The sequence below is a fragment of the Blautia segnis genome, assembly GCF_014287535.1.
Classification (GTDB): Bacteria; Bacillota; Clostridia; order Lachnospirales; family Lachnospiraceae; genus Blautia_A; species Blautia_A acetigignens.
The window spans coordinates 1-57,289 of sequence record NZ_JACOOT010000012.1 but is presented as its reverse complement, the minus strand read 5'-3'; the positions used below and the strand labels follow the sequence as shown (position 1 = coordinate 57,289).

Annotated in this window: 60 protein-coding genes and 1 pseudogene (1 of these 61 cut by a window edge); 14 read left to right on the top strand and 47 right to left on the bottom strand. The window is 43.2% G+C overall.

The genetic code is table 11. From position 1 onward, the window contains the following. The 4 genes from dnaK to H8S54_RS18820 all read right to left on the bottom strand — a co-directional run. A protein-coding gene (gene dnaK / locus H8S54_RS05520) for a molecular chaperone DnaK (protein ID WP_117850503.1) crosses the window boundary here: on the bottom strand, positions 1–707 show its 5' end (the start). 1,171 nt of this gene lie to the left of the window's left edge; 707 of the gene's 1,878 nt are visible here — the first part of the coding sequence; its start codon is at positions 705–707; its stop codon lies off the left edge, out of view. A 172-nt stretch (positions 708–879) separates the two neighbouring features. Then, the gene (gene grpE, locus H8S54_RS05515; protein ID WP_117850894.1) at positions 880–1,530 is read right to left on the bottom strand and encodes a nucleotide exchange factor GrpE; all 651 of its coding nucleotides are present in this window, start codon (positions 1,528–1,530) and stop codon (positions 880–882) included. 28 nt (positions 1,531–1,558) lie between these two features. Further along, positions 1,559–2,599, bottom strand: a complete 1,041-nt coding sequence (hrcA, locus tag H8S54_RS05510) for a heat-inducible transcriptional repressor HrcA (protein ID WP_186901066.1) — start codon at positions 2,597–2,599, stop codon at positions 1,559–1,561. 152 nt (positions 2,600–2,751) lie between these two features. After that, positions 2,752–2,901, bottom strand: coding sequence for a DUF6783 domain-containing protein (locus H8S54_RS18820; protein WP_317259440.1), 150 nt, complete (start codon positions 2,899–2,901; stop codon positions 2,752–2,754). On the opposite strand from H8S54_RS18820, the gene H8S54_RS18815 reads away from it, so the two are divergent. Next, on the top strand, positions 2,833–2,994 hold the full coding sequence (locus tag H8S54_RS18815; RefSeq protein ID WP_317259441.1) for a DUF6783 domain-containing protein: 162 nt from the start codon (positions 2,833–2,835) through the stop codon (positions 2,992–2,994). The genes H8S54_RS18820 and H8S54_RS18815 overlap by 69 nt on opposite strands. 80 nt (positions 2,995–3,074) lie before the next feature. Here the strand turns inward: H8S54_RS18815 and H8S54_RS05505 are convergent, their stop codons facing one another. The 12 genes from H8S54_RS05505 to H8S54_RS05450 form a co-directional block, all read right to left on the bottom strand. After that, the gene (locus H8S54_RS05505) at positions 3,075–3,617 is read right to left on the bottom strand and encodes an LOG family protein (RefSeq protein WP_021925568.1); all 543 of its coding nucleotides are present in this window, start codon (positions 3,615–3,617) and stop codon (positions 3,075–3,077) included. Positions 3,618–3,789: 172 nt separating this feature from the next. Further along, positions 3,790–4,359, bottom strand: coding sequence for a chromate transporter (locus tag H8S54_RS05500; RefSeq protein WP_186901065.1), 570 nt, complete (start codon positions 4,357–4,359; stop codon positions 3,790–3,792). Beyond that, positions 4,356–4,931: a chromate transporter gene (locus tag H8S54_RS05495; RefSeq protein WP_021925566.1), complete on the bottom strand. Its 576-nt coding sequence runs from the start codon at positions 4,929–4,931 to the stop codon at positions 4,356–4,358. Before H8S54_RS05495 ends, H8S54_RS05500 begins: the two co-directional genes overlap by 4 nt. Before the next feature lie 34 nt (positions 4,932–4,965). Then, positions 4,966–6,459: a lactate racemase domain-containing protein gene (locus H8S54_RS05490; protein ID WP_021925565.1), complete on the bottom strand. Its 1,494-nt coding sequence runs from the start codon at positions 6,457–6,459 to the stop codon at positions 4,966–4,968. A gap of 34 nt (positions 6,460–6,493) precedes the next feature. Next, the gene (locus H8S54_RS05485) at positions 6,494–7,330 is read right to left on the bottom strand and encodes a triose-phosphate isomerase family protein (RefSeq protein ID WP_021925564.1); all 837 of its coding nucleotides are present in this window, start codon (positions 7,328–7,330) and stop codon (positions 6,494–6,496) included. 18 nt (positions 7,331–7,348) lie between these two features. Beyond that, entirely contained in the window at positions 7,349–8,503 is a 1,155-nt protein-coding gene (locus H8S54_RS05480; protein ID WP_021925563.1) for a class II fructose-bisphosphate aldolase, read from the bottom strand. Between the two features lie 18 nt (positions 8,504–8,521). After that, positions 8,522–9,685, bottom strand: coding sequence for a diphosphate--fructose-6-phosphate 1-phosphotransferase (locus H8S54_RS05475; RefSeq protein WP_117850515.1), 1,164 nt, complete (start codon positions 9,683–9,685; stop codon positions 8,522–8,524). A 14-nt stretch (positions 9,686–9,699) separates the two neighbouring features. Continuing rightward, the gene (nagA, locus tag H8S54_RS05470; protein ID WP_117850518.1) at positions 9,700–10,863 is read right to left on the bottom strand and encodes an N-acetylglucosamine-6-phosphate deacetylase; all 1,164 of its coding nucleotides are present in this window, start codon (positions 10,861–10,863) and stop codon (positions 9,700–9,702) included. Between the two features lie 25 nt (positions 10,864–10,888). Further along, positions 10,889–11,710, bottom strand: coding sequence for a sugar phosphate isomerase family (locus H8S54_RS05465; RefSeq protein ID WP_117850520.1), 822 nt, complete (start codon positions 11,708–11,710; stop codon positions 10,889–10,891). 100 nt (positions 11,711–11,810) lie between these two features. Continuing rightward, positions 11,811–12,830 (bottom strand): ABC transporter substrate-binding protein, encoded by a 1,020-nt coding sequence (locus H8S54_RS05460; protein WP_021925559.1) that lies wholly within the window; start codon positions 12,828–12,830, stop codon positions 11,811–11,813. A gap of 45 nt (positions 12,831–12,875) precedes the next feature. Beyond that, entirely contained in the window at positions 12,876–13,667 is a 792-nt protein-coding gene (locus H8S54_RS05455; RefSeq protein WP_117850523.1) for an ABC transporter ATP-binding protein, read from the bottom strand. Beyond that, a complete protein-coding gene (locus H8S54_RS05450) occupies positions 13,643–14,416 on the bottom strand; it encodes an ABC transporter permease (RefSeq protein WP_021925557.1) in 774 nt (257 codons plus the stop codon). The genes H8S54_RS05455 and H8S54_RS05450 overlap by 25 nt, the downstream gene beginning before the upstream one ends. A 525-nt stretch (positions 14,417–14,941) precedes the next feature. On the opposite strand from H8S54_RS05450, the gene H8S54_RS05445 reads away from it, so the two are divergent. From H8S54_RS05445 to H8S54_RS05425, 5 genes are all read left to right on the top strand, one after another. Continuing rightward, a complete protein-coding gene (locus H8S54_RS05445) occupies positions 14,942–16,873 on the top strand; it encodes a DUF4838 domain-containing protein (protein WP_186901064.1) in 1,932 nt (643 codons plus the stop codon). Positions 16,874–16,908: 35 nt separating this feature from the next. After that, positions 16,909–18,114 (top strand): ROK family transcriptional regulator, encoded by a 1,206-nt coding sequence (locus tag H8S54_RS05440; protein WP_173766024.1) that lies wholly within the window; start codon positions 16,909–16,911, stop codon positions 18,112–18,114. A 1-nt stretch (position 18,115) separates the two neighbouring features. After that, on the top strand, positions 18,116–19,123 hold the full coding sequence (locus H8S54_RS05435; protein ID WP_021924487.1) for a LacI family DNA-binding transcriptional regulator: 1,008 nt from the start codon (positions 18,116–18,118) through the stop codon (positions 19,121–19,123). Between the two features lie 295 nt (positions 19,124–19,418). Then, the gene (gene uvrB, locus H8S54_RS05430; protein WP_186901063.1) at positions 19,419–21,407 is read left to right on the top strand and encodes an excinuclease ABC subunit UvrB; all 1,989 of its coding nucleotides are present in this window, start codon (positions 19,419–19,421) and stop codon (positions 21,405–21,407) included. Positions 21,408–21,734: 327 nt separating this feature from the next. Further along, a complete protein-coding gene (locus H8S54_RS05425) occupies positions 21,735–22,235 on the top strand; it encodes a QueT transporter family protein (RefSeq protein ID WP_021924489.1) in 501 nt (166 codons plus the stop codon). 187 nt (positions 22,236–22,422) lie between these two features. On the opposite strand, the gene H8S54_RS05420 is transcribed toward H8S54_RS05425, so the two are convergent. Genes H8S54_RS05420 through H8S54_RS05400 form a run of 5 tightly spaced genes read right to left on the bottom strand, consistent with a single transcriptional unit; the run spans position 22,423 to position 28,729 of the window. After that, positions 22,423–23,298 (bottom strand): ubiquitin family protein, encoded by an 876-nt coding sequence (locus tag H8S54_RS05420; RefSeq protein ID WP_186901062.1) that lies wholly within the window; start codon positions 23,296–23,298, stop codon positions 22,423–22,425. Then, positions 23,282–25,633, bottom strand: coding sequence for a glycoside hydrolase family 65 protein (locus H8S54_RS05415; RefSeq protein WP_186901061.1), 2,352 nt, complete (start codon positions 25,631–25,633; stop codon positions 23,282–23,284). The genes H8S54_RS05420 and H8S54_RS05415 overlap by 17 nt, the downstream gene beginning before the upstream one ends. Before the next feature lie 4 nt (positions 25,634–25,637). Then, positions 25,638–26,480 carry a carbohydrate ABC transporter permease gene (locus H8S54_RS05410; RefSeq protein WP_021924492.1) on the bottom strand — a complete coding sequence of 281 codons (843 nt, stop codon included), beginning with the start codon at positions 26,478–26,480 and terminating at the stop codon, positions 25,638–25,640. Continuing rightward, entirely contained in the window at positions 26,480–27,358 is an 879-nt protein-coding gene (locus H8S54_RS05405; RefSeq protein WP_186901060.1) for a carbohydrate ABC transporter permease, read from the bottom strand. The genes H8S54_RS05410 and H8S54_RS05405 overlap by 1 nt, the downstream gene beginning before the upstream one ends. A 60-nt stretch (positions 27,359–27,418) precedes the next feature. Further along, a complete protein-coding gene (locus H8S54_RS05400; RefSeq protein WP_117850535.1) occupies positions 27,419–28,729 on the bottom strand; it encodes an ABC transporter substrate-binding protein in 1,311 nt (436 codons plus the stop codon). A gap of 342 nt (positions 28,730–29,071) precedes the next feature. On the opposite strand from H8S54_RS05400, the gene H8S54_RS05395 reads away from it, so the two are divergent. From H8S54_RS05395 to sstT, 3 genes are read left to right on the top strand one after another with little or no spacing between them, the layout of a single operon-like run. After that, positions 29,072–30,829 (top strand): cache domain-containing sensor histidine kinase, encoded by a 1,758-nt coding sequence (locus tag H8S54_RS05395; RefSeq protein WP_243176657.1) that lies wholly within the window; start codon positions 29,072–29,074, stop codon positions 30,827–30,829. Then, positions 30,819–32,366 carry a response regulator gene (locus tag H8S54_RS05390; RefSeq protein ID WP_117850538.1) on the top strand — a complete coding sequence of 516 codons (1,548 nt, stop codon included), beginning with the start codon at positions 30,819–30,821 and terminating at the stop codon, positions 32,364–32,366. The genes H8S54_RS05395 and H8S54_RS05390 overlap by 11 nt, the downstream gene beginning before the upstream one ends. A gap of 48 nt (positions 32,367–32,414) precedes the next feature. Then, positions 32,415–33,638, top strand: a complete 1,224-nt coding sequence (gene sstT, locus H8S54_RS05385; RefSeq protein ID WP_186901059.1) for a serine/threonine transporter SstT — start codon at positions 32,415–32,417, stop codon at positions 33,636–33,638. Between the two features lie 161 nt (positions 33,639–33,799). Here the strand turns inward: sstT and H8S54_RS05380 are convergent, their stop codons facing one another. From H8S54_RS05380 to H8S54_RS05340, 9 genes are all read right to left on the bottom strand, one after another. Beyond that, positions 33,800–34,285 (bottom strand): sigma-70 family RNA polymerase sigma factor, encoded by a 486-nt coding sequence (locus tag H8S54_RS05380; RefSeq protein ID WP_186901058.1) that lies wholly within the window; start codon positions 34,283–34,285, stop codon positions 33,800–33,802. Between the two features lie 133 nt (positions 34,286–34,418). Next, positions 34,419–35,831 carry a recombinase family protein gene (locus H8S54_RS05375; protein WP_055057334.1) on the bottom strand — a complete coding sequence of 471 codons (1,413 nt, stop codon included), beginning with the start codon at positions 35,829–35,831 and terminating at the stop codon, positions 34,419–34,421. A gap of 77 nt (positions 35,832–35,908) precedes the next feature. Beyond that, entirely contained in the window at positions 35,909–36,088 is a 180-nt protein-coding gene (locus H8S54_RS05370) for a hypothetical protein (protein ID WP_008688169.1), read from the bottom strand. Between the two features lie 136 nt (positions 36,089–36,224). Next, positions 36,225–36,590: a type II toxin-antitoxin system PemK/MazF family toxin gene (locus H8S54_RS05365; protein ID WP_055057333.1), complete on the bottom strand. Its 366-nt coding sequence runs from the start codon at positions 36,588–36,590 to the stop codon at positions 36,225–36,227. A 153-nt stretch (positions 36,591–36,743) separates the two neighbouring features. Continuing rightward, positions 36,744–36,917: a hypothetical protein gene (locus H8S54_RS05360; protein ID WP_227233637.1), complete on the bottom strand. Its 174-nt coding sequence runs from the start codon at positions 36,915–36,917 to the stop codon at positions 36,744–36,746. A 253-nt stretch (positions 36,918–37,170) separates the two neighbouring features. Beyond that, a complete protein-coding gene (locus tag H8S54_RS05355) occupies positions 37,171–37,644 on the bottom strand; it encodes a sigma factor-like helix-turn-helix DNA-binding protein (RefSeq protein WP_172677496.1) in 474 nt (157 codons plus the stop codon). 326 nt (positions 37,645–37,970) lie between these two features. Beyond that, complete coding sequence (locus tag H8S54_RS05350) at positions 37,971–38,402, bottom strand: hypothetical protein (protein ID WP_024720748.1); 432 nt, start codon at positions 38,400–38,402, stop codon at positions 37,971–37,973. Positions 38,403–38,406: 4 nt separating this feature from the next. After that, on the bottom strand, positions 38,407–38,619 hold the full coding sequence (locus H8S54_RS05345; protein WP_024720749.1) for a sporulation initiation factor Spo0A C-terminal domain-containing protein: 213 nt from the start codon (positions 38,617–38,619) through the stop codon (positions 38,407–38,409). Positions 38,620–38,769: 150 nt separating this feature from the next. Further along, a complete protein-coding gene (locus H8S54_RS05340; protein WP_008688152.1) occupies positions 38,770–39,087 on the bottom strand; it encodes a helix-turn-helix domain-containing protein in 318 nt (105 codons plus the stop codon). Between the two features lie 179 nt (positions 39,088–39,266). Here H8S54_RS05340 and H8S54_RS05335 point away from each other — a divergent pair, with 179 nt between their 5' ends. Continuing rightward, positions 39,267–39,473, top strand: coding sequence for a DUF6219 family protein (locus H8S54_RS05335; RefSeq protein WP_024720750.1), 207 nt, complete (start codon positions 39,267–39,269; stop codon positions 39,471–39,473). A gap of 76 nt (positions 39,474–39,549) precedes the next feature. Here the strand turns inward: H8S54_RS05335 and H8S54_RS05330 are convergent, their stop codons facing one another. From H8S54_RS05330 to dinB, 5 genes are all read right to left on the bottom strand, one after another. Next, entirely contained in the window at positions 39,550–39,921 is a 372-nt protein-coding gene (locus H8S54_RS05330) for a hypothetical protein (protein ID WP_008688148.1), read from the bottom strand. A gap of 9 nt (positions 39,922–39,930) precedes the next feature. Beyond that, a complete protein-coding gene (locus tag H8S54_RS05325) occupies positions 39,931–40,503 on the bottom strand; it encodes a hypothetical protein (protein WP_008688147.1) in 573 nt (190 codons plus the stop codon). 250 nt (positions 40,504–40,753) lie between these two features. Next, entirely contained in the window at positions 40,754–40,993 is a 240-nt protein-coding gene (locus H8S54_RS05320; protein ID WP_024720751.1) for a hypothetical protein, read from the bottom strand. 12 nt (positions 40,994–41,005) lie between these two features. Beyond that, positions 41,006–41,218, bottom strand: a complete 213-nt coding sequence (locus tag H8S54_RS05315) for a LexA family protein (protein WP_024720752.1) — start codon at positions 41,216–41,218, stop codon at positions 41,006–41,008. 14 nt (positions 41,219–41,232) lie between these two features. Beyond that, positions 41,233–42,480, bottom strand: coding sequence for a DNA polymerase IV (gene dinB / locus H8S54_RS05310; RefSeq protein WP_024728258.1), 1,248 nt, complete (start codon positions 42,478–42,480; stop codon positions 41,233–41,235). A 194-nt stretch (positions 42,481–42,674) separates the two neighbouring features. Here dinB and H8S54_RS05305 point away from each other — a divergent pair, with 194 nt between their 5' ends. Next, positions 42,675–43,406, top strand: coding sequence for a helix-turn-helix domain-containing protein (locus tag H8S54_RS05305; RefSeq protein WP_024720754.1), 732 nt, complete (start codon positions 42,675–42,677; stop codon positions 43,404–43,406). A gap of 56 nt (positions 43,407–43,462) precedes the next feature. Beyond that, on the top strand, positions 43,463–43,663 hold the full coding sequence (locus H8S54_RS05300) for a helix-turn-helix transcriptional regulator (RefSeq protein ID WP_005344265.1): 201 nt from the start codon (positions 43,463–43,465) through the stop codon (positions 43,661–43,663). Positions 43,664–43,720: 57 nt separating this feature from the next. On the opposite strand, the gene H8S54_RS05295 is transcribed toward H8S54_RS05300, so the two are convergent. Next, positions 43,721–44,155 carry a flavodoxin family protein gene (locus tag H8S54_RS05295; protein WP_024720755.1) on the bottom strand — a complete coding sequence of 145 codons (435 nt, stop codon included), beginning with the start codon at positions 44,153–44,155 and terminating at the stop codon, positions 43,721–43,723. Continuing rightward, complete coding sequence (locus tag H8S54_RS05290; RefSeq protein ID WP_024720756.1) at positions 44,152–44,526, bottom strand: MmcQ/YjbR family DNA-binding protein; 375 nt, start codon at positions 44,524–44,526, stop codon at positions 44,152–44,154. Before H8S54_RS05290 ends, H8S54_RS05295 begins: the two co-directional genes overlap by 4 nt. Before the next feature lie 251 nt (positions 44,527–44,777). Here H8S54_RS05290 and H8S54_RS05285 point away from each other — a divergent pair, with 251 nt between their 5' ends. Together H8S54_RS05285 and H8S54_RS05280 are read left to right on the top strand one after the other, a co-directional pair. Continuing rightward, positions 44,778–45,101, top strand: coding sequence for a MobC family plasmid mobilization relaxosome protein (locus H8S54_RS05285; protein WP_161286424.1), 324 nt, complete (start codon positions 44,778–44,780; stop codon positions 45,099–45,101). Beyond that, the gene (locus tag H8S54_RS05280; RefSeq protein ID WP_186582087.1) at positions 45,068–46,447 is read left to right on the top strand and encodes a relaxase/mobilization nuclease domain-containing protein; all 1,380 of its coding nucleotides are present in this window, start codon (positions 45,068–45,070) and stop codon (positions 46,445–46,447) included. Before H8S54_RS05285 ends, H8S54_RS05280 begins: the two co-directional genes overlap by 34 nt. 209 nt (positions 46,448–46,656) lie before the next feature. Here the strand turns inward: H8S54_RS05280 and H8S54_RS05275 are convergent. From H8S54_RS05275 to H8S54_RS05230, 10 genes and pseudogenes are all read right to left on the bottom strand, one after another. Beyond that, positions 46,657–46,809, bottom strand: a pseudogene (locus tag H8S54_RS05275) (metal-dependent transcriptional regulator); the annotation flags it as partial. Between the two features lie 11 nt (positions 46,810–46,820). After that, positions 46,821–48,554 (bottom strand): ABC transporter ATP-binding protein, encoded by a 1,734-nt coding sequence (locus H8S54_RS05270; RefSeq protein WP_186582088.1) that lies wholly within the window; start codon positions 48,552–48,554, stop codon positions 46,821–46,823. Next, on the bottom strand, positions 48,539–50,305 hold the full coding sequence (locus tag H8S54_RS05265; RefSeq protein ID WP_161286428.1) for an ABC transporter ATP-binding protein: 1,767 nt from the start codon (positions 50,303–50,305) through the stop codon (positions 48,539–48,541). Before H8S54_RS05265 ends, H8S54_RS05270 begins: the two co-directional genes overlap by 16 nt. Further along, a complete protein-coding gene (locus H8S54_RS05260) occupies positions 50,298–51,719 on the bottom strand; it encodes an ABC transporter ATP-binding protein (protein WP_161286429.1) in 1,422 nt (473 codons plus the stop codon). The genes H8S54_RS05265 and H8S54_RS05260 overlap by 8 nt, the downstream gene beginning before the upstream one ends. Beyond that, positions 51,707–52,390 carry an energy-coupling factor transporter transmembrane component T family protein gene (locus H8S54_RS05255; RefSeq protein WP_186582089.1) on the bottom strand — a complete coding sequence of 228 codons (684 nt, stop codon included), beginning with the start codon at positions 52,388–52,390 and terminating at the stop codon, positions 51,707–51,709. The genes H8S54_RS05260 and H8S54_RS05255 overlap by 13 nt, the downstream gene beginning before the upstream one ends. A gap of 3 nt (positions 52,391–52,393) precedes the next feature. Continuing rightward, positions 52,394–52,990 (bottom strand): MptD family putative ECF transporter S component, encoded by a 597-nt coding sequence (locus tag H8S54_RS05250; RefSeq protein ID WP_161286433.1) that lies wholly within the window; start codon positions 52,988–52,990, stop codon positions 52,394–52,396. Between the two features lie 113 nt (positions 52,991–53,103). After that, positions 53,104–54,066: a helix-turn-helix domain-containing protein gene (locus tag H8S54_RS05245; RefSeq protein ID WP_186582090.1), complete on the bottom strand. Its 963-nt coding sequence runs from the start codon at positions 54,064–54,066 to the stop codon at positions 53,104–53,106. 195 nt (positions 54,067–54,261) lie between these two features. Then, on the bottom strand, positions 54,262–54,501 hold the full coding sequence (locus tag H8S54_RS05240; protein WP_186582091.1) for an ErpK protein: 240 nt from the start codon (positions 54,499–54,501) through the stop codon (positions 54,262–54,264). Positions 54,502–55,683: 1,182 nt separating this feature from the next. Next, the gene (locus tag H8S54_RS05235) at positions 55,684–56,373 is read right to left on the bottom strand and encodes an aspartate/glutamate racemase family protein (RefSeq protein ID WP_161286439.1); all 690 of its coding nucleotides are present in this window, start codon (positions 56,371–56,373) and stop codon (positions 55,684–55,686) included. A gap of 41 nt (positions 56,374–56,414) precedes the next feature. Beyond that, complete coding sequence (locus H8S54_RS05230; protein WP_243164889.1) at positions 56,415–57,152, bottom strand: cyclase family protein; 738 nt, start codon at positions 57,150–57,152, stop codon at positions 56,415–56,417. Between the last annotated feature and the right edge of the window lie 137 nt (positions 57,153–57,289).

Genomic DNA, 57,289 nt, shown 5'->3' with positions numbered 1-57,289 from the left:
GCTTCTTTCAGTCTCTGAAGAGCCATCTTATCGTTGCTTAAGTCAACGCCCTCAGTTCTCTTGAACTCGGAAAGCATGTAGTCTGTGATTCTCTGATCGAAGTCATCACCGCCAAGACGGTTGTTACCAGCTGTTGCAAGAACCTCGATAACGCCGTCACCGATCTCGATGATGGAAACATCGAATGTACCGCCGCCAAGGTCATAAACCATGATTTTCTGCTCTTTCTCATTGTCAAGACCATATGCAAGAGCTGCTGCTGTAGGCTCGTTGATGATACGCTTTACATCAAGACCTGCGATCTTACCAGCATCTTTGGTTGCCTGACGCTGAGCATCGTTGAAGTATGCAGGAACTGTGATAACTGCTTCTGTAACAGACTCTCCAAGATATCCTTCTGCATCTTTTTTCAGTTTCTGAAGGATCATAGCGGAAATTTCCTGTGGGGAATATTTCTTGTCATCGATTGTTACACGGTAATCTGTACCCATCTCTCTCTTGATGGAGGAGATTGTTTTCTCTGCGTTTGTTACTGCCTGACGTTTTGCAGGCTCACCTACCAGACGCTCACCTGTCTTTGTAAATGCTACAACTGACGGTGTTGTTCTGGATCCTTCTGTATTTGCGATAACGGTTGGCTGTCCACCTTCCATAACAGCTACACAGCTGTTTGTTGTACCTAAGTCAATACCAATGATTTTTCCCATGATAATTTTCCTCCTGTTTCAATCTATGTTCTGAAATTCGTGAATGTCTTAATGAAGTTCGATTCACTAAATTCGGTCTGCGCCTGCGGCTTGCCCTCATTAAGTGAGATCGAACGACCTCGCACTAAGTTTAGGCTTCGCATTCTGCTCGCCTTCACTAAGTTGCTTTCGGTCAGTTAGCAACCTTTACCATGCTGTGTCTTACAACGAAATCCTTGTAAGTGTATCCCTTCTGGAATTCCTCAACAACAATGTTCTCGCCTACGGATTCGTCTTCCACATGCATGACTGCGTTGTGCAGATTCGGATCAAAATCCTTGCCTACAGCTTCGATCGGCTTCACACCCATCTCATCGAAGGCTGTCATCATCTGCTTGTAGATCATCTTCATGCCTTCTGCAAATGGATCATCCTCCGGTGCCTGTGCAAGACCTCTCTCAAAGTTATCCACGATAGGAAGCATTTTCTCAACGATGTCCTTGGCACCGATGATGTACATGCTGGATTTCTCTTTCTCCGTTCTCTTACGGTAGTTATCGAATTCCGCCATGCTGCGCTTCAGTCTGTCTGTAAGATCCTCGATCTGCTGTTCAAATTTATCTTTCTCTTTTTTCTTCTTGCCGAAGAAAGAAGTTTTGGTCTTGGTTTCCGGTTCTTTCTGAGATTCTGCCTCTTCTGGCTGCTGTTCCGTCTCTTCCGGAGCAGCTGTATCATCAGAAGCTTCCTCTTCTGCTGCCTGGGCTGTATCTGCTGCCTCTTCTTCGCTTCCGTCAGTTACCGGAATGTCAACTGCTTCTTCCTGTACTTCGGCTTCTTTATTCATTTCTTCTGACACGCTTTCAACCGCCTTTCTAGGTTTTCTTATTTACCATTTCATCAAGCTGGACTTTTAATTTCTTCAGGCTGTCCACCACATTCTCATAATCCATTCGCTTGGGACCAATGATTCCAATGGTTCCCCGCATTCCATCTCCAAGCTCGTAGGTGGCTGTCACCACGCTGCAGTCCTTCATGGTCCGCACCGGAACTTCATCTCCGATGTATACCTGGACTCCTGTGTTCTCCGAATCTCCCATTTCCCCACGGACCATATCCGCAAGTTCCTGTTTGTCCTCGAAGGTGGAGATCAGCTCGCTGGCTTTGGATGTGTCTGCAAGCTCAGGATACTTGAATATGTTGGTTGCTCCTGACGTATATACTTTCATATCTTCCTCATCCACATGGATGGTAGCTGCAACTGCGTCCAGCACATTTGCAACCACACCGCTGTGGCTTCCAGCCTGTTCCTTCAGTCTGGCGATCATGCCAAGATTGATGTCCTGAATGGGAACACCGTTCAGGTTGGTGTTAAGAAGAAGATTCAGCTTCAGGATCGTCTGGTCATCCATCTCCTCTTCAATATCAATGATCTGGTTCCGGATGACGTTGCCTTCACATACAACTACGGCAATCAGCTGCCGCTCATTCACACGTGAAAGCTGTATGAACTTCAGGGTGCTTCCTCTGTACTGAGGAACGGCAACCATGGTCGCGTAATTGGTATTATTGGCAAGGACCTTGGCCACCTGCTTCAACACCTTATCCATCTTGTCTGATTTCTCAATCATCATATCACGGATTTCTGCGATCTCAGCTTCCTTCTCCCTGGTAAGCTCATCTACATAAAGGCGATAGCCTTTATCTGATGGAATTCTTCCGGCTGAGGTGTGGGGCTGTACAATGTAGCCCATATCCGTCAGGTCGGACATCTCATTTCGGATCGTAGCAGAGCTGACATTCAAATCCGGATACTTGGAAATGGTTCTGGAACCTACCGGCTCACCTGTTTCCATATAAGTCTTGATGATTGCTTTCAGTATTTTCCGTTTGCGCTCATCTAATACTTCATCCATGAAATATCTGCTCCTTTCTGAAAAGCGGACGGTCAAACCTGATTTCTATTCCCGTCTGGCTTCTTCGAATCCTTTTGTTAGCACTCATTATTTAGGAGTGCTAACATCTATGCTCTTAAGATACACCTCAACATTCTTTTTGTCAATATTTTTTACAAATTTTTTTCATCTTTTTTGATAGTTTTTACCTTAGAGTGTGTTTGAAAAAGGCTTTCTGCAAGATGTGCGTCACAATTTGTGGGAGATTTTGCCCGGATGAGGGCGTCGTAGCGGGCTACGACAACCGAATTCGGGTGAAATATACCGCAAAGTGGGGCGTGCAGATTGCAGGAATGATTTTTCAAACAGGCTCTAGAGCATGTAGATCACGAGAACACTTTTTTTGCACGCTCTGACAAACAGCAAAAAAGATGTCAGGGAAATACCTTCTGCCCCAAACCTGGGACAGGGATTTTTCTCTGACATCTCATTTGCTTTATTTGCTGTAGTTTTCCAGGTAATCCAGGATCGCCTCCGGCTCATCCAGAAATACCACCAGATCTAATATGGAAGAATCCATAAACTTCTCCCTGGCAGTATATTCCAGCAGTTCCTTCATCCTGTCATAATATCTGTCAATATTGTAGAGGACAATGGGCCTGTCGATCCGGTTCAGGCTTTTCAGGGTAAAGATCTCGAAAAATTCTTCATAAGTACCGATTCCTCCGGGCGCTACAATAGTGGCATCTGATTTTTCTTCCAGAAGCTGCTTGCGCTCCCGCATGGTCTCGGTAAAAATAAATTCCGTGCATTTCTCATACAGTACCCCGGGCTGGTCAAAAAAGCGGGGCGCAATTCCAAGTATGTATCCATTCTCTTCTGACACGCCTCTGGCTGCTGCTCCCATCATTCCGGTGGCTCCGCCGCCAAACACCAGTCCATGGCCCCGTTTTCCCATGGCTCTTCCAAGCTCCTGTGTTTTTTCATAATAAATGTCCTTCAGCTGGGCACTTGAGGCACCATATACGCAAATATTCACACTGTCGTCCTCCCTTACTTTTTCCCTGCGGCATAACCGTCCACTTCTTTTACAGGTGGACGCTTTGCAATGCGCAAAACAGTTACTACAAAACTTACACGATTCACGCATCAATGTCAAGAAAACAGTTGTTTTTTCCTTCATGGTGCTGTCTTGCAGACAAAATATCCTTTTAGATTCCCATTACCCCGCAGAATATCATATTCGCCACACCGCACAGGACCATTACAAGAATGGGGTTCATTTTAAATTTCCGAAGGAGCACCAGGGCTGCCCCGAAAAACACAACCATTCGGATGCAGACATTTTCCCGGACAAGGTCTATGGTTCCGCTGATAAAAAAGGCAGAAACCAGAATGGTCACTCCTGCTTTGGCGATCATTGCCACAACCGCCGGGCGAAGGGATGCCAGTGTTCCCTGCAGGAGAGACATATTCCGGTATTTCGTGTAAATATATGCCAATAAAGTTACGATTATGCAGGAAGGCAAGATGCAGCCAAGGGTCGCCACAACCGCACCGCCCGGGCCTGCAATCTGGGTGCCTACAAAGGTGGCGGAATTCACTGCAATGGGACCCGGCGTCATTTCCGCAATGGTCACAAGATCGGTAAACGCTTCCATAGACAGCCATCCATGTAACGTTACCACCTGTTCCTGTATCAGCGGCATAGCCGCATAACCTCCGCCGAAGCTTAAGGCGCCGATCTGAAGAAAGCTTAAAAACAGCTGAAGATAGATCATCGTTTTTTACCCTCCTTCAACAGTGTCCGCACAAATCCAAATGCAGCTACGCCCAAAATAATGAATATAATATTCACATTCAGAAAATAGCTGACGCAAAAGCTGGCGATCATGATCACAATGTTGATCCAGTCTTTTGATTTCACCACGTTTTTGCCCATGTCATATACCACGGAAATGATGACTGCGCCCACTCCGGCGGACATTCCCTTTAACAGCGCGGCAATATAATAATTGGAACGAAATGCATCATAAAATACAGAGATCAGGGACAGGATCACCATAGGCGGAATGATAGCCCCCAGCACGCACATCAGCATGCCGGGAATCCCTCCAAGCTTATATCCTACTACAATTGCCCCGTTGACTGCGATTGCTCCTGGAGAAGACTGGGCAATGGCCACCAGATCCAGCATTTCGTCCTCATCGATCCAGTGGTACTGATCCACAAATTTCTCCTTCAGGAGGGTTACGATCACGTAACCGCCGCCAAATGTAAAGGTGCTCAGGTACAGGGAAGCGAAAAACAGCTTCCGCAGTACATAGCCCTTATCTTTTTGTTTTTCATCCATTTCCAGTCTTCCTCCGTGACTTTATATTCACAGGTTAGCAGCATCCGCATCCGCCATGGCGGTGTCCGTATTCATCCATGCAGTCTTCCTCAGGATTTTTCATGCAAAGATGTACAGCTGATTTCTTAAAGGTCATAGGCAGTGCCAGAATGTTAGGATTCTCGCCTACAAATTTCTTCTTGGCATCTTCTAATGCTTCCTCGAAGGTCTCCCGGGTCTTCAGTCCCATTCCTCTTGCATAGCCCGGCTCCTGTGCACCAACCAGATAGATGGCGCTGGTGTTCATCTCCGCAATATGTCCGCAGGCCATCATGGAAAATCCGTGGAACGGATGGAAAGCATTGCAGAAACGGTATTTGCGGATGTACTCTTCGTTTGTTCCGAAATATTCACCATAACGGTTCATATCCGGCAGAATATTCATATGGTCATGCTGGAACATCTCATACTGCTCTCTTAAATACGGCCATAATTCATCGTGGAAATATCCGTTGCAGATGGAGGAACAGATGATGACGCAGTGGTCGCTCATAACTCTCTTAAAACGCAGAACCTGTGCGCTCAGCGCCTGCATCAGCATGATGGGGTTGGTTCCCATTCCATCACCATAGTGGAATTTCTGAGGCATTCCAAATACCAGAATATCATATTTTTTCTCAGCCCAGTGTACATAGGTACGCTTATCTGCAATCTTCCAGCTGATAGGCATCATCTCTTTGGCATAGCCGGAATAGATGGCGATCTGTCTGGAGCAGGTATCCAGAACTGCATCGCAGCAGAAGAACGGATGTCCCATTTTCTCTTCCATATGCATGCTGATCTCATTAAATTTATCGCGCATCAGGCTTCCGCCGTTAACCGGGGTAAAATCAGGTCTGTGCATAACAGACGGAACGTGGTGGCTTGCAATACATCTCCAGTTTGTAATTCCGGTTGCGCTGTGCTTGTAGCCGCCGGAATATCCGCCATATGGATTTCCCTGTACATGTCCGATCAGGATTGGCAGGTCGCATTCGTACACATATTTGTTCATGTATACCGGATCTCCCCTGTGGGTAGTTCCAAGGTACACCATATGTTCCTGATCCTCGCTGTCATGGCTGATGATCTGTCCGCTGTGCCAGAATTCGTCAAACAGCTCTTTTCCGAAAATAGCTTTTACATCGGACTCCTTGCTTCTTGGATGAAGGCCGTTGGAAATAATGAACAGGATATCCTTTTTCTCCACGCCTGCTTTATAAAGCTCCTGCAGAATATATTTGATGCTCATCTTTCTGTGGCTGGTAGGCTGCTCGCCGCCTTTTACGCGGTCCGGCACGATAATGGTAACAGTAGTTCCCTTGTGCGCCAGTTCTGATAAGGTAGGCATTCCGATTGGATGTGCCAGGCTGTCAAGATAAGCCTCTTCCAGTTTATCCTCCGGGATATAATCCGGATCCGGCACAGTCTCACCTGGAATAAAAATATCCGTATTATCCGGAAGCTCTGCTGTCATGGTTCCCTGTCCATATTCAAAATCAATTTTCATATTCTTTTTCTCCAATCTGATTGTTCTGTGATTTTTATTCTCCAAGATATAACTGAATAATTTCCAGATATTCCTCCGGGTAGTAACCAATTTCGCCCTGGAAGCGTGTCAGTGCGATCAGCCCTCCGTCAATTTCTGGGATGGATGCCAGCATTGCCGCATTTGCCTGTTTCAGGCCGCCGCCATACACAATGTCCATGCCGCCAGTTTTTTCTTTTACAAAGCGGGCAATCTTGGTGATATATTCTTTGTCTGCCGGAGTTTTGCCTGGACCAATGGACCAGATTGGCTCATAAGCGATCACAACCCTGGAGGTATCCACATCCTTCAGACCGATTTCCAGCTGTTTTCCAAGAACTTCCTGCCAGCGATCCTGTTCCTCGCTTTTTTCACCGATACAGTATAACACACTTAAGCCTCTGTCAATAGCGCATTTTATTTCCTGGTTCAAAAGACGGTTTACCGCGTCCGTGTCGGTAACGCCGGCCTCTGCCAGGATTCCGCTTTTGTCATTTCGTTCTTCGCAGTGTCCGATAATGGTAGTCTCACAGCCGGCTGCTTTCATGGCAGCTGCAGGTCGGTTAGTGGTAAAGGCACCGAAATTGCCGCCAACAGCAGTATCCATGCGGTAAACACCCTGGCAGCCTACTTTTACCGGGCTTCCCGGGGTTTTTGCTTTTGCAGCTTCTAGAAGGTGGATCTCAGGAAAATACATTCCGAATTCAACCTTTGCAGGATCGTATTTCTTCAGCTCTTCCTGGGTATTTTTTACAATAAAGCTGCCCCATTCCTCCACTGGTGCGATCCGGTTTACGCCGCCAAGCTCCACTGGTACGTCAAATCTTTTTAAGTTCAGATATATATGCTTCATGGTTTTCGTTCCTTTCTGTCAGATTCCGGCTTTTTTGTAGCGTTCTGCCATTTCATCCAGAGTTGCAAGCTCTACCTTCGGAGCCTTTCCATAACTGCCGAATTTCACGATCAGGGTACCTACAACCTCTTTTACACCATCCTCGATACACTGGCAGATCCGTGCCACATCCTCATCTGGAACATTTCCATACATGACTGTGTCCATGATCGGGGTGATAAACACTCTCGGGTCAAAAGCTGATTTATTCTTTTCCAGAAGTTCATAAATGGCGCCTACAGATGCACTATTTCGAAGGGCTGCATCTCTTGCAAAAAGCTCCTTCATATTTCTGGTTACTGCCAGACGGATATCGGTATCTACATTGATCTTGTTGATTCCGCAGTGTCCTGCCTCAATCAGCTGGTTGGCATCGATTCCATATGCGTTGGTGATCTCGCCGCCAAGTGCATTGATCTCATCTACAATGTAGCGGGGAACTGTGGAGGAACCGTGGCTGACAAGATATCCTTCCATGCCCTCGTGGCGCATGCATTCTTTAATGGCAATTGCGATTTCCTTGCGGATCACTGCGTTTTTGCCTTTGTTTGCGCCGTGCATGGTTCCGTAGCTGATTGCCAGGGCATCTACTTTTGTTTTACGGAAAAATTCAATAGCGCTTAAAGGATTGGTGTAGGTGCTGTTGGCTGCAAATACGTGGTCTTCCACCCCTGCAAGCACGCCCAGCTCACCCTCTACGGTAACGCCGCGCTCATGGGCATATTTTACAACCTCTCTGGTCAGCTCCACATTCTCGTCAAAAGGAAGGGAACTTCCGTCGATCATAACACTGGTATAGCCGCCTTCAATTGCTGCAATACAGGAATCCATATTTCTTCCGTGATCCAAGTGAAGTGCAATGGGAATCCGGCTGTCTGTTCCGTATTTCTTTACTGCTGCCGCAATGTTCTTCGCTCCTGCTTTCTTATCCTCCAGGGTTGCATTGGCAAAATCTGTTCGGCCGCCCATAAATCCGTTTGCAAGATCTGCTCCCTGGAGAATTGCCGGGCTTCGGAACATTTCATGCACATTAATCACTGCTTTTGCCTGGCATACAGCATTTACATTAAATGCACCCTGTGCATAATCGTTTTTGTCTGCTGCATCCAGAATTGCTCTCATTGGTACTAACATTTTCATTTCCTCCACTTTTTAGTTAAAAGATATCATTCTGGGCAGATCACCTCCAAGAAGAGGCCTGCACCATTCCTTAAATGCTTCTGTCACTTGGTTTCCTTCCGGATTAATATAGGAATCCGGCATTTTGTGCTCATACATCATAACCCTTTCGATATCAGCCAGAAATGGCTTCATAATATAAGGCTCTGTGGAAACACGCTCAAATGCCACCATCTTTCCGGTTTCGCCTTCCATAACAGCCCTGCAGGCAATTTCTCCTGCCAGCTGTGCTTCCTTTAGGTCAACCGGGCTTTGCAGGCAGATAGAAGCTCTTCCAAGAAGTCCCGGTTTTTCCCCTCTTGCCTTGTAGCCAAGCTTTTCGATTACCAGATTGGCAAGATGGGCGCTTACATCTCCAAAATAAGTTGCTCTTCCAATCTGAAAGATGGGCTTTACAACAGGTTTGCCCTCTTTATCTTTCAGGCCTTCGCTTGCCACCACCACAATACCGCTTTTTTTCTTAAGAAGGGCTTTTACATCTTCCAGATATTTCTCCTCATCAAAAGGACGTTCCGGCAGGTAAATAAGATCCGGGCCTACACCGTCCTCATCTGCTGCCATTGCGGCTGCCGCTGTAATCCAGCCTGCGTTTCTTCCGGAAGCTTCTATTACCACTACATGAATGGGAAGTCCTTTTACATCCTGGCACACTTCCTTTACACTCTGGGCAAGATAACGGGCTGCACTTCCGTAGCCGGGACTGTGGTCCGTCACGGCAATGTCATTGTCCATGGTTTTGGGAATGCCCATTACCCCCACTTCGATTCCTTTTTCCAAGCAGGTTTTGTATAATTTTCCGCAGGTGTCCATGGTGCCGTTTCCACCGTTAAACAGAACATAGCGGATGTGATGTTTCTTTAAGATTTCTGCCATCTTCTCATATTCCGGCTTTTCCAATTGGTCTCTTGATGTGCCGATGGCACTTCCCGGAGTCTGTAAAAGAAGCTTCAGCTTCTCTTCTTCCACATTTGTAAGGTCGATCAGTTCTTCCCGAAGAAGTCCTCCGGTTCCGTTTCTGGCAGCATAAATATGCTGAAGCTGTGGATATTTCCTAGCTTCTGTCACAGCCCCGTACAGGGATCCGTTAATCACTGCCGTGGGACCGCCGCCGTGTACGATCAAAATATTTTCTTCCATAGCGTTCCTTCCATTTATATATTCGAATCCTCTGAGGTGACTTTTCTTCCGCCTACGAAGGTATCAAAAACTTCAAAATCCGGATCCAGCACCACAAGATCCGCGTCCATTCCATCTGCAATAAAGCCTTTATGGTCTGCAATTTTGATCAGGTTTGCCGGGTTTTCCGTAAGAAGGGGAAGGATTTCTTCCAGGCTCTTTCCTGTAAACTTCAGAAGATTCTTAAGGGCAACATTCTGGGTCAGGGTACTTCCTGCCCGGACGCCGTTTTCTGCCAGTTTGGCATCTCCGTCTTCCACTACCACATCATTGACCCCAAGCTTGTATTTTCCATCTGGAAGACCGGCTGCCATAATGGAATCCGTGATGGCAACCACACGGTCCAGACCCTTCACCTTCAAAAGAAGCCTTACGGTTCCCGGATGAAGATGTCTGCCGTCGCAGATTGCCTCGCAGTAAATATCCGACTCCAGCGCTGCTCCCATGATTGCAGGAAAATGCTGATGGAGAAGCTTCATGGCGTTAAAGGTGTGGGTACAGCTCTGTGCACCCTTTCTTATGGCATCCCAGCTGGTTTCATAATCTGCGCCGGAATGGCCGATAGCTACTGTAATTCCAAGCTTTCGTATTTCCGGGATCATATCCGGAATTCCCTCTACCTCCGGGGAAACTGTAATGTAGCGGATCGCGCCTTCTGCGCGCTGCTGATATTCCTTCAGAAGAGGAAGATTCGCCTTCTGCAGAAGATACTCCGGCATAGCCCCCTTATATTCACTGGATAAGAAAGGCCCCTCCAGATGGATTCCAAGAAGATTGGCTCCTTTTTGTTCCATTTGCTGGTGTTTTTTGAACTCATCAATACAGCGGCAGGTCTGTTCCTTTGTATCCGTAAGCACAGAGCACAGCCAGGAGGTGGTTCCATTTCCTGCTGCGAAACGGCAGATTTTCTCATAATCCTCTGCGGTTGCGGCATTGACGTCCACGCCAACTGCGCCGTGGGTATGTACATCAATAAAGCCTGGGACGATTTTTTTCCCGGCTGCATTGTAGATGTGCGCTCCTTCTTCCGGACGGGTATCTGGTGGAAGGACAAAAATACGTCCCTCTTCCAGCTTTAATGTTTTTTTCAGAAAGCGATGCTCCATATACACATCGCCGTTTACAAGGTACCAGGTCATATTTCGCCTCCACTCTTTCTTTGCTTTATTCCGGCAGATTTGCTACAAATTCTGTGAATTTCAGATTAATATCCGGGTGATCCTGAAGAAGGCTGACCGGAAAATGTGCTGTCTTTTCGCCGTATGCGGCATGTCTTACCACACTTCTGTGCCAGTCGCGGAAGCAGCCAAGACGGATTTTTCTTGCATGTGCAATCTCATAAATTCCAATTGTAATACAGTAATGAGGCATGTCATCCAGGGCACCGTTCAGATCTCCGATAGAATTGACAGCTCTTGTCTCCCTGGAAATCTCCAGTACTCTTGTGTGCTGTGCCAGAAATTCTTCCGGGCTCATGGTATCAGAAGCTTCATTAAAAGCTACATGTCCGTTGATTCCAATTCCGCCAAAGCAGATGTCTACACCGCCAAGCTGCTGGATCACATCCTCAATATGGCCTAAATTTTCCGGATCCGGGAAAACTCTCTGTTCCTCTGGCATCACCAGCTCCGGTTTGATCTTTGTATAAACAGTCCTGTCCATAAATCCGCGGAAGCTTAAAGGATGGTCCTTTGGAACCCACTTTTTGTCATCGGTAAGATACTCGTCCATGTTGATGAACCATACATCTTTCAGACTGATATTCTGCTCATTGACCATTTCTACAAAATAAGGATACTGGCCAACCGGTCCAACCGGGCAGATAAATACCGTTTTCTCTCCAAGAGCATTTTTCCGTTTGATTTCTTCCACCATTTCCTCTGCCATGGAGCGAAATACGGCAGGATTGTCTTCCATTACGATCAGCGGGATTTTGGGATTTTTCAGTAATTCTTCTTTGTTATAGTAATAATATTCGTGTCTCATAATTACCTCTTTCTTTTTCTGTGAGATATTGCCATTGAAAAAATGAAACCCTGCGGAACAAACTTTCGCAGTTCCACAGGGTTCATTCCTTCCTAAAATATTATTCAGCTAATGCTTCCTTCATTAAGTCAAACATTACATAGTTCTCAAGCGGAACCTCTTCCTCTACATCACCGCTGTCGATGAACATCTGCTGCTGTCTCTGATAGTAATCGGAAATTGTTCCATCTTCCAGACCAGTTCTAATATCGTCTGCGCTGAACCAGGTTGCGTCGTTTGTCTCAACCATGCATGCGTCTACATCTTTTGCACACTGTTTTGCGTAAAGACCAACTGCATATTCCCAGTTCTCAGGCTGTGATGAGAATTCCATAGCTTTGTAAAGAGCTCTGCTGAATCTTAACAGAATATCCTGGTTCTCTTCTGCATAGCTTGGCAGGCAGATCCAGCTGGAAAGGTTTACAGAGTTTGTTGCGAACTCTAATTCAACTGCATCTTCGTTGTTCTCAAGAATCTGGTTGCTGTATGGGTTCCATGCGAAGCATGCATCTACAGAACCGGATGCCATAGCTGCTACCATGTTGGTTGCATCCATTTCGTATGCGTCAATGTCATCAATTGTAAGGCCTGCTACTGCAAGAGCGCCGTTTAATGCGGTCTCAGAAGAAGAACCTGCTGTGTACGCTACTTTCTTGCCTTTTAAGTTTGCAAGATCATCTGTAGAAGTTACATCTGAGGAAGGAAGAACGATCACACGGTCTGTGCTGTGTACAGAGCTTGGTGCAAAGATCTCAGCCTGTCCCTTGATGCAAAGCTTATGAGCTCCATGTCCGATATAAGCAAGGTCAATGCTTCCGCCCTCCATTGCTGCGATCTCAGATGGGCCATCTGCAAACTCCCAAAGCTTGATCTCAATGCCTTCTTCTTCGAAGTATCCTTTGTCCATTCCTGTAAGAACAGACCACAGAGATGCGTAGTTCGGCATGTAAGCAACGTTCAGTTCCACTTTCTCCGGTGCAGCATCCTCTGCCTCTTCTGCAAATGCCGGTACAGCTGCCATAGATCCAGCCATAAGACCTGCCATAAGTAACGCTGCTGCTTTCTTAAAGAATCCTTTCATATAAAATATCCTCCTTTTTATTTTCCTTATTTTTAATTTTCTTATTTACTTTCTTACCTCAAGGAACTCTTTGTAAACCTCGTTCCAGATTTCTGCTTTGAGTTCCAGGAATCTTGGATCGGATTTGGTTTCCTGTGTTCTCGGATAAGGAATGTCAATGTTCACGATCTTCTTGATTCGTCCCGGGCGGGCACTCATGATTACAACACGCTGTGCAAGAATGATTGCCTCGTCTACATCGTGTGTAATAAAGAAGCAGGTCTTCTTCTCCTGTTCCCAGGTATTCAGAAGCTCTGTCTGAAGCTGTACCCTGGTCTGTGCATCCAGTGCTCCAAAGGGCTCATCCAGAAGAAGCACTTCCGGGTTGGCTGCATAAGCTCTTGCAATTGCCACACGCTGCTTCATACCTCCTGACAGCTCCTTTGGATAAGAATGCTCAAACCCTTCCAGGCCAACTGACTTGATGTATTTTCTTGCAATCTGCTCTGCCTGATCCTTGGGAACCTTTTTCATTTCCAGTCCGAACATAACATTTTTAATTACGGTTCTCCATGGGAAAAGTGCATACTGCTGAAATACAACTCCTCGTTCTACTCCGGTTCCCTCAATGGGTTTGCCGTCCAGGTATACGTTTCCGCTGGTAGGCTCTAAAAGTCCTGCGATAATATTCAGCATTGTGGACTTGCCGCAGCCGGACGGGCCGACTACGCAGATAAACTCATTTTCCGCAATGTCAAGATTAACGCCGTTTAATGCGATCATCTTGCCCTTGGAGGTATCGTACTCCTTATATACATTGTCAATTTTCAGCTTTACTGATTTATTGTCTCCTGCCATCTCGTTAACTTCCTCTCTATAATGTCAACAACCTTTACTAAAATAAGTCCAATGATACCAAGCAAGATGATGTACATCAGCATTGGTGCAGATTCAAAGGAATTGGAAAGAGAACGGATTCTCATTCCGATACCAGCCTGTGCTCCTGTAGACTCTGCTGCAAGCAAAGTAGTAAGGGCTGCTCCAAGTCCAAGTCTGACAGCGGTGATAATAAATGGAACAGTTGCCGGACAGATAATCTTGGTAAAAATCTGGAAATCGTTGGCTCCAAGCACTCTTGCAGCCTTGATCAGGGTTACGTCAATGTTTCGGATTCCCTGATAAATGGTAATACTCATAGTCATAAAGGTGCAGATCCAGATCAGGATGATTGCTGGCTTCTGTCCAACACCGAATGTGATGACCAGAAGCGGCGCATATGCCAGAGCCGGAATGTTACGGATAAAATTGATCCATGGCTCGATGATCTTCTGAACCGGTGTGTACCATGCCATCAGAAAAGCAACTGGAAGGGATGTGATAAAGCCAAGACCAAATCCTGCTCCCACGCATGACATACTGCTTGCAATATCCTTGAAGAACGCGCCTCTGTCGATCATGGTCTTCACGGAAGGAACTACCTTGTCCGCAAATGGAAAGCTTCGTCCGGTAGCCTTTCCAAGGGACAGCAGATACCATACAAGCATTGCAGCCAGAAACGAAATCAGCAGCCATACCTTATTGCTGATCACGGATTTCTTCTTTTTCATGTTCTCTAACCTCCATTTTCGTTCTTTGTTTTTTCAGCCTTTTTTCGTTCACATGTGTTAATTGCAATATATAAAAAATAGCATGTTTTGTCAAACTGGATTTTTCATAATTTTTACGCAAACCCTTGATTTTCCTGTAGGCAAACGTTTGTGTAAATTTTATTTATTTTGTACAATCAAAATTGTTTATGCGTTATTTTTTTAACATTTATGTTTATTTTTCATTGGTTTTCCTGTTTTTTATTAAACATTTTGTACTTATTTTTTTAATTCTGCAGGAATTGCAAGGTGATTTTTTTATTTGTTTTATTTATAAATTTAATTCATTTGTGTACTTATCTCGTTTTGTGTTTTATATTTCGGTTTATTCTCCATTATTTTCTGTAAATTTATATTTAATTAGTTATATATGCTATATTCTGCATATCTATTTTAGTAGTTTTTTATATTTTCTTTTTCTTTTATTTTTTATATAATATAAATAATTAAACATTGTTATGATTCTTTGAGGAAGGATATTGAATTATGAGCACAATCACCTTATGTTATTCCCCGGACTGCGAAACCATCTCTTTTGCAGCTGCGGAGCTGGAGCGTTATTTAAAGGCAGTCAATCCTGCATTCGCCTTTTCCCATGCTTCGGAGAGTTCTGCTGCCAATGACTGCACCATCCATCTAAACACGGATCTGGATCCGGAGCTTTCATCCGGTCTGGATTCCAGAGCCGATGACCTGTTTTTGATTTCTCTTTCCAATGGAAAAGGAAGCATTCAGGGAAGCAATCCGCGAAGCGTGCTTCTTGGTATGTATGCATTTCTCCGCAGGCTTGGCTACCATTTTCTTTTGCCGGATGAAACCGTTATGCCCCATCAGCTTTCCCTTGCAGACCTGACCTGTTCTTACTCACACAGAGCCTCCCTGCGCCACAGAGGCGTCTGCATTGAGGGGGCTGACTCTCTTGAAAATGTTCTGGATTTTATTGACTGGCTTCCCAAGCTTGGATTCAACAGCTTCTTTCTTCAATTTAAGGAGCCCTATATTTTTCTGGAAAGATGGTATCATCATACCCTGAATCCAACAAAGGATCCCATGGAACTCACGGAAGCATTCCTGCAGGACTGCTACAAAAAAATGCATGAAGCTATGAAAAAGCGTTCTCTTCTCCTCCACGCCGCCGGACATGGATGGACCTGTGAAGCCATCGGGCTGCCTTCTATAGGATGGGTGCCGGAAAAAGCAGAGCCTTCCCCTAAGGTTCAAAGGCTTCTTGCCCTGGTCAATGGAAAAAGAGAATACATCGACCGTATTCCCATGAATACCAATCTATGCTACTCTGACCCGGAAGCCATCGACCGTTTCTGCAATACAGTGGTTGATTATGTAAAGGAGCACCCGGAAACAGATTATCTGCACATCTGGCTGGCAGATGAATACAACCATATCTGCGAATGCGAAAGCTGCCGGAAAACCACTTTGTCGGATCAGTATGTACATCTTTTAAACTTGATTGACCAGCGCCTTACCCAAGAACATCTGGACTGCAAGCTTGTGTTCCTTCTTTATCAGGAGTTGCTGTATCCGCCTGTAAAGGAACGGTTCCAGAATCCGGACCGTTTTGTCCTCATGTTTGCTCCCATCAGCCGGACCTTCCGGGAATCCTATCCGGACAGGATCCAGGAGGTTCCCATTTCGGAATACAGGCGCAACCAGATGGTTCTTCCTGTCACCATTGAGGAAAACCTTACCTTTCTCGCAAAATGGCAGAAAATTTTTGACGGGAACAGCCTGGTTTACGACTACCCTCTTGGCCGTGCCCACTATGGGGATTTCGGCTATGTTTCCATCAGCAAAGTACTTGCAGGGGACATTCATCATGTAAAAAACCTCCATCTGGATGGCTATATCAGCTGCCAGGAGCTACGTGCATTCCTTCCAAACGGACTTCCCAATTATGTAATGGGATATCTGACCCTTGACACAGAAGAAAGCTTTGATTCCCTTATGGATGAATATTTCCAGGCAGCCTACGGTTCCATGGCTGATGAAGTCAAAGAATACCTAACCCGGATTTCCCAGCTGTCAGACTGCGATTACTTTAACCACATCGGTCCCAGAACCAATCCTGCTGCTGCCTGGAAATACCAGCAGCTTTCTGATTACGTGTCCGGCACAGCAGAAGACCTTTTAAATCGCGCCAAAGACAGCCATCAGATTTCGGACCGCTTCCAAAAGCTGCTGACTTTTCACAGGGAATATGTGCTTTTGCTTACAGATGCACTGGTTTCTCTGGCATCCGGTGACGCGGATGCAGCTGATGAGAAATTCAGCCTTTTTGCAGATTTTGTACGGAAAAAAGAAGATTTTATCCAGCCTTATCTGGACGTATACCGGATTCAGGAGGTTGCACACCGCTATACCGGATTTTCCCTGCCGGAAGAACGGACGTCCCAAAATTAAGACTGGCACTATCAAAAATTCAGAAGGAGAAAATTATGTATCAGACTTCCAATTCCAAGCTCACCAACCGAGAACGAATTCTTGCATGTATTTTCCGCAATCCTTCCATTTCCAGAACCGGAATTGCACAGCTTACAGGTATCACGCCTGCCACCGTCAGCCACACCATTTTCCAGCTTCAGCAGGAGCAGCTGGTTTTTGAAGCAGGACATGACCTGGAGGATTCCTCCTCTGCCGGACGAAAGCGTGTGTCTCTTGATATCCGTCCGGAATACGCAGCTGCCCTCGGACTGGAATTTACCAAAAAAACGCTGACTGCATGCGTTACAAATTTAAAGGGAAAGGTTCTCTACCAGTATCAGATTCCTTATTCTGAAAACTTAAGCCTTACCATCACGGAAACCATTATCCAGGTTCTTCAGATGGTTTTAAAGGACTGCGGCATTCCCCTTGATTCTTTTTGCGGAATCGGGATCGGGGTTCCCGGCCATGTAACCGAAAAGGGCACCTTTGTGATCAACAGCAGCAATATCTGGCAGACCTTTGATGCCAATAAGATCCGGGATGCCTTTTCCCTACCTGTTGTATTTGAAAACAATGTGCGCTGTATGGCCCTTGGACAGTACCTTTTCCACCCGGATTACACCCCGGAGAATTTTGCCTTTTTCCATGTGGGTGCGGGCATGTTTTGTGCCAATATTGTGGATGGCAGTCTTTTTACCGGACATACCTTTATCTCCGGGGAGATTGGACACATCATTGCCAACCCCAACGGACTGCGCTGTGAATGCGGCAAGCAGGGCTGCCTTCAGACTGTTGCCAGCGAGTCCTGGCTGATCAAAAACACCCGGCAGCTGTACCAGCTGGACAGCTTCGGGATTCTCCACAGACTGGTCTCCTCTCCGGAGGAAATTACCACAGAAACTATTGCTGCGGCTTACTCCCTTGGGGATGAAGCGGTGTGCACCATTGTTTCCAATGCGCTGAAGTATCTGGGAATCGCCATCTCCAACATTGCGATCCTGAATAATCCGGAAAAAATATATCTGCACGGACAGCTTTTTTCCCACCCGCTGGTTCATTCCGAACTCAGCAGCATTCTCACACAGCAACTTACCTTTGTGGAAAATGACTATGTAAAAAATTTCGAGATTTGCCCATTTGATACCCTGGACGGTGCTACAGGGGCCTGTGCCCTTGCCATCCAGAAGATCTTTTTGAAGAAAGGCCTGACAGAATAATATGACATTAAAAGATATCGCCAGGGAAGCGGGAGTTTCCATTTCCACAGTTTCCAGAATCATCAATGGCAACTCCACCAAAGCCGCAAGCAAGGAGCTGCAGGACAAAATATGGAAAATCGCACGGGCAGGCGGCTATGCGCCTAATACCTCTGCCCAGACCCTGAAGCAGAAAGTTCCTGTGAAGAAAACAACTTCTCCTTCTATTGCCTGTCTTTATGCCCGCAGCCAGGATGCACAGAATGATGCTTTTTTCTCGGCGCTGACTAGAAGCATTGAGCAGGAAGCCCGCAGGGAAGGCTATGTGGTGAAGTACTCTTTTTCTGCTCTGGATATCCACACTCCTTCTGTTTGCGAGCAGATTGAGAAAAATGAGGTGGACGGAGTTGCCATTCTGGGACGATGCGATGCGGCTACCATGAAATTTATGAAGGAACATTTCCGCAAGGTGATCTATACCGGTCTTAACCCTCTGGATGCAAGCTGGGATCAGGTGATCTGTGACGGCAATGCTATTGCCGCTGATGCTGTGCGCCATCTGATTTCCCTGGGACATGAAAAAATCGGCTATATTGGGGAGACCTGCAACGAGATCCGCTATCAGGCTTACTGCAATACCCTGGCGGATCATCACATTGCCTTTGACAAAAATGTGATTGCCAATGTGCCCGGTTCTTCTGAGGGCGGCTATCAGGGTGCTCGCCAGGTTCTGAAACGTTCTTCCAAGGTGACTGCTTTTTTCTGCATGAATGACATTACCGCCATCGGTGCCATCCGGGCTATCAAGGAATGCGGCTATCACATTCCAAATGATATCGCGGTGATCAGCATGGATGATATTGACATCGCACAGTATATTTCTCCCATGCTTACCACTATGCACATCCCCATCGAAGAAATGGGCCGCATGACCGCCAAGCTCCTCATCGACCGCATCAACAACGGCCACACCCTCCCCATGAAGCTGTCCCTGCCCTATTATCTTGCGAAGAGGGAAAGCTGTCCGTGAGGGGGATGAAAGTGCAACCGTCAAGTTATTCTCGGTAGTTCAAACTAAAGAACAATGTAACGTTAAAAAATGAATTTACTATAACGGTGAACAAAATTCGTCAAAGAAAGTAATAAAATTAATACATGGAAAATAGTGATTGAGAAACGAAGGTAAACTGGTTATAATAAAAAAAAGTACAGAACAAACATTCGGATTGTTCTGTACTTTTTTTATTGGGAATGATATAATGCAGACATAGTTATACTAAAGGAAATATACTGTTATTTTTTCAGGAAAAGATCAGGAGAAAACTATGGATCATTTTGAATTGCATTCGGAATACAAGCCAACTGGGGATCAGCCGCAGGCGATTGCGGAACTGGTGAAGGGATTTAAGGAGGGAAATCAGTTCGAGACTTTGCTGGGGGTGACGGGTTCTGGTAAGACGTTTACCATGGCGAATGTTATTGCTCAGCTGAATAAGCCTACTCTGATCCTGGCGCACAATAAGACGCTGGCGGCGCAGCTTTATGGGGAATTTAAGGAGTTTTTCCCGGAGAATGCGGTGGAGTATTTCGTCTCCTATTACGATTATTACCAGCCGGAAGCATATGTGCCATCCTCGGACACCTACATTGCCAAGGACTCTGCCATCAATGACGAGATCGACAAGCTCAGGCTCTCTGCCACTGCTGCCATGTCTGAGCGCAAGGACGTTATCATCATCTCCTCCGTATCCTGTATTTACGGACTGGGTTCTCCACAGGAATTCCAGGACATGATGATCTCGCTTCGTCCGGGCATGACCAAGGACAGGGATGAGGTCATCCGAGAACTGATCGACATTCAGTACACCCGCAATGAGATGGATTTTCACCGAAGCACCTTCCGTGTCCGCGGGGACACTCTGGAGATTTTTCCGGCCAACAGTTCGGATACGGCTGTGAGGGTGGAATTTTTCGGAGATGAGATCGACCGGATTTCGGAAATTGATGTGCTTACCGGGGAAATCAAGTGCCAGCTTGCACATATCGGTATTTTCCCGGCATCCCACTATGTTGTGCCTGCGGAGCAAATCCAGAAGGCGGCAATTGCCATTGAGGAAGAATTAAAGGAACGGGTAGATTATTTCAAAAGCGAGGACAAGCTGATAGAAGCCCAGCGAATTTCTGAGCGTACCAACTTTGATATTGAAATGATGAAGGAAACCGGATTCTGTTCCGGCATTGAGAACTATTCCCGTCATCTTTCCGGTCTGGAGCCGGGGCAGCCCCCTTACACTCTTCTGGACTATTTCGGGGATGATTTTCTCCTTATTATTGATGAGTCCCATAAGACCGTTCCACAGGTAGGCGCCATGTATGCAGGTGACCAGAACCGTAAGCAGACACTGGTGGATTACGGCTTCCGCCTTCCCTCTGCCAAGGACAACCGTCCTCTTAGCTTTGAGGAATTTGAAAATAAGCTGGACCAGGTTCTGTTTGTGTCTGCCACTCCCGGTGACTACGAATATGACCACGAGCTTCTCCGTGCAGAGCAGATCATCCGTCCTACCGGACTTTTGGATCCTAAGGTGGAGGTTCGCCCTGTAGAGGGTCAAATCGATGACCTGATTTCCGAAGTCAACAAAGAAACTGCTAAGAAAAACAAGGTGCTTATTACCACTCTTACCAAGAGAATGGCTGAAGATCTGACTCAGTATATGAAGGATGTAGGAATCCGTGTCCGCTATCTTCATTCGGATATTGATACTCTGGAACGTGCGGAAATTATCCGCGATATGCGTCTGGACGTATTTGACGTGCTGGTTGGAATCAACCTGCTGCGAGAGGGACTTGATATTCCGGAAATCACTTTAGTCGCTATTCTGGATGCGGACAAGGAAGGCTTTCTCCGTTCCGAAACTTCCCTGATCCAGACCATTGGACGTGCTGCCCGAAACAGTAATGGCCATGTTATTATGTACGCAGATGTGATGACGGACTCCATGCGAAACGCCATTGAAGAAACCAACCGCCGACGGGAAATCCAGGAATCTTATAATGAGGAGCACGGTATCACACCTACTACCATCAAGAAAGCGGTCCGTGACCTGATTGCCGTTTCCAAGGCTGTTGCAGAAACAGAGGTGAAGCTGAAGAAGGATCCGGAATCCATGAGCAAAAAAGAGCTGAAGGATCTGATTTCCCAGCTGGAGAAGCAGATGCGCCAGGCTGCCGCAGACCTGAACTTCGAGCAGGCCGCCGAGCTGCGTGACAAGATGATTGAACTGAAGAAGAATCTGGCGGATGCCGAGAAATAACTTACATCCACCCAAAATTCCAGACGATGTCTGGAATTTTGTCATGGACGCATCATTGTGGGCAAAATGTGGGTACGCCCATTATTTTCCCTTGCATTCCTCCCCCAAATATGCTATACTCATGCCCGTTGAAAAGCCCTCAAAACCAAGGTCTTATAGGCTTTTCCGCCGATTCCCGGCGTAGGCCATATACCTTCCGGTATATGCCTCCGCGGCATTCGTCAAATGTCCATGCAAGCATGGCCGCTTGACCAAAAGCCGCGCGAAAATGAATCGAGTGTTCGTGACCTTCCACTCGTAAAACAAAACTAAAGGAGACAAATGAATATGAAAAACAAAAGTACCCTGTTTCTGGTGCAGGCAGCGCTGATCGCGGCTGTCTATGTTGTACTGACACTGGTGTTCGCACCGTTTAGCTATGGAGAGATCCAGGTCCGAATTTCCGAAGCCCTGACCATCCTTCCATACTTCACACCAGCTGCCATCCCCGGTCTTTTTGTAGGCTGCATCCTTGCCAATCTGCTTGGCGGTGCCATTCCTCTGGATATTGCATTCGGAAGTATTGCCACCCTCATCGGAGCTGTATTTACCTACAAGCTTCGTAACAGCAGCAAATGGCTTGCCCCGGTTCCGCCGATTGTGGCAAACGCAGTTCTGGTACCATTCGTACTTCGCTACGGATATGGAACCAACCTTCCCATCCCGCTTATGATGCTTACAGTAGGCGCTGGTGAAGTGGTATCCTGCGGAATCTTTGGTATGGTGCTTCTCACTGCACTTTCCAAATACAAGAATACCTTATTTGGCAGACAGGCTTCTGTAAAATAAATTCATAACTGCAAATACCCGATGAAGAGCTTAGTTTATTAACCAATTCTCTCCATCGGGTATTTTTTCTATCATACAATCACACAATCTGCATCCGCAGACAATAGCCTAATCAAAACCATTCATCAACTCTCAGAAATTAGAGCAGGTTTGAAAAAGGCGTTCTGAGCCCTTTCCCCGCAATCTCCTATTCAATCTGTGCCTGCTCTTTCAAAAATTCCAGAAACCTCTCTACGCCCCCGCCAAGCTGCACCACGCCTTCGGGACGTTTTCCAGGAATCTGGGACACATCGAAGAACTCTCCAGCCGCTGTTTTCTCTGTCTTCATAAAGCTGTCGCTTCCGTAAATGCCTTCCTCAATTCCCACATACTCATCTCCCCAGAAGCTGCACTCCTGCGGGCTGATTCCCTCTTTCTCCTCCAGATGCTCCAGAATCCGGTCCACATTATCGCTTTTGCTGGAAATTCCAACCTCCAGGTATTTGGCATCACAGGTAGGCTTCACAGTAATCCCATATCGCGCTCCTGCTGCCTCTGAAATATCCAGAAGCCCCTGCAGGCCGCCTTCTACCCCATGCTTTTTCAGGCAGTCCTTCAGCAGATCCAGCTCGTTCCCCTGCATAAACAGGTTATCCCCCCTCTGGTTCTCCACCATCAGGTCGATCTTACAGTAATTCGGTCTGGAAAATACAATGTCCGTGTTCATTCCGTATTTTTCCAGAAGCTCCATGTGAATGTCAAAACAGATCCTGTGAATATCACTGAGCAGTTTCCTGTCCGGAAGCATGTCTGAGAAAACAATCTCCTGTCCATTTTCATATCTGTAATTAAAAGCCCCTCTTCCAAGGCCAAGATACAGATGCTCCAGCTGCTCCTTTGTAAAATACGAATCAAGCTTTCCCCCTGCAATATTTTCCATGGTAGTTCCGCTTACGATCACCAGATTCACCTTCTGATCCAGAAGTGGTCCCATAGCCTTCACAATCTCCTCCACAGGAGCTTTTCGGCTGAGGACAGCAGTGCCGTCCCAGTCAAAAAAGATTCCTTTATATTTCTTCTTCATAAACACTTCCCTCTCCTGGTTCCAGATGTATTTCCTTCTCGTTCAGCTTCAATGTGACAGCATCTCCTGCCGCCAGTTCCACCCTTGTCTTTTCATGGGTCAACTGAATCTTCAGCTTTCTTCCACGGTACAGAAGGTAAAACTGCATACCATTCCACTTTTCCGGTACATACGGGTGCAGTTCCAGCCCGCCGCCGTTTACGCGCACGCCTGCAAATCCATTGATAATCGCCTGCCAGGTTCCCGCCATGTTGGCCGCATGGATACCGGCATAGAAATTATCATGATAGTCATCCAAATCCATTCTGGCAGACTGTGCAAAATATTCATAAGCCTCATCATAATATCCGATCTGGCACGCCAGCATTCCAAATACGCAGTTGGAAAGGGAAGAATGATGCAGGGTCACTTCCTGATAAAAATCATAGTTTCGCTTCAACTCTTCCTTACTGAAGAAGTTGCTGTGCAGATAAAGTCCAAAAATCGCGTCCGCCTGCTTGCACATTCTCTGTCTGTAGACAAACAACGGATGATAGTTCTCATACAGAAGATGTCTCTTCTCCGGCGGGATTCTGGAATCATCCCATGGGCGAAGCATCATAAAACGGTCATCCAGGGCATACACCTGACGGTTTTCATCATATGGAAAATACATGTTCTCCACAATTTTTTCCCAGTATGCAGTTTCCTCCTCTGTAATTCCCATTCTGGAAACAAATGCCTCATACACATCCGCTCCGGCTTCCTTTAGCATCTCCAGAGCCTTCAGTGCATAGCGGATATTTTCCCTTCCCATCAGGTTGGTATAGAAATTGTTGTCTGTAATGGCGTTGTACTCATCCGGTCCGGTCACTGCGCAGATGCAGTATTTTCCGCCCCTGCACTCTGCAAAATATCCCACATCCGCCCAGACTCTTGCGGTTTCCACAAGCACCTCAGCTGCCATGTCCTTGAAAAATTCCAGATCCCCGGTCACGCTTACATACAGCCAGAACGCATAGGCAATGTCCGCATTAATATGATACTGTGCCGTTCCAAGTGGAAAATAGGTGGAAGCTTCTTCTCCGTTAATGGTACGCCATGGATATAAGGCTCCCTTTGGATGTCCCAGAACCTTTGCACGGTCACGGGCCTGATCCAGAGTGCGGAAACGATATTCCAGAAGCTTCTTTGCCAGCTCCGGTGCCGTGTAAACAAATACCGGCAGCACATACATTTCCGTATCCCAGAAATAATGTCCCTCATAGCCTTCCCCGGAAAGTCCCTTTGCGCCCATTCCGGTGCGTCCGTCTCTTCCGGCGGACTGCATAATATGAAACAGGTTGAAGCGGATTCCCTGCTGAAGTGCCTCGTCATCATAGATCTGCACATCGGAAATCTCCCAGAACTCATGGATTTTCGCCTGCTGGGCATCAAACTCTTTCTGCCATCCGCCCTCAACAGCTTCTTTCAGTTCCTTCTTTGCAAATCCTTCCAGCTTGCCAGCTTCCATATCCTGGCTGGAAGTATAAACCATAAATTTCTCGCAGGTAATGGTGGTATTTTCCGAAACCTCCATTCTGCTTTCACACACAGCATGCCTTTTCTCTTCGTCTGTGCCAAAAACAGTCACAACCTCCCCGGCTCCTGCTATTTTGTATTCACTTGCGCATGCCATTGTCATGCCGCTCTGCAGGGTCGTGCCCTCGTAATACAGCACCCCATCCTCAGCCTGAAGCTTGTCCATATGCAGTCTGCTACCAAAAGGACCGTAACCGATCAGAGGATTGGTCTTTCTGGTATGATTCTCCACATCTCCATTCAGATGGGAACAAATGCGGATCTCCCCAGAAAAATTCACAGGCGTAATCTGGATCTGCTGGTACATCCGGTTTTTGTGCACCAGGGAAACAAAGCGCTTCATCACAAGCTGCAGCTTTTTCCCCTTTGGTGAAGTCCAGGTCAGCTTTCTTTCCACATATCCGTCCTGCATATGAAGAACACGGCTGTAATCCTCCACCTTGCCGGTTCGCATGTCGAACAGCTCGCCGTCCCCATAAATTTCCGTTTTCTTCAAATCCGGCAGGTTCAGAAGGGACTGGCTTTTGGTTGGAAAACCGTAATTCCACTCTCCATAAGGAATGTCCACACTCTCATAAAATCCGTTGATAAAGTTTCCTTCCAGACCTTCATCAACGGAAAAATCATATCCTTCCTCGAAGGTACCGCGGGTTCCAATGTATCCGTTGGAAAGTGCAAAGGTTGTCTCATTGCGGTAGTTGGTCTCCATGGAAAATTCTGTCTCTGTAATGTTCCACGGCTCTACCGGGTAAATTGGTTTCTTATTGATATCCATATTCTCATCCTTTCACAGCTCCTGCAGTCAGACTCTCCATAACCTGTCTCTGCAGCAGAATAAACAAAATAATGGTAGGAAGTACCGTCATCACAACCGCCGCAAACAGCGCGGAATAGTTGTTTGCAAAGGTTCCCATATAATAGTTCAGCGCAATCGGCACAGTTCTGGCACGGTCGCCGCTTGTAAGCATCAATGCAAAGTAGAACTCATTCCAGATGTTGATAAACTGGATCATAGCAATGGTCACAAGTCCCGGCTTTGCCAGAGGCAGAATAATATGCAAAAAGGTCTGGATAAAAGTTGCCCCGTCAATATAAGCGGATTCTTCCAGTGCTGTAGAAATGGTTTTGTAATAGCTGACCATAACAAAGAAGGACATTGGAATTCCCATTGCAGAGTACACAATGATCAGGCCCAGCTTTGTATCAAAAATCCCAAGCTTCTGGAAAATGGCAAACAGCGGCTGGGAAATCGCCTGTGCCGGAAGCATTAAGGATGCGGAGATCAAAAGCACGATCAGGGTTTTCAGCTTAAACTGAAATCTGGAAATCACGTAGGCACACATGGCAACCAGTGCCACTGTCACCAGCACGCTGACGCCTACAATGATCACGCTGTTCATGAAATATTTCAGGATCGGCGCATACTGAAGAGCTGCCTTGTAGTTATCCAAACTGAATCTGGACGGCCAGGACAATGCGGAGGAGTTGATTTCCGCATAGGATTTAAAGGAACTGATAAACGCCCACACGATGGGTGCCAGGGAAATAAAGATCAGCAGGATCATAAAGAAATACTTGAAAAAGGACGCGATCCCGTTTTTCACTTTGCTTGTTTTTCTCATTATGCCGCCTCCTTTTTCTCACGGAACAGACCTTTGATCAGAATAACCAGGGTAATTCCGATGATGATCTGAACCACGCCCACTGCGTTTGCTTTTCCATAATTGTTTTCCAGGGTTGCTGCTTTATACAGGTAAATAGGCAGGTTCAGGGTAGACGTTCCCGGGCCGCCCTTTGTGGTCATGTAAATAATATCGAACTGGGAAACCATGGCAACACTGGCAAGGGTTACGCAGGTTCCGCATACATTTCTCATCAGGGGCAAGGTGATATAACGGTCTGCCTGCCAGGGCGTTGCGCCGTCAATGGCTGCTGCCTCATAAATTTCCTTGCTCACAGCCCCCATCTCTGCCAGGAAAATAATGGTGTTAAATCCAGAGTAGAAAATCCAGGTTGCGGTTACGGTCCAGAATGCATATCTGGAATTTCCGAATAGGTTTGGAACCATGGCATAGTTCACGCCAAAGAAATCCAGAACAGGCTTCACAATTCCAAACATAGGATTCAAGAGCAGGGTAAACATCACGCCGGTTGCCGCTGTAGGAATGATATTCGGAATCATGTAAGCAGTTCTTGCGATTTTCCAGCCCTTTGGCTTTCTTCGAAGAACAAGGGCCATGGCAAGACCTACGCCTACGTGAAGAGTAGACTGCAGCACTACCCACAGAAGGGTATTTCGGATGGAACAGATAAAATCACTGTCGCTAAAAATTGTAATGAAGTTTTTGATTCCCTGAAAGGTAGGTGCGCTAAATGCTGTATAATCACACAGAGAGGTGTAAAAAACCGTGATGATTGGAGCCGCATACACAAGCGCGAACAAAATCATGCAGGGAATGGTAAACAGGAAAATCCATATTTTTTTATTTTTCGTATTCATTCTTTCTCCCCATAAAAGCAGCCTGTCACCAAAGCTGTATCAGGTGACAGGCCTTTTACATTATTCCAGATTCTTTGCTGCCGCTTCTGACAGTTTTGTGCAGAACTCTTCTGCTGTGATGTTTCCATATGCCAGTTCCGGAAGCTCTGTTGAGAATGTATCGATTGTGTTCTGATACCAGTATGCCTGATTCTGTCCGTAAGTCACGCCTGCTTTTCCCTGGATCTCAAGTGCCTGTGCCATCAGAGGATCGCTCTCAGAAAGGGTCTCCGGGATCTCAAGATTGTCAGATACAGGCTGTAATCCGGTCATTTCCAGTGCCTTGATCTGGTTTTCCGGTGTGGTCTCAAATTTCAGGAATGCAACAGCTGCCTCGATCTTTTCAGGATCGGTAGCACCTACCATATCACCAGGTGTTGGAACCATTTCCATTCCGTTTCCAGGAAGAAGCATGATGCCGACTTTGTCATAGAAGCCTTCCGGTGCTTTCTCTGTTTCGGAGAAATCCGGGATCATCCATGGTCCATTCGGGAACATTGCAACTTCACCGTTGAAGAAGTGGGTTGCCATCGGATCGTATTTGCCGCCAACTGCATCTGGTGTTGTGTAGTTCTGGAACATTTTCTGGATGTTCTCAGCTGCTGCGATTACTTCCGGTGTATTGTAGTCTGTTGGATACATGGTGTTCATCCACTCATTTCCAGCCTCTCCGTTGGTTCCGATCAGAGCGCTCATCCAAAGGTTGGTCAGCCAGCCGGAGTCCGCACTGTCCATTCCGATCGGGGTGATTCCTGCTTCTTTTAACTTGTCGCATGCTTCGAAAAACTCATCCCAGGTTGCATAAGCAACTTCCGGTGCTTCGATTCCAGCCTGCTCAAACAGGTCTTTGTTATAGTAGATATAGGAAACCTCTTTGGAAACCGGGATGCCGTAGATCTTGCCGTCTACTGTATTGAATTCCAGGGAAGTATCGTCAAACAGAGATTTCCACTCCGGATCCGCATCCAGATAAGGGGTCAGGTCTGCTACCTTTCCGGATTTTGCAGCCAGCTCAATGATGTTGTTTCCGCCGTTGAAAACGATGTCCGGCAGATCTCCGCTGGAGATGAGAAGCTTGATTTTCTGGTTGAATGCATCTGTAGTAGGAATTTCCTCAAAGCTGAACTCTACATTCTTGCCTTCCTCTGTCTGCTGGAAAGCCTCGAACAGATAGGAATAATACTCAGCTGCGTAGTCGGTTCCTACGTGATAGTTGATTACGCTTAAGGTTACTTTTTCATCATCGGCAGCCATTACAGGTACAGCCATTCCTGCACACATAGTTCCGATCAGTGCTGCTGCCATAATTTTAGAAATCATTTTTCTTTTCATGATGTTCCTCCTTCGTTTCGGTTGATGACTGTATTATAGCCTGTAAAGACGCATTTTTTAATAAAAGACCTTGTGCTGTTCCTTGGAAATTCCTGCATATTTTTCACAAAATTTTCACATATCATGCCCATTCATTCTACTGTTTAAAAATTTTGTCCTCTTCTTTAAAATACATGACATTCCTGCAAATTTAATTGATGTACTTTTTTAAATGTGGGATAATAATATATTATGATCGAGAATTGCGGGAGCTGCTTTGCAGCGGAGCAATTCGTGGATATCAAGTTAGGGGCAAAAGACCTTTTGCCCTAACATCATATTATATAAGGAGGTCTTCCAGTTTTGGCCAAGCGTGCTCCTAAGAAATATCCCTCTCTCAGATTTTTTATTACCGTCACCATCATGATCATTGTAGGGCTGGTTCTGGTATTGTCTGTGGGATTTTATTATATCAAAACATCTTCTATATTAAGAAAAACCTCCCGGGATTCCATTGTGCGGGAGCTAAACCAGGTCAATGATACCATACAGGATCAGGTGGAGACCATTGATTCCATCATTCCCCTTTTCATGTCCAATGAGGTGATCCAGAATGCGCTGGAAAATCCGGGAGCCGGAATCAATTATCCTTTTTCCGTAGAGCGGCAGATGTCCTACATCTACAATAGCTCCGCCCTCTCTGAGAAGAACTTTACAGACTCCATCTATATTTACAACAGCCGTTCCACGGTCTACCACGCTTATACTTCTGGAATCCTGGAAAATGTGGACGACACCTCCGAGTTTCTGCAAAGCACTATTGATTCCGCCAACCCGCACCTGATGTGCTATACGTCACCGCTTCACGACCAGAATATGTATTTTGCCCGCAACCTGTACAGCAGCAATTCCGGGAACCGGATCGGCATGATCGTCATCAACATCAATGCACAAAAATGGATCGAATACTGCTCCAAAACCATTGATCCGTCCTGGTTTATTATGCTGTTTAACAAAGAATTTTCCCTTAGTTCGGACTCTGATTTTTCAAAGGATCAGCTTCTGGATCTCTATTCCAGTCTGACTGCACAGAAAAATTCCGTTTTGTTTAAGGAGCAAAGCTTTGGAGGCCGTGATTATTTCATGGCATCCCAGTCCCTGGAACGGCTTGGACTTACCTCTGCAGTGGCCGCCCCCAAGGACCTGCTTTTGGAAAACCTGAACAGCACCCTGAAGTCTTATCTTCTGGTGACTCTGGCTGTGGCACTTCTTTCCCTGATGGCAGCCTTTATTATTTCCCGGGCAGTCACCCGCCCCATTGACACCATGATCTTTCACATCAATGAGATTTCAAAGGGAAACCGAAGCGCTCTTCCACCGGAAGGCTTTTACCAGGAATTCCGTGTGTGGGCACAGTCCTTTAACCAGATGCTGCTTCAGCTTGACACCTATTACCAGGATATTTACCAGCAAAAGCTGCTGATCAAGAACGCCGAGATTCGGGCACTGCAGTCCCAGATGGACCCCCATTTCCTTTTCAATGTGCTGAACACCATTGCCTGGAAGGCCCAGATGATCGACAATGAGGAAATTTACGAGATGGTGATTTCCCTGGGAAGCCTGCTGAAAATGAACACCCTTTCCCGGAACCACAATTTCACCAGCATTTCCATAGAAATGGAATATGTACGGCTTTACGTGTATCTTCAGCAGATGCGCTTCGAGGACAAAATTTCCTGTGACATCCAGATTCCGGAACAGGTACTTTCCTGTGAAATTCCCTGCCTTTCCATCCAGCCCCTTGCGGAAAACGCCATTGTCCACGGCCTGGAGCCCAAGAAGGGAAAAGGCCATCTGATCATCCAGATCATAGAGGGAGACGACAGCCAGCTGGAAATCTGTATTATAGACGATGGAATCGGTTTTGAGGTGATCCCGGACATTCAGTCCATTGCCTCCTCCGAGAAGGACAGCCACACCCACATCGGCATGAAAAACCTGGACAAACGGCTGAAGCTGCTTTACGGACCGGATTCGGGCATCCGGATCACAAGCATTCCAAACAAATGCACCACCGTTTCCTTCCACATTCCAAGAAAGGAGTTTACCCATGATATTTAAGCTTCTTGTAGTTGACGATGAAGTCACTATGCGAAAAGGTATTTCCAATTACATGAACTGGGCGTCCATTGACTGTCAGGTTGTGGGAAGCGCTTCTGACGGCGTGGAAGCCATGGAATTTCTGAAAAGCCAGCCTGTGGACATTGTGATCACGGACATCAAAATGCCTGCAGCAGACGGCCTTGAGGTGGCGCGCTTTGTCCACGAAAACTATCCCCGGACAAAGGTGATCATCCTCACCGGCTATGCGGATTTTGAGTATGCCCAGACTGCCATTAAGTATCACGTAACCTCTTTCATCTTAAAACCCACCAACAAAAAGGAACTGTTCGCCGCAGTGCAGGAAGCCCAGAAACAGCTGATCGTCTCCCAGCAGCAGGAGAACATTGCAAAGGAAGGAGTCTTTTTCCTGAAGGATCAGCTGATGCAGGAGCTCACCGACCATCTCTGCACAGAGGAATTAAAGGAAAAGCTTCTCTCCCTTGGGCTTCACATGGACTGCTATTATGTGGCAGCCTTCAAGCCATCCTCCGATGAGCCGGATCTGTCTGCCCTGAAAAAGATCGTCATCGAAGAGAAAAAGAACACCTACTGCTACCGCTACAATAACCTGATCCTTAACGTGTATTTCCAGAATCAGCCCTCTGCTTCTGTTCCGGAATATATTCTGGAAAACTGCCGGGAGATTTCCGGTATTGTAAAGGCTTTCAGCTCTTCTGAGATCCTTACGGGGATCAGCGCCCTTCATCAGTCTCCGGAGGCTTTCCAGACTGCTGTTTCCGAGGCAATCCAGGCTCTTACCCATAACTTTTACAGCGAACAGAATATTTCTGTTTTCCACACTGCTGGCCCGGAAGAGCCTGCAGAGCTTTCTGTGGAAAACTCCCTGGATCTGTACCAGATTGAAAGCAGCCTGAACAACTGGGATTTCCAGGAGGCCGCTTCTGTTTCCAGCCACATTTTTTCCAAGTTCAAAACCAGCTTTACCAATTCCCAGGATGCCAAGAACATCTGCTCCCAGATCTACTACATCTGCTGCCGTGTCATGGTAAAAAAGGAGCTGGATCCGGTGCCCATTTTGTATCTGGAAAAGCTTCTGGGATCCCGGGATATTTTTGCCCTGGAAAATACAGTGACGGAAATTATGGAATACACAAGAGAGAACAGCATGTCCGCCCACGCAGTTCCCAACTATATTATTGAAAACACCATCCGTTATATTTCCCAGAACCTGGCGGGAAATCTTTCCCTGGACGTTATTGCCCAGGAGCTGCACATTTCCCCTTCCCATTTGAGCCGTACTTTCAAGAAAGCCACCTCCGGTTCTCTTACTGAGTACATCAATAAGGAACGGATCAGCAAGGCAAAGGAGCTTCTCCAGAATACAAACCTGCTCACTTATGAGATTGCGGAGGCAGTAGGCTACAAAGACGCCACCTATTTTTCCTCTATCTTCCGCAAATATGAGGGAATCAGCCCTTCTGAATATAAAGCGAAGTTTTTTGTTGCACAATCTTCTCATATCCCTTATAATTAATTCATTAATCTTTTAACATATTAAAGAGGGAAAGTAGAGGAAAAACAAATGAAAAATCTATGGACAAAATGGACTGGGATTGCTCTTGTGAAGCGAATCCTGGTAGGTCTGATCCTGGGCGCCATCCTGGGAGTGGCAGCGCCTGGTGCCACCAGCATTGCCATTCTGGGCGATGTATTTGTAGGTGCCTTAAAGGCCATCGCACCCCTTCTGGTATTCTTCCTGGTTATCAGTTCACTGTGCAACGCAGGAAAATCCCACGGCGGCGTCATCAAAACAGTGGTTGCGCTTTATATGTTCAGTACTGTTCTGGCAGCTGTGATCGCTGTATTTGCCAGCATGATCTTCCCGGTACAGATAACGCTGACCAATGCGGCAGCTGATGCCACAGCGCCGCAGGGAATTGTGGAAGTTCTGAACAATCTTCTTCTAAACGTGGTTGCCAACCCCATCTCTTCTCTGGTAAACGCAAACTATGTAGGAATCCTTACCTGGGCTATTCTTCTTGGACTTGCCTTCCGCGGCGCTGGCGACACCACCAAGAAAGCACTTGCAGATATTGCAGACGGCACTTCTCTGGTAGTCAGCTGGATCATCAACCTGGCACCATTTGGAATCTTCGGCCTGGTATTTAACACCATATCCACCAACGGACTGGATATTTTCACTACCTACGGAAAACTTCTTGCCCTTTTGGTTGGCTGCATGCTTTTCATTTACTTTGTAACCAATCCCATTCTGGTTTACTGGTGCATCCGTCAGAATCCTTATCCGCTGATCCTGCACTGCCTGAAGAAAAGTGCCATCACAGCCTTCTTCACCAGAAGCTCCGCAGCCAACATTCCGGTAAATATGAAAGCCTGCGAGGAAATGGGACTTGACCGTGATACCTACTCCGTAACCATTCCTCTTGGCGCTACCATCAATATGGACGGAGCTGCCATCACCATCACCGTTATGACAATGGCAACTGCTTTCACACTTGGAATCCATGTTGACATCCCAACTGCTATCATCCTCAGCCTTCTTGCAGCACTTTCTGCATGCGGTGCTTCTGGTGTGGCAGGCGGATCCCTTCTTCTGATTCCTATGGCCTGCTCCTTGTTTGGAATTTCAGATGATATCTCCATGCAGGTAGTTGCAGTTGGATTTATTATCGGAGTCATTCAGGATTCTGTGGAAACCGCACTGAACTCTTCTTCCGACCTGCTGCTTTCTGCTTCTGCAGAGTTCAGACAGTGGAGACTGGAAGGGAAGAAAATTACATTCTAAGTAAAACAGTATCTGGCACATTTTTGAGGTCTGTATGGAAGTTCGCCAGCTTCCATGCAGCCTCTTTTTTGTTGATTTCTTTTACCAATACATTTCCCCAACACCCTCTGATTTATGCGTGGCAGGCTTTCTCTCACAAATACTGCATCATATCTTTTCTTTCATTGAAATCCCCGCAGCTTCTTCAGAATCCGTTTCTCCATCCTTGACACCTGCACCTGGGACACTCCCATTTTCTTCGCCACATCCATCTGGGTCATATCCTGGAAATACCGAAGTCCGATCAGCTGGCGCTCCTCTGGCTCTAACTTTCTCAGCATTTCTTCCAGGAAAATCTTATCCAGAAGCTTCTGGTGGCTGTCCTCTTTCTCCGGAAGCCGGTCCACCAGCTGCAGGTCTGTGCCGTCCCCTTGGTACACCGTCTTATAAATGGAGTCCACCTCAGCCGCAGACTCCATGGTCATGGCAAGCTCCTCCACCGGCATGTCCATAGCTTTGGAAAGCTCCCCCATATCCGGCTCCCTTCCCAGCTTTTTCTCCATTTCCTCCCGCACTTTATAGATTTTATACTGGTTTTCCTTTATGGAACGGCTTACCTTCAGAATGCCGTCATCCCGAAGAAAACGCTTGATTTCCCCGACAATCATAGGGATAATGTATTATAGTGGAAATTTTGAAATTTCCTTTATCCAATAGGGTAATTATCTTGAATAAGATATATGAAATTTTACACGCAAGAAGATATATCCCCTTGCGATGTATTAACTATAGAAATGTAATTTACTGTAGTGTCAAAAGATCATTATACTCAATTTCAACATAATCATTCGATATTTTAATCTTTTTGATATATTCACGTACAGTCTTCTGTCTTTCATTGAAAGACATGAACTCCCAGCTGTCAGCAACACTTTTGAATGCTTTAGCTCTTGCTGTCATATCTTTAGCTCTGGTGTTCTTTAATGTGTACTGTTCTATCTGTGTATTCAGATTTTCCAGTTCTTTATTGATCTCACCAATTGTCTCCAGCAGGACACTATTATTGGTATCGGATGCATATAAATTATACAGGGATTTCAGCTTACCTTCAAGAACTGATTTTCTCTGGTTCATAGCTTCAAATCCTTTTTGATTTTGCTGTTCTGATTTTTCCTCGATTACCTCATACTCCTTTGATAATTTCAGCATATCACTAACAACAACATCTTCAACTTCAGCTGCATCCAATTTTCCGTTCTGGCAATTTGGATTCTTAACCAAGTGCGGTTTACTATGGTCTAATGAGTAACAGTAAATCATCACTCTTCCACCGCTCCATTTTTGATAACGCATCTTTGCCCCACATAATCCACAATATATTAACCCAGTAAGTAAATACTGTGATTTATGAGAAGTTGCTCTCGTTCTTGTTTTTCGTAATTCCTGAACTTCATCAAACAGTTTTTTATCAACTATCGGCTCATGAAGACCATCAACGATTTCTTTATTATATTTGAGCTTTCCAATGTATGTCACTCTGGACAACATATCGGACACTTGCTTGTCTCCTTTTAAATCGAACATCTTTGCCAGTGCATACGTGGAATAGCCTTCCTTATATAATTCAAAAATCTTTCTGACTGTTTCTGCATCTTTATTTGGCACAAGAACGTCATCACCGTTATTATAGTCATAACCAAATGGTGGTTTCGTCCCTCTCCATTTTCCGGTTTTGATTCTCTCTGTAATTCCCATCTGTGTACGTTCACGAATGTTTTCACGTTCATACTGAGCAAATACAGATAAGATACCTACCATTGCTTTTCCATATGGTGTTGTTGTATCAAAGTTCTCATTTAAAGAAATAAATCCAACATCATTTGCTTCAAACACATCTTCAAGAAGATAAATCGTATCTTTCTGGCTTCTGGACAAACGATCAAGTTTAACAACTACAACTGATTCCACTTTGCCCTCTTGAATTTCTTTAATAAGACGTTTCATCTCCGGTCGATTCAAATTGCTTCCTGAATAGCCACCGTCAATATACAAATCATAATTATCAATCTCCTGATAATTACAATACTTTTCAAGCTTCTCCGTCTGAGCACCTACTGAATATCCTTCTTCAAACTGAAAATTTGTAGAAACTCTGATATACAATCCTGTTTTTTTATTATTTGAGGTATTCTTTCCAATTCTTATGTTTCTCACCTCGCTCTTTCCTCCTCTCACGTACACTATACCATCTTTTCAGAGAAATTTCAACTTATTTTATTTATTAAAGTAAGTTATATAAAATTTCTTCTTTCAGCTGCATCGACTTTAATATTATCAACTGCTCCCATCTCTTTATTCATCTGATATAAGATCTGACGAACTACCGGGGAATCCAATTTGAATCTTTCTAAATCTTTATCTTCGATCACATTACCATTTGCATCATATCTTCTTACAATTTTTAATGCCATCGCAATCCCTCCCTTTATAAATCATATTCAATCGTCTCTAAAAAATCACCAGAACCTCTCGTCCTGTATTGTCATTCTTTTGTGTTGTCTACATTTTATGACGTCGTTTTCTGTTGAATTGTCGAAAGCAGGAATATCATTTCTCGCTTTCGTTCATTCCCATTTGAATCCGTACCGCTTTCAGCACCCGATCCAGGCTCCACTTATTTACTCTTCCGCATTTCTCAATAATGCATTTTGTAGAAATGCTCATAACCTGTTCAGCCAATGCCAGGCTTCCTTTTCGAATCCCTGTCATATCGTATTTACTGATAAATACATGTGTTGGTAAATATCGCTTCTTATATATTCTTGATGTCAGCGGAACTACTGTAATGACTGAACTGTATGTATTGGCTTTATTATTGCTCACTACGATCACCGGTCTTACACCACCCTGAACAGATGTTGTAGGAAACATACCGAGATCTGCCCATAAAATATCTCCTCTGCGGATTGTCATTTGTCCTCTCTCCAATCTATTATTTTTATTTGTAAAGCATCCATAGCGCTATATTGGCTCCACAGGAATACGGCAGAGTTTCTTTCCCATAAGGAAAGCTCTGCCGCATAACCTCTATAGCCAATTTGATTATTAAACAGTGCTCGCTCGATTCTATTTATCCTCGATACCCCGAATCGTTACTCCTGCATATGCAGGAAGGGAATAATAACCTGCCCGAATGCATACTCCGGACCACAACCCAAAAACTCTCGTTTCCAGGCTCCAGCAGTTCATAGGTTTACCAGTTACAGACTTCTCAGGATCTGCAAGTGTATCGCATCTCATACATATCATCGCATCACCAGCCTGCCAGCTGGCTTCGGTCAGTGCTTTTTCGCAGCATTACAGACTGAACTAAAAATCTTGGTTTTGTCTTATAATCCTATAGCGGCATCTTCCTCGTGCTCTCTGCATGAAATGTCACGTCAGTTATTATTGGATATTCAGTTATCATGGTTCATTTTAGGAAGTCCTTTAACTTCCTCTAATTACTAAAGTCAAATGACTTTGGCAGATGCAAAAGATTTTGAAAAATTTTTTAAAAAAATTTATTCATATACATTTCACGCATCTTATTAAGAGTGGATTTCAGCTTGTATGACAGCATCTGTCTGGAAATCCCCATAATCTCCGCCATCTGTGTCTGTGTCTTGTTTTCAAAGAAAATGCCATAAATAATCATGCGTTCCTCTGAGTTCAGCTGATTGATCACTTTGTGAATATCCTGCTGTTCCATTTTTGTCAGTACACAGTGCTCCACATCGCAGTTCAGATCTGGAAAATCCTCAATCATGAAGCCTTCTCCATCAATGGACTGACCACTGTAAGGTACTTCTCTCAGCATCTTATCCACAACCTCACCCAGTTCGTTCTTAATCTCAACTTTTTTTGCCTTGCTGCTTCTATAAAAATTATTCATCGCATACGCAACTTCTTTTGTAATCTCGATCATTTCTCCATCAATATTTGCGTAATACTTTCCTTCATAAAAATATGGGTGTTCAATATACATATCCGTTCCTCCTGAATTTGAAATCTTGTTGCTCGTTTCAAATCCAGAAGGCGGACCTCTGTTTAGAATCATGCCTGCTCCGCCTTTATCCTGCCGGGATACGCCCGCAGTTATTGGCTGAGAAATTCAGGCACGAAAAAAAGCCCCAGTAGTTTTTTCTTAACTACTGAGGCTTTCGTCTCTTTCTTGTATTCAGTTATCTATGCCTTCTTTCATCAGCATAATCATTGTATCAGGATAAAGTTCACAAAGTATCCGCAATATGTTCCCATAAGTTCATATCATTATTGGAATCGTACATATTTCAGTATAAAAAGTTCACCGTGTTATTCTTCTACTTCTTTTCCATCTATATATAGTTGAAATTTATCAGGATTATTGACTACATCATAGTCCTTTCCATATTCTACAGGTCTGTATTCGGCTGTCATTACCGATTCCCCATCTTCAATATCCTCTTTCCATAAATAGATGTTCATATCAAGACTCGTCGCATATCCCCTGTCTGTGGAGAATTTTGTCGAATAAAAAGAATCATCCTTGTACATCTGCAAAAGCTCTCTTACAAACGCTTCTCTATCCTCAATATTTTTCCGGTTAGCAACCACGGTTAAATTTTCATCCCGATTTACGGAAAATGTTCCAACTACATCCGGTTCGCCTTCCTTATGACCAGATTCAGATTTCCCATAAATACTTCCTGCAGCAATTATCAAGATCACTGCTCCTGAAATCAATGCAATTATCTTTTTCTTCATATTTTTATTTTCCTTTTAGTTTTTTTACTGCGTAATTGATTACTTCTTCCGGTGTAGGTCTTTCTCCTTTAAGTGTCATTTTCTTCCATTCTTCCTGCACAGCCGGATCAGGATTATCAAATCCTGCATCTATGGCTATCTGCATTTCTCTGCGTACTTCTTCTGGTGTTGTGTTGTACTTTTCTGCAATCTTCTCATAAATAGTTTTTTCTCTCATTCATTTTCCTCCGATATATAACTGGATTTACAACTTGTTCTATAGAACCAATTTAGCATATTTCTATTATCATGAAAAGACACTTTACAACTTAAATCTGAATAAATGGTCAAAAAAAGAAGAGCTACTTGCTCTTCCCAGTTTGTCATATCACTCTTCCAATAATGTGTGAATTACTTTGATGATTTTTTTCTGTTCTTTGATTGGAAGTTTTTCAATTTTTTCTGTCAGTTCATTTGTAACACCTGTAACTGAATGTGCCACAACATCAATTAAAAGAGTATCTGCAGAAACATCTAACGCATTTGCAATTGCAACAAAGGTATCCAATTTTGTAACTTTCAAGCCTCTCTCTATTACACTCACATGCGTCGGGCTTAAATTTACTAATGCAGCCAGTTCCTCTTGTGTGAGATTTTTTGCTTCTCGTGCCGATTTGATTCGCTGTCCTACTGCTTTCAAATCCATCGTAACACCTCCTCCGGAACGAATAATCGTTCTGGATTTAGTATACTTGTGGATGTCTTCAATATACAGAATCGCAAAACCAAGTTCTAATTCTATAGAACTATATTTCAAGATTTTCTTTGCATTTTCGTAAAAAAGCGTTATGATTGAATCAGTTAAATCAAAGGAGGTATCAAATCATGAAATCACATAAATACTGGTCCTTAGGCGCACTTTTCTGTATGTTGGGATGCATTTATTCTGGAATCAAAAAATCTATGACTGCACATAAATACTTTGCCTATTCTTCATTGCTTTGTATTGGCATGTCCATTTATTCCGGTCACAAACTGGTTTCTCCAAAGAAGAAAAAAATCACTGAATCAAATAATAGTGAGAATAGTTAAATGAAAATTTGACCTTTATTCATCAAAGACAAAGTTGCTGGAGAATATTTTTTCTCTCCAGCAACTTTCTTTATCTTTAAGCCATTGAAATACAATACTGTCCAATCAGCTTCGTCCAACTATTATATTTATTCTTTTCACACACCTTTCGGCAAATTTCATTTTCCATCAATACACAGAACATCTTATCATAATCAAATGCCCAAACAGCACCATTCACATGGTTTTCCACTGCTTTCTGATCTATGCTCTTTAAGCGTGTGACCATTTTTTCAATTTCTCCATTTCCCAAGTTACCGATATTTTTGCAGATAAACCGAAAGAAATTCAACGTTGCATATTCGTCATGCCAATGGAACTCTTCTGGATTGTTTTTAATTTTACTGGCTCGTTGCTGTTCTTTGATTATCTGATCAGCTACACCTTTCATCGAATCTTCGTATCTCATATTATTCACCTACTCTTCCTCTACGCCCAGTGACGGTTTAAATCTTTTATCCTTTGCCTGCGGTACCACGATCTCATAAAAATAAAATCCTAAATACCCAAGTGCCTGCTTCTTCATTTTATAAAATGAAGTCCTGCCTATTCCTAACTCCTGTTGTACTTCCACATCTGTCTTATTATAATGACTGCAAAAACAGGAATGAAGGATCTCACTGAGCATCACACCATTCGGTGCATAGAACTTAACCAGTGTCATTCCACGATAGATCATATCTGACAAGCCATAAATGATCATCAGGTTATTCATTTCCCGGTGCATCTTTGGCACATTCAGCTGATTGTTATAAATGCTCAGATAACTCAACGCATATGCCATATCTTCATTGATTTTCTCCTGGCACTCCATATCCAGTTCTTCTAACACAATCTGATTTTCCAAAATCAATTTCTGATAGCTTGTCATCAATTCTTTAATATCAGTATAATGTCTTTCAATCGTTACTTCCAAATAATCCTGTGCATGGCTTGCCATCTGGAAGGTAATCTCTTTCATTGATTTAATTGCATAATCTCTGTCTGTCATCAGTTTCAAAATCTCCTTATCATCATCACACTAACTGGCGGTCTTTCAGACCAGTTCGCTTTCCCCATGATTTTGATGGGAAGCAATTACTTACTACAACTTGCAGAAGCGGATATCCAAAAGGCATTGTGGGAGCTGCCTTTGCTGACCGGAATCCATCTTCTTATGTAAAACCTGCAGGAATAAAAAGGGAAAGTGACTATCCCTGCCGGTTAATAATCCAAATAATATCGTCTATACCAAGCTCTCCTTATGCTGTTTTTCTCTCCATAAACCATTTATCCACTTCGTAAAACAAGTGGCTTTCCTGCCCTTGTATCATACAGGTGTACATCATTCCTACACCGCCTGCCTTTCTGCTGGCGCATCGCTCGATTTTCAAAATTCTGTCAATGCTATACTTTCTTCCATCCTCCCATGTAAAAAATATGGGAACCAGCTGTCCGTTTTTCCGAAACTCTGCTACTACATCTACATATACTTTGTTCATGCCGACACCTCACTATAAAATCTCAATTGCTCTTGGCGATGCCGGGATTCTGCGGATATATCCATTTAACTCCAACTGCTTGATTCTGGAAAATGCTGATGATGTTGATTTCACCCCGATCAATTTTCCAAATTCCCGTATTGTCGGTGGATATCCATGTTCATTGGTATATCGTAAAATACACTGATAACTTTCTTCCTGTTTTCTGGTTAATGCTTTTTTCAAATCTATCCCTCCAATTACCCATGGAAATAACTATGTGGATGGATCGTGTGCGTACCAGCGTCTAAGTGGGATAAGACTTTATCCTGATACATTGCCGCTCGCTGTATACTGAAATAACCAAACCGTCGTCTGATCTCATCTACAGTACGATCCAGCTTCTCTAACTTTTCCTTTTTCTCCTGATTTCCAAATAAATCCAACTGCACGGGAATATCATCTAACACAAGATCCGCAGCTCGGATTCCCAGGCTTCTAATGGGATGTTCCCATTTGTAATTATCTTTAAATAGCTGAAATGCTGCAGTTACAATCTCGTTTGTAATATTCGTTGGCTGTCGTAAATGTATCTGTCTGGAAAAACTATACAATCGATTATCTCGAACTGTAATTTCTACTGTTTTGCATTTAAATCCATGTTTCCGCAATCGTGCAGCTACACTTTCTGCCAATGCTATTTGAATGATCCAGACATCCAGATCATTTTCCAGATCTCTCGGTGTTGTAGTGCTATTACCTATCGACTTTACTGGTGCTTCATATCCTTCCTTGCAAACCGGATCTTCATCCCAGCCATTTGCGAAAGCCCATAATACATTTCCTATTTTTCCAAAATGACTCTCTAACAACTTTTCGTCTGATTCCGCAAGTTGCCCGATTGTCCGGATTCCAAGTTTTTGCAATTTCTTATTTGTCTGTCTTCCGACATAAAGCAAATCTGACGCTGGAAGCTGCCATATCCTGTCTTTATAATTTTCTCGATTAAACTCTGTGATTGCATCCGGCTTTTTATAATCTGAACCAAGTTTCGCATAAATCTTATTCCAGGAAATTCCAATACTTACCGTTACACCCAGTTCGTATTTAATCCGATGGCTGATTTCTCTTGCAATCGTCATTCCGCTTCCTTTCAGATTTCTGCTGTCCGATACATCCAGCCAGGCTTCATCAATTCCATATGGCTCAATCTTGTCCGTATACTCCGAATAGATTTCTCTTGCCATCTTTGAAAATCTCAAATACAAATCCATCCGTGGTGGTACAAATATGATTTCCGGACAAATCTGTTTTGCCTGCCATAATGCCATTCCGGTCTTTACACCTTTTTGCTTTGCAATATAATTTGCTGTCAGCACAATCCCATGTCTGGCTTCCGGATCGCCACCGACTGCCAGCGGCATTCCGGCAAATTCCGGATGATGCAGCATTTCTACACTGGCATAAAAACAGTTCATATCACTATGCAGGATCACACGCTCACTCAAACTTTTCACCTCCCAGCTGTTTCCTTCAACATGATGTCTTATCAATTTTTGTATGTTTAGTATATATCGACATTCCGGAGATAGTCAAGTAACATCTTGGTTGTATTTTCTCCATTTTGGAGATTATTGTTGATTTTATTTCTAACATACGGTATAATGCATATAGAAAATTCAAATAGAAATGAGGCGAACAAATGCGTGATTTCGGGGAAATATTAGCAGAAAATAGAAAAAAGAAAGGATACTCTCAATCAGATCTGGTAGACCTGCTTTCTCAGGAAGGTATTCAGGTCACTACAAAAGCAATCTCCAAATGGGAGACCAATGCACGAGAACCAGCTTTACATGTTTTCCTGACACTTTGCCAGTTACTTGATATCGAAGATATATATGAATCCTTCTTTGGAGAAAACCCATATAACATTATGAGTGGATTGAATGAAGAAGGCAGAAATAAATTGATTGAATTTGCTGATATTTTGAAAGCTTCTAAAAAGTTTTCTCCACTGTCTGCAAAAATTATCCCATTCCATCATCCTGTAGAAATTACCTGGGAACCAGTTTCTGCTGGTACTGGAAATTACCTGGAGGATTCTGTAAAAGAAACCTATGATGTAGGACACCTTGCTCCTGAGCAGACTGACTTTGGTGTACGGATTTCCGGTGACAGTATGGAGCCACTTTATCATACAGACGATGTTGCATGGATTCAGAAAAAAGATTCTCTTGCTAATGGTGAAATTGGAATCTTCTATCTCAACGGCAATACTTACATCAAGGAATTACACGATGAGCCAGATGGTGTTTATCTGATTTCTTTAAATCAAAAATATCGTCCTATCCAGGTTTTGGAATCTGACTCTTTTAAGATTTTTGGAAAAGTAATCGGGAAATGCAAAGGTGCAGAAATTCCGGGATTTCATTAGACTTCAACAGCAGGTTCATGATCCTGCTGATAACAATAAGCAAAGGAAGTGATTGAATGGCAATCAATAATACACTAAAAGATATTCGTGAAGAACGGAATCTCATTCAAGCAGATTTGGCTGAAGCCATAGGTTCCTGCAGCCAGACTATAGGCCGCATCGAACGTGGAGAACGTAATCCCTCTCTTGAGATTGCAATCCGGCTGGCACATTACCTGAAAGTGCCTGTAGAAGATATTTTTCAGGTTGAAGACTGAAACACAGCTGCCAGAAAACCGAGGAGTAAAATCCCCGGTTTTCCTTTTGCTCAAAAATCAGTGTAATCCTTTTACGAAATCCGCTGCGTTTTTCATATCTTCTTCATTCGGATGGTCTTTAGCAATACCTCCAACCAGTTTAAATGGTCCGAATGTGTCATACCCTTTACAACCAAATTTTCCAACCACACTGGCATGTCTTTTATCCAAAATCTGCTCTATGGTTTTATAATTCGCACTCCCGCCATAAGTACAGATCAGAAATATCTTTTTGTCGTCCGGTAGATTCTTCTCTGCAAATTCCAATATCGACTGATGAAACTTTGAAAAATAGATTCCTGATGCAAACCCAATCATATCATAACTGCTCAGGTCTGCATCTGGCTGTTTCACAGCATCAATCAAATCCACCTGACATTCTTCTGCGATCCTCTTTACTAATTTTTCTGTATTTCCATGATGCACAGATGCGTATACTATCGCTGTTCTCATTTTTCTTCCTTTCCGTCTGCTCCGTCAATCAGGTCATAGCTCATATCCAAAAAGTCCAATATCTTCGCTTCACTGACTGAACCATCCAGTAAAATCGTGATCCAGTGCTGTTTATCCATATGGTATCCTGGTAAAAATCCATAAGTCTGAATAATCATGCTGGTCATTTCTGGATTGCACTTTACATCCATAATGTCAACCAGATCATTTCCCTCTAATCCCAGTTTCGATTTTTCAACCGTCATGATCACTGCATACCATTTTCCATTTTTATGTCGAAGTACTGCACTGTCCGATAGTTTACTCCATAAATATTCCGGCATTGTGCCATACTGTTTCTGCACATATTCAAAAATTTCTTCTTTCTTCACAATCTATTCAACTCCTGATTTTTCTGATATCCTGCCCATAATCATACCACATTTTCGTATCCCATACTACCTGCCAAATTCTTTTGCATTTTTCCGGTTCTCCTGACTTTAACTAATAGAGGGGTAAAACAGCAAGGACAGGAAGTGAGGATACACTTCCGGGAAATCCCAATTTAGGGAACCCTGCCCTAAATTGAAAAAAACGCTGAAAGCAACGATACTACTGCCCTCTCAGAAAGGAGAACCCGCCAATGGCTGAAAGAAAGAGAAACAAAGAAATCCATTTCTATGTCACCGAAGAAGAACGAAAGCTAATCCGCAGGAAGATGATAGAATCAAAGACAAAAAACATGGGAGCTTATCTGCGCAAAATGGCAATCGACGGTTACATCGTCAACACAGATACCACTCCACTTAAGAAACAGTATGAGGAAATGCACAAGATTGGTGTAAATATCAACCAGATTGCAAAAAAGGTAAATACCACCGGAGATCTATATCCAGAAGAAATGCAAGAATTGAAAGAGATGGTGAAAGAATTATGGCGTATCTTAAGATCTTCCCCATTAAAGTAACAGACAAGAAAGCTCTGGACTACATCACGAATCCAGATAAAACAGATGAAAAACTGTTAGTTTCCAGTTTTGGCTGTTCCCCGGAAACTGCGGATTTGGAATTTGCTCTCACCAGAGAAGCAGCAAAAAAGAACGTAATGGACAAAGGCGATAACCTGGCATTTCATCTGATCCAGTCATTTAAACCTGGAGAAGTTAATGCCGAAACTGCCCATCGCTTAGGTCAACAATTTGCTGACGAAGTGCTGAAAGGAAAATATGAGTACGTGATCAGCACACACGTTGACAAAAATCATATTCACAATCATATCATCTTCAACGCTGCAAGCTTTGTTGATCATCACAAGTATGTTTCCAATAAGCGGAGCTACCACAAACTCTGCAGAATCAGTAATCGTATCTGCCATGAAAATGGACTTGTCACCAGTATGCCAACCGGAGAAAAAGGTAAAAGCTATAAAGAGAACATGGAATACCATCGTGGCACCAGCTGGAAAGCCAAACTGCGTGTCGCAGTTGATAAAGCAATCTGGACTTCCATCAACTATGAGGAATTCCTACAAAAGATGCAGTTAGCAGGATATGAAGTTCGACAGGGAAAACATTTATCCTTCCGTGCACCGGAGCAGAAAAACTTTACTTATATAAAATCTCTTGGAAACTATTATTCAGAAGAAAATGTCCGCATCCGTCTGGCTAAAAATCGTAACAAAGTAAAAACTCCAAGGCATCTGTCCAGAGAAGCTCGCCTGTATATCAATATTTCCACCTATGTAACAACAGGCAATCGTGAAGGATTTGAACGATGGGCAAAACTCAATAACCTGAAAGAAGCGGCTCGTACCTTCAACTATCTTTCTGAAAATAACCTGCTGAATTATGAAGATTTCCAGCAGCATGTTTCTGACATTGAAGCTTCTGTTAAAGCTGCCGATCAGAAGATAGTGGAAATCAGCAATGAACTGACTACACAGAAAGTCATCCAGAAACACTGTGATTCTTACCGTCTCTGCCGTAAAGTGATTGAAGATTGCAAATTTTCTAAAAATCCAAAAGCATACCGGACCAAGCATCAGACAGAATACCAGCTCCACGATTCACTAAAAAAAGAGCTTCAGGATCTCGGTGTCACCAAAATCCCAAGCTCTAATAAAATCCAGAAGCGGATTGAAAATCTTGAATCTGAACAGGATGCTACTGTCCGGGAAAAACAGGAATTGCAGAAAAAGCAGAAAACCCTAGAGATCATTCAGCAAAATTTCACTGCACTGCTCGATGCTCCTGAGATCAGTTCTGACTTACTTCAGGCAAAACGGGAATCTGTTTCTGTCACAAGAGATAAATGAAATTGCACTGACAACCCAATTATTCTCTTCCACATCATCCCAAGGTTTCAGCCCCATTTCCTCCCAGGTGACACCATACGGTGCACCTCAGGAGGTATAACCGGCAATAACGAAAAATCTGTCATCTTTCAAGATTTCTTCTTTAGCCAGATTATCTCTTGTTTCTTTTTTCTGTTTTGCTCGCCTCTGCTGCTTCTTTTGTTTCGCAATCCTTCTTTCTTTAATACGCCTACTGCGTGACTGATACTGGGTTTGCTAAATCCCATGTGCCGGGCAAGGTCAATAGAACGCAACATACCACTTTTCTTTTGTAATACAAGTATAGCTTCCAAATAATCTTCTCCGGATACATGAAGTTTCATAATCGCCTCCTTTACTGAACCAATTTCCAGCCCGTTGTTTTATGACGAATATTGATAAAATCCGCATAAATACCAGATTGCATTTTCAATTGTTCGTGCGTTCCACGCTGTGTAATTTTTCCATCTGCAATTACTACAATCTGATCCGCATTTTTGACTGTTTTCAAGCGATGGGCAATCGTAATAACCGTTTTACTTTCTGTCAAACTTTCAATGGCTGCCTGTAAATCGGATTCATTTTCAGGATCAACACTGGAAGTTGCCTCATCCAAAATAACGATAGGTGCGTCTTTCAAAATCGCTCTGGCAATGGAAATACGCTGTTTTTCACCACCAGAAAGAGTTGCACCACTTTCACCAATCACAGTATCATAACCTTTGGGCAGTGCCATGATAAAATCATGGCAACAAGCTTTCTTAGCAACCCGGACAACCTCATCGTGACTGGCATCCGGCTTTCCAAAACGGATATTATTTTCAATCGTATCAGCAAATAAATAAACATTCTGAAAGACAATGCTGAAATTAGAAAGCAATTTATCTAACGTATAATCTCGTATATCCGTACCGCCTAAAGTAATACTTCCAGACTGTACATCCCAAAATCGTGCAATTAAACTACACAATGTTGTTTTTCCACTTCCTGATGGTCCGACTATTGCTAGCGTTGTTCTGCTTGGAACGGAAAGATTAATACATCGGAAAATTTGATGTTCACCATATGAGAAGCTAACATCCTTTAATTCAATATCCATATTTGGAGGCGTTATATTTTGTCCCGACAAATCCATAATCGGCGTTTCATCAATCTCATTTATTTTATCAATCGAGCTTTCAATGAGACGAAGCGCAAATGATTTACCGCCCGCTTTTTCTAATTCACTAAAAATCAAAAATGAAGCCACACACATCAATAGGCAATACACAAGTGTCATACTGCCTTGCAAATAAAACAAAATAGAACAGAACATAATAGATACACTTATTAATCTTAACACAAACTGTTGTGCAGCACCATAAGGAATAAAAACAGTTTCCAGTTTTGTATTACGAACCCTGCTTTCTTCTATGGCCTGTTTCATTTTTTGATTGGAGTTACCACCAAGATTAAATGATTTTACAATATTCATTCCTTGTATGTACTCTAATGTAGCACCAACCAAATCTTCCTGTGCACGTTGCCTTTCCAGCGATATTTTCTGTGATTTTTTCTGCATCATTGAATTGCATACTAAAAATAGAAGAATTCCCAAGCAACATAAAGAACCTATGCGCCAGTCAAAGAAAAACATCACGATAGTAATAACAACTACATGAACAAATCCGTGAACAACTGTAATTAAAACAGACGGTGCGTTATTTTCCACATCTCCAATTGTTGTAGTAACAGCCGAAGTCAGCTTTCCAAGACTATGATCGTTAAAATACCCCATCGGCATATATTTCATGCGATCACCCACATGAATCCGCTTTTCCGCACACATATAATAACCAACCTTCGTTTGCGAAAAATCAGAAATATAACTGCAATAAATTTTCCCCAATATGCCGATAATCAGAAGTAATAACGTAAATACTATTATTTGCAATGTCATTCCTTCCGTTAAACCAATTAAAATCAAAAAAAGCGCAGCAATCTGAAACATATCAAAAATGGAGTGCAACAGACTGAAAGCAACAGATTTCTTTAATACTCCCTGCCAATTTCCTGCAAAGTCATATATTTTTCTCAATGCGGTAAGCATCTGTCTGCACCTCCTTCATCACGGCTACCAATATGAGCCATCCACATTTGTTTATATAGTGGGCAAACCTCAAGCAACTCCTCATGTGTTCCAGTCGCTTCTATCCGACCGTCATTTACCACAACAAGCTGGTCTGCCCCTGTTACAGTGTAAAGACGATGTGCAACCATAATCAACATTTTCCCTCGAACCAAATTTGAAATTGCATCCTGCACTAAACTCTCATTTTCAGGGTCAAGGTAAGCGGTCGCTTCGTCAAAAATTACAATCGGTGCATTCTTGAGCATTGCCCGCGCAATCGCTACTCGTTGCCGTTCTCCGCCTGACAAATGTCCTCCTGCACTGCCAACAACTGTTTCATAGCCATGCTCCAGCTCTACAATAAAATCGTGACAACCGCATTTTTTGGCTGCTTCCTCTACTTCATCATCTGTTGCCGTAAGACGACCCATTCGGATATTTTCACGCACACTCACATCAAATAAGTAATTATCCTGTGAAACATAAGATACATACGATGTGAGTTGTGAAAGCGGCATTTGCCGAATGTCCTTGCCACCCAACGTGATTTTGCCTGATGTCACTTCCCAAAAACCAGTAATAAGTTTCGTAATGGTGGATTTTCCGGAACCTGACGGTCCCACAATCGCAGTCATAGTGTTAGGGCGAAATATAAGATTAACATGACTCAAAACAGGCTCTTCCACATTTTCATCATAGGAAAAAGAAACATCCTGAAATTTTATCGTTAAATCCTGTATGTCGGTCTGTATAGAAGGGCGCTTCATTTCGGGAGCCGACAGCAAACTACATACAGCGCCTATTATCGTTCCTAGCTGCGCTACACTATCCGTAAATTTGATTGCCGCTAAAATTGGCCCAACAATTCCAAGTGATAAAATCATCACGGTTAAAAAAACAGGAGCAGAAAGGATTCCTGCTTTGTAAAGGATTCCTCCGACCGGTAAAATAGCAATCCACACACTTGGCCAGATGGTATTGCTCATCGACATAAAAAGCTGTGTGTCCTTCATCCAGCCAACCGCATAATCGGCGTTATCTTTCACAGAATCAGAGTATCTTTCATAAGAATTTGCAGATTGATTAAATGCTTTTATTACCTCAATCCCATTCACATACTCAACGACTGTTGTATTCATTTTCTTAACCCGTTTTATAAGCCCAGAAAACCGTTCCTCATAATTTTTTGCCATTCCCATATAACAGAAAAATCCTATGGGCAACGTAACTAGTGATAAAAGAGCCATACGCCAGTCTAGAACAAAAAGATAAACAAGCATACATACTGGCACAAACAAATTAGATGTCATTTCAGGAACTAAATGCGCAAGAATCGGCTCCATACTTTCCACCCTATCCACAATCGTGTCTTTAAAACTACCCGATGATTGATCCAAGATATAGCCCATCGGAACCCGTGACAGCTTATCTATAATCTGCATTCGAATCTCTTTCAATGTATAAAATGTTGCCGTATGTGATACAGCAGTTGAAAGATTCGCAAAAATAATTTTCAAAGAAAATCCGAGCAACACCATCATGCACCAAAAGGCATAAATAGACATCTCCCTTATACCTTCCAGCAGATAAAGCATAATTCTGGCAATTGCAAAATACGGAATCATACCAGAAGCAACGCCCAAAATAGCAAGCAGAATTGACAGCACAAACTGATTTTTATGCGCACGCATAAAACCTAATAACTGTTTTGCAATTTCTGATTTATTCATTTTCCTTACCTCCCATGTAGAATCTGTTGTCACAAGCCATATCACACAGTAAATCATCATGAGTTATAATGATAATGGTTTTTCCTTTCTGGGCAAGGAATGTTACCCATTTTGAGAGACTTAGTACACCTTCTCCATCCATTCCACTTGTAGGTTCATCTAAGATAATTATATCGGCATCCGAGCAATATGCGGCAGCTATTGTTACTCTCTGTTTTTCGCCACCAGACAAAGACGCTGGATGCCGATCCTTTAATGCGGTCAGATGAAAGGCATCCAACGCATCATAGGCACGATTTCTCAAATCCTCTGTTACCTTTTTACCTAATACCAGCTCATTCCCGACACTATCCGCATAAATCTGATAATCCGCGTCCTGCATAACAAGATAACTGGATGCACGACGCTCTGCGCAAGATAATACCTGATTTTCTCTTTTTATTGTTCCGACCTTTTGTTTTAACAGTCCACACAAAATTTTGCAAAACGTAGTTTTCCCTATTCCATTTCTGCCAAGAATGGCAGTAACAGTCCCGGCAGGAAAGCAGCAAGACAAGTCTTCAATTCCCCACACAGCTTTTTTATACCGAAAAGAAATTCCCTCCACAGTCAAATCTTTATCAGCAGATAAAATCTGTCGATGCGGTCTTTGTACATATTCAGCCAAATCCGGATGTCGGATGCCCCACTCAATCAAATCACTACAAGTAAGCCGTTCAAACTGGGCTTTTGTCCATTTATTTACCAATCTGCCGGCATCAATATGCAAATATACATCCGCAATAGATAAAAACTGATGCAGACGATGTTCACTGATAATAATGGTTGTACCATTCTGCTTTATCTCTCCCAAAATTTCAAGCAAGATTTTAATTCCGCCCCGATCCAAATTAGAAATTGGCTCATCCAATATCAATACAGGCGGAGCGAATACAGTGGCGGCAGCAATCGCCACACGTTGCTTCTGCCCACTGGATAATTCATTGACTTTTTTCTCCAACAGGGACTCTATTTCAAGTCTCTTCGCGCACTCCATAACCTGCGGTAATATTCGTTCGGGAGACAACCCAATGTTTTCAGCAGAAAATGCAATTTCATCAAGTACCTTTCCCATAAAAAACTGGCTTCGAGGGTCTTGAAAGACTACTCCCAGTGTTGCAACCCTTTCTTCCGGTGTGAAACTGCTGGGAAAACCATTATTTACTATAACACGGCCTTTTAACTGCCCTTCGTAAAATCCAGGAACTAACCCGCTAATCAGGTGGAGAATAGTACTTTTTCCAGCTCCAGAACGTCCGCACAGGACAGCGCACTGACCCTTTTCAATTTTAAAAGAAATATCTTCTACCCCGGTCAGGAGCATTCCCGCATCTTCCCGTCCATAATGAAAGGAAACGCTTTCTAACTCAACCAAGTTCTCACCCCCAACATAACACCAATGCAACCTAACACAAATCCCAAAATTGTCAAAATGTCCCTGTAAGTAAAACCAATATTGTATATGCAGGAACGGGGATTAGATGAATCCAATCCCCGCAGCTCCGCAGATGCCCCAAGTTCAGTAGATAATTTCAAACATCGAACCGTCAAGGGAACGAAAAAACATTCATATGCCATAATAGGATTCTTTAGGATACTCCACCAAGTAGGGAAAATACCCCTTGCACGTATTCCGTTCCTGATAGATAACATTTCTTTTTCTATAACTGGAAAAAAACGAATCAATATACACAACATTACCAATACATTCTTAGGAACATGTATTCGCTGAAAACTATACATCATGCGGCTCGGATTTGCATACAGAATCGGTGCAGCCACCATCGTCAGCGGTATAGCACGTGCAAATGTGCAAATAACAACATACATAATCCCCATAATAGGAGCCGTCAAATAAGCTAACAACAACATAATAATATATGTCATAATAAAGCCTGGAGCTTTCTCCCAATATCCTGCTACACACATATACAAGGCGCATAGAACCACTAGACCATGTATTTCCGCGTTGCTTTGAAATACAAACCAAAACAGAGTAGCACTGATTAAAACAATTAAGTGTGTTCTAATGTCCAGTTTTTCCATTGATTACACCAGTTTTGCCTTTTTAATATGCTTTTTCAAGAAATAGCAGCCAATCAAATAACCAACAATGGCAAATACTATCGTTATAACACTAATGAGCGCAACCATAGCGGGCGAACCATAATATACAAGCGTTTCAAGTCCTTCTTCCGTATAAGAATCGGCTAGACTTGCAAGATATTGATCTTTGAACAGATAAAGCGGAATTGCACTACCAACAGCATACAGAACCCAGTACACAATATAACCAATTCCATTTCTAATCGGATTCTTATATGTATTCTCGCCCAACATAAGCAACTCACAAATCACACCAACAATTAGTTCAACAATCAGAAACCAACCAGAACCAAAAAGCAACATCATAAGACCAGAAAATAATGCGGTTACAAAGAGAGTTCCTGTTTTTGCTACTTTGTTTGACATAACAACATACAAAGGAGCGCAAAAGAGTGCCATGACTCCAACATATGCCAGATAGTTAAATGCCGGTGTCGCAACCATCATAATAACCATCTTAACTACAACCATAACAACAAGGATTGCCACATTAAATATGGCCAAAGTAATAATGTCTTTCATTTTTAATTTGTTTCCCATGACAAATTTCCTCCTAAAAAATAGTGCGGTCAGTCCTCACTAACCGCAATTAGAATACAACATAATCTCGTTTTTTTCCTTCCCAAACAGCCAAATTCTATCCAAAAAGCCATTTATTTGTTTTTTGCCCGATACGCTCTCGGAGAAACACCTATCACTTCTTTGAACGCAGTCGAGAATTTGTTTGGATTCTCATAGCCAAATTCCCCAGCAAGCTCTGTAATGGACATATCTGTTGTCGTTAAAAGTTTTGTTGCGACCTGCATTTTGTATTCTCGTCTAAAGGCATGCACCGGTTTTCCATAAACAGCCTTAAAACAATCTTTCAACATAGTAAGACTTAATCCGTATTGCTCGGCAAGTTCTGGCAAAGAAATTTTTCTATCCAACTGTTCCATCAAAGCCGATTTCAACGCCTTTACTTTTGCAATTGTCTCGCCAGAATAGTATGCAGAGGTTTCAATATTATCCTGCGTTGATAAATTAGACAACAAAAAGAATATCTCCAGTGCTTTCAAACGCAAATAACCAAGATTACCTCTATAGGTACAATCACAAATTTCTTCAAATACATGTAATAATTCAGGGGGCGTTTTCATTACTACACAGCATTGTTCGTAACAAAATTTCTGAATAAGTCCAGCGAAATCAATCTCAAGCCCAATAACCGGAGCATGAAAACAGTCCCCTATGATGTCGGTATTGATAATAAGGGCCACCCCTTCATAAATTCCCGTAGGAAATATAGGCTCATTTCTTTGTGAGTTTATGATGCTCACAGCAAGGTCATTCTCACCTAAATATGTCATAAATCCTCGCTTATATTCACATTCGTATCGCCCCGATCTACAATATGCAATTTCAATTATATGAGGAAGTGAATTTTTTCGTTGAAAGCAGGAATTAGCATAAAAAGTCGTATAAGCCAAATCAATGCCCTGAAAAAGATGGTAACAATCCATTGTACCATCCGGTGTATTGCAGTCAATTTGATATTTCGTCACATTTTGAGTCTTTTCAAGAACAACTACACCCGAATCAAAAAGTCCATAATTTTCTTCGATTTTTTCATACATAATATAAAGCACTCCATCATTTTCACAGTCAAAAGTTAGTGGTATCTAATCGTAAGTATATATTATTTATCTATCGAAGTCAATTTATCAACAATGTGAACTTCCGAAAATAAATCCCCTAAATGTAGGATTTCCCCCAAACAACCAGGCTAAATTCACCTGTCGTGCCTATTTATAGACTTATTCAGTCCTGTTTTACTCATCCTCTGATGTCTCTCCTGAGGTAATAAATGTCAGGATCTCTCCATAAGAACGGCTGCTGTTTTTCATCGCTTTTAACAGTTCATCTCTCTGATATGCCATTCTTATATCGTACAGTTTTTTTAATTCATCAACCGCTTTTTCATGTGCTTCTTTCGTTTTTGCAACCTTTGCTTCTGCCTGTTCAATCTTGTATTCCAGGGTCTGTTCGCTGCTTCTTCTCATTCTTGCCATATCTTTTTTATCCTATGTTTTTCTTACTTGCTCTGTAGGATTTTTCGATTTCTTTCGCTTAATGCCGTACATTACCTTCGTTTAAACCAAAGGCATCCAGTATGGTTTTCTGGGTTGCGGTGACAGCATGCTCCAGACGATAAACGCCGTCAAGCTGACGTATCATTACTATCTTTTCCAGTTCTTTTAATGCTGCTGGAACTGTTAGATAGTTCGGTCTTTTCAACATTTTTTCGCTTTTTTCTTTTAATGCTAATAGATCCTGCTTCGCAGAATCAGGGCAATAAACTGGATAAATACCTTTAATGACAATGCTTCATCACTATATACTCGCATGCTTTTATTTCCAAGATAAGATTTGTCACTGCGGAACAGTTTTTCTGATGCATCTCTGCTTTTATATAACGCAATTGCTTCCCGTGCGTCATATTTTCTGATGAAACAATGGCAAAATATCCTGCCGGAGACAGTTCCTTTTCTACTGCTGAAGCGTTCTCTTCTGCAAGCTTCAGCGTCTTCCTATCCTTTTCAAAATTCAGGTAAAAATACTTCATGATCTCTGGCCCAAATGCTACACATTCTTTCCCAACACATCCGTCTAGATATTTTTTCAGCCGGCGTATCTTCTGCTTGATCTCCTGTTTTTCACCATATGCTTTTCCATCACTGTAGTAAATGTGGATATTTCTTTTTTTCGCATCCCCTTCGTATAACAGGTTCCTGACAGTTGTTCCATACAGATCATAACGATCAATATTTTTTATTCCTCACTAGCCCTAAAATTTGTTTAGGGGAGATTTTTTCGGAAGTTCAGAAACAATATACCGCAGAATCCATTTCACATCAAAACATCGTAGATACCACTTCAATGCTATTTCAAAAACGAAAGTTGATTGAATATTCTTGCAGCCCAAAATCAGCACCCCAATATAGAAATCGAAGTTTCGTTACTCGGAAATTGCTTTTTCTATAAGAATATTAATCAAGACCTTGCCGCAACTACGACATATAGCAGTCTTTATCAATATTCTCATAGAAATTATGATTCAATATGCATAAACGTGAATCTCAAAAGTGATTTCCATATTATCGAACAGATGATGGAAACTTATCCGGAATATACTATTCCCCTATATTATAAGCATATTTTCGACTGGCGCAAACGACCATTGTTCACACAAACTATTCAATCATATACATCGCAATTTTTTTTGCATGAATTTGAGTTGTATCAAAAATCGGAACATCCATGAAATTTTGTTGAATTAGCAATCCTATTTCTGTACACCCAAGTATTACACCAGTTTCTTTTCCTTTACAGTACTTATATATTATTTTTTTGTATTGTTCTTTAGAATTATTGGTTATAATACCCCTACATAATTCTGCAAAAATGATATCATGTACCAATTGTCGCTCCTCTAAACTAGGGATAATAATATTTACTCCATTTTTATAAAATCGCTCCTTATTAAACGATTCTTCCATTGTAAATCTTGTTCCTAACAGCAGCCCTTCAGACATTCCCTCTCTTTTCATCTCCTCCACTGTAGCGTCAACAATGTGAACAATAGGTAAGTTTACCTTCTTTTTTATAGCCGGAAGACATTTATGCATCGTATTAGAACATATACCGATAAAATCTGCACCTGCATTTTCAAGGCTTTCCGCTGCATTTGCTAATAACTCATTCGATTTGTCCCAATTTCCTTTTGATATTGTTGATTCAATCTCATAGAAATTTATACTATGTAAAATGCAATCTGCAGAGTATAATCCGCCTAATTGTTGCCCGATTACCTCATTTATTATTTTATAATACGGCACCGTACTTTCCCAGCTCATGCCTCCTATTAAACCTGCTTTTTTCATGAGCATTCTATTCCTTTCTTTATAATCTCATAAATTATATATTATTTGTTTGGGCAAATTGCAAAACATCTAACAGGGAACCCCGTTCCATTTGTCTGCTTTACAAAAATACAGAATATAATAGCTCCTCTTTCCGGAATTTTATCCAGATTTGTAAGCATCTCAATTTGATATCTGTCTTGTTTCAAGACATAACATTCCGCTTGGAAATAACGCTGTTCTTTGCAAAATGGTGGATCTGTATCAAATGTTTCATGTCCAATTGCAGTAACATCTCTTTTTTCAATTAAATATTTTACAGCCTCTAAACTCCAGCCAGGATAATGCTGTTCTCCGTATTCATCCATATTTTGAAACTTTTCCTGACTAGGCCACCTTTTTCCCCAATCGCTCCTCATCGCAACAAAAGCTCCCTTTGGAATTTTTCCATAAATCTTTTCATAATCATGAATATCATCTAGCGATAATGCATAATCACTATTCATTTTAACCTTATCACTACAATTAATTACGCATAATGGCAATACACATTCCTTAATATCAATTTTTTCCAAGGTGCGTCCATTTACATCAGCATGACCTGGTACATCTACATGTGTTCCATATTGCCCTGGAAACGAATATTGATATGCTCTTACTGGATATTCACCAAATTCCAATTTAATCTCTTTCCTCAATGACTCAAAACCTGGCCATCTTGGTGTGTTTTCACCAAATTCATGTGACAAATCAATCCATTTCATCTGCTTCAGCTCATTCAATAAACTCAACAACTCCATTTTCATCTCCCTTAATTATTAATCTTGAAAACATTTTGTTATCTTCTTACAAAGAGTACATGCGTTTTCCTTATTTTCCGTGCAGGTTATGTGATTACCCTTTATCATTTCTACGCTCCTGTCTCTTATACACATCT

What these genes read in the sequence shown, in the direction of transcription:
- grpE (WP_117850894.1), bottom strand. Translation starts at nt 1,530, where the DNA reads ATGAATAAAGAAGCCGAAGTACAGGAAGAAGCAGTTGACATTCCGGTA.
- hrcA (WP_186901066.1), bottom strand. Translation starts at nt 2,599, where the DNA reads ATGGATGAAGTATTAGATGAGCGCAAACGGAAAATACTGAAAGCAATC.
- H8S54_RS05500 (WP_186901065.1), bottom strand. Translation starts at nt 4,359, where the DNA reads ATGATCTATCTTCAGCTGTTTTTAAGCTTTCTTCAGATCGGCGCCTTA.
- H8S54_RS05495 (WP_021925566.1), bottom strand. Translation starts at nt 4,931, where the DNA reads ATGGATGAAAAACAAAAAGATAAGGGCTATGTACTGCGGAAGCTGTTT.
- H8S54_RS05490 (WP_021925565.1), bottom strand. Translation starts at nt 6,459, where the DNA reads ATGAAAATTGATTTTGAATATGGACAGGGAACCATGACAGCAGAGCTT.
- H8S54_RS05485 (WP_021925564.1), bottom strand. Translation starts at nt 7,330, where the DNA reads ATGAAGCATATATATCTGAACTTAAAAAGATTTGACGTACCAGTGGAG.
- H8S54_RS05480 (WP_021925563.1), bottom strand. Translation starts at nt 8,503, where the DNA reads ATGTTAGTACCAATGAGAGCAATTCTGGATGCAGCAGACAAAAACGAT.
- H8S54_RS05475 (WP_117850515.1), bottom strand. Translation starts at nt 9,685, where the DNA reads ATGGAAGAAAATATTTTGATCGTACACGGCGGCGGTCCCACGGCAGTG.
- nagA (WP_117850518.1), bottom strand. Translation starts at nt 10,863, where the DNA reads ATGACCTGGTACCTTGTAAACGGCGATGTGTATATGGAGCATCGCTTT.
- H8S54_RS05465 (WP_117850520.1), bottom strand. Translation starts at nt 11,710, where the DNA reads ATGAGACACGAATATTATTACTATAACAAAGAAGAATTACTGAAAAAT.
- H8S54_RS05460 (WP_021925559.1), bottom strand. Translation starts at nt 12,830, where the DNA reads ATGAAAGGATTCTTTAAGAAAGCAGCAGCGTTACTTATGGCAGGTCTT.
- H8S54_RS05455 (WP_117850523.1), bottom strand. Translation starts at nt 13,667, where the DNA reads ATGGCAGGAGACAATAAATCAGTAAAGCTGAAAATTGACAATGTATAT.
- H8S54_RS05450 (WP_021925557.1), bottom strand. Translation starts at nt 14,416, where the DNA reads ATGAAAAAGAAGAAATCCGTGATCAGCAATAAGGTATGGCTGCTGATT.
- H8S54_RS05445 (WP_186901064.1), top strand. Translation starts at nt 14,942, where the DNA reads ATGAGCACAATCACCTTATGTTATTCCCCGGACTGCGAAACCATCTCT.
- H8S54_RS05440 (WP_173766024.1), top strand. Translation starts at nt 16,909, where the DNA reads ATGTATCAGACTTCCAATTCCAAGCTCACCAACCGAGAACGAATTCTT.
- H8S54_RS05435 (WP_021924487.1), top strand. Translation starts at nt 18,116, where the DNA reads ATGACATTAAAAGATATCGCCAGGGAAGCGGGAGTTTCCATTTCCACA.
- uvrB (WP_186901063.1), top strand. Translation starts at nt 19,419, where the DNA reads ATGGATCATTTTGAATTGCATTCGGAATACAAGCCAACTGGGGATCAG.
- H8S54_RS05425 (WP_021924489.1), top strand. Translation starts at nt 21,735, where the DNA reads ATGAAAAACAAAAGTACCCTGTTTCTGGTGCAGGCAGCGCTGATCGCG.
- H8S54_RS05420 (WP_186901062.1), bottom strand. Translation starts at nt 23,298, where the DNA reads ATGAAGAAGAAATATAAAGGAATCTTTTTTGACTGGGACGGCACTGCT.
- H8S54_RS05415 (WP_186901061.1), bottom strand. Translation starts at nt 25,633, where the DNA reads ATGGATATCAATAAGAAACCAATTTACCCGGTAGAGCCGTGGAACATT.
- H8S54_RS05410 (WP_021924492.1), bottom strand. Translation starts at nt 26,480, where the DNA reads ATGAGAAAAACAAGCAAAGTGAAAAACGGGATCGCGTCCTTTTTCAAG.
- H8S54_RS05405 (WP_186901060.1), bottom strand. Translation starts at nt 27,358, where the DNA reads ATGAATACGAAAAATAAAAAAATATGGATTTTCCTGTTTACCATTCCC.
- H8S54_RS05400 (WP_117850535.1), bottom strand. Translation starts at nt 28,729, where the DNA reads ATGAAAAGAAAAATGATTTCTAAAATTATGGCAGCAGCACTGATCGGA.
- H8S54_RS05390 (WP_117850538.1), top strand. Translation starts at nt 30,819, where the DNA reads ATGATATTTAAGCTTCTTGTAGTTGACGATGAAGTCACTATGCGAAAA.
- sstT (WP_186901059.1), top strand. Translation starts at nt 32,415, where the DNA reads ATGAAAAATCTATGGACAAAATGGACTGGGATTGCTCTTGTGAAGCGA.
- H8S54_RS05380 (WP_186901058.1), bottom strand. Translation starts at nt 34,285, where the DNA reads ATGATTGTCGGGGAAATCAAGCGTTTTCTTCGGGATGACGGCATTCTG.
- H8S54_RS05370 (WP_008688169.1), bottom strand. Translation starts at nt 36,088, where the DNA reads ATGGCATTAAAAATTGTAAGAAGATATGATGCAAATGGTAATGTGATC.
- H8S54_RS05365 (WP_055057333.1), bottom strand. Translation starts at nt 36,590, where the DNA reads ATGACAATCCGCAGAGGAGATATTTTATGGGCAGATCTCGGTATGTTT.
- H8S54_RS05360 (WP_227233637.1), bottom strand. Translation starts at nt 36,917, where the DNA reads ATGAGATGCGATACACTTGCAGATCCTGAGAAGTCTGTAACTGGTAAA.
- H8S54_RS05355 (WP_172677496.1), bottom strand. Translation starts at nt 37,644, where the DNA reads ATGTATATTGAACACCCATATTTTTATGAAGGAAAGTATTACGCAAAT.
- H8S54_RS05350 (WP_024720748.1), bottom strand. Translation starts at nt 38,402, where the DNA reads ATGAAGAAAAAGATAATTGCATTGATTTCAGGAGCAGTGATCTTGATA.
- H8S54_RS05345 (WP_024720749.1), bottom strand. Translation starts at nt 38,619, where the DNA reads ATGAGAGAAAAAACTATTTATGAGAAGATTGCAGAAAAGTACAACACA.
- H8S54_RS05340 (WP_008688152.1), bottom strand. Translation starts at nt 39,087, where the DNA reads ATGGATTTGAAAGCAGTAGGACAGCGAATCAAATCGGCACGAGAAGCA.
- H8S54_RS05335 (WP_024720750.1), top strand. Translation starts at nt 39,267, where the DNA reads ATGAAATCACATAAATACTGGTCCTTAGGCGCACTTTTCTGTATGTTG.
- H8S54_RS05330 (WP_008688148.1), bottom strand. Translation starts at nt 39,921, where the DNA reads ATGAGATACGAAGATTCGATGAAAGGTGTAGCTGATCAGATAATCAAA.
- H8S54_RS05325 (WP_008688147.1), bottom strand. Translation starts at nt 40,503, where the DNA reads ATGACAGACAGAGATTATGCAATTAAATCAATGAAAGAGATTACCTTC.
- H8S54_RS05320 (WP_024720751.1), bottom strand. Translation starts at nt 40,993, where the DNA reads ATGAACAAAGTATATGTAGATGTAGTAGCAGAGTTTCGGAAAAACGGA.
- H8S54_RS05305 (WP_024720754.1), top strand. Translation starts at nt 42,675, where the DNA reads ATGCGTGATTTCGGGGAAATATTAGCAGAAAATAGAAAAAAGAAAGGA.
- H8S54_RS05300 (WP_005344265.1), top strand. Translation starts at nt 43,463, where the DNA reads ATGGCAATCAATAATACACTAAAAGATATTCGTGAAGAACGGAATCTC.
- H8S54_RS05295 (WP_024720755.1), bottom strand. Translation starts at nt 44,155, where the DNA reads ATGAGAACAGCGATAGTATACGCATCTGTGCATCATGGAAATACAGAA.
- H8S54_RS05285 (WP_161286424.1), top strand. Translation starts at nt 44,778, where the DNA reads ATGGCTGAAAGAAAGAGAAACAAAGAAATCCATTTCTATGTCACCGAA.
- H8S54_RS05280 (WP_186582087.1), top strand. Translation starts at nt 45,068, where the DNA reads ATGGCGTATCTTAAGATCTTCCCCATTAAAGTAACAGACAAGAAAGCT.
- H8S54_RS05270 (WP_186582088.1), bottom strand. Translation starts at nt 48,554, where the DNA reads ATGCTTACCGCATTGAGAAAAATATATGACTTTGCAGGAAATTGGCAG.
- H8S54_RS05265 (WP_161286428.1), bottom strand. Translation starts at nt 50,305, where the DNA reads ATGAATAAATCAGAAATTGCAAAACAGTTATTAGGTTTTATGCGTGCG.
- H8S54_RS05255 (WP_186582089.1), bottom strand. Translation starts at nt 52,390, where the DNA reads ATGGAAAAACTGGACATTAGAACACACTTAATTGTTTTAATCAGTGCT.
- H8S54_RS05250 (WP_161286433.1), bottom strand. Translation starts at nt 52,990, where the DNA reads ATGGGAAACAAATTAAAAATGAAAGACATTATTACTTTGGCCATATTT.
- H8S54_RS05245 (WP_186582090.1), bottom strand. Translation starts at nt 54,066, where the DNA reads ATGTATGAAAAAATCGAAGAAAATTATGGACTTTTTGATTCGGGTGTA.
- H8S54_RS05240 (WP_186582091.1), bottom strand. Translation starts at nt 54,501, where the DNA reads ATGGCAAGAATGAGAAGAAGCAGCGAACAGACCCTGGAATACAAGATT.
- H8S54_RS05235 (WP_161286439.1), bottom strand. Translation starts at nt 56,373, where the DNA reads ATGAAAAAAGCAGGTTTAATAGGAGGCATGAGCTGGGAAAGTACGGTG.
- H8S54_RS05230 (WP_243164889.1), bottom strand. Translation starts at nt 57,152, where the DNA reads ATGGAGTTGTTGAGTTTATTGAATGAGCTGAAGCAGATGAAATGGATT.